General features: G+C 64.9%; 45 protein-coding genes (1 of these 45 running past the window's edge). 30 read left to right on the forward strand and 15 right to left on the reverse strand.

Annotated elements, in window-relative coordinates:
- The first annotated feature begins 321 nt into the window (after positions 1-321).
- The 7 genes from dnaA (at position 322) to AZKH_RS00025 (ending at position 9,542) form a co-directional block, all read left to right on the forward strand.
- Positions 322-1,755, forward strand: coding sequence for a chromosomal replication initiator protein DnaA (gene dnaA / locus AZKH_RS00005; protein ID WP_015433661.1), 1,434 nt, complete (start codon positions 322-324; stop codon positions 1,753-1,755).
- A gap of 115 nt (positions 1,756-1,870) precedes the next feature.
- Positions 1,871-2,974, forward strand: a complete 1,104-nt coding sequence (dnaN, locus tag AZKH_RS00010) for a DNA polymerase III subunit beta (protein ID WP_015433662.1) — start codon at positions 1,871-1,873, stop codon at positions 2,972-2,974.
- An 85-nt stretch (positions 2,975-3,059) separates the two neighbouring features.
- On the forward strand, positions 3,060-5,570 hold the full coding sequence (gene gyrB / locus AZKH_RS00015; protein WP_015433663.1) for a DNA topoisomerase (ATP-hydrolyzing) subunit B: 2,511 nt from the start codon (positions 3,060-3,062) through the stop codon (positions 5,568-5,570).
- Between the two features lie 232 nt (positions 5,571-5,802).
- Positions 5,803-6,981 carry a DUF262 domain-containing protein gene (locus AZKH_RS26605; protein WP_015433664.1) on the forward strand — a complete coding sequence of 393 codons (1,179 nt, stop codon included), beginning with the start codon at positions 5,803-5,805 and terminating at the stop codon, positions 6,979-6,981.
- On the forward strand, positions 6,971-7,633 hold the full coding sequence (locus tag AZKH_RS27140) for a HEPN domain-containing protein (RefSeq protein WP_015433665.1): 663 nt from the start codon (positions 6,971-6,973) through the stop codon (positions 7,631-7,633). The genes AZKH_RS26605 and AZKH_RS27140 overlap by 11 nt, the downstream gene beginning before the upstream one ends.
- A 471-nt stretch (positions 7,634-8,104) precedes the next feature.
- The gene (locus tag AZKH_RS00020) at positions 8,105-8,539 is read left to right on the forward strand and encodes a CBS domain-containing protein (RefSeq protein WP_015433666.1); all 435 of its coding nucleotides are present in this window, start codon (positions 8,105-8,107) and stop codon (positions 8,537-8,539) included.
- A gap of 70 nt (positions 8,540-8,609) precedes the next feature.
- Positions 8,610-9,542, forward strand: coding sequence for a hypothetical protein (locus AZKH_RS00025; RefSeq protein ID WP_015433667.1), 933 nt, complete (start codon positions 8,610-8,612; stop codon positions 9,540-9,542).
- 27 nt (positions 9,543-9,569) lie between these two features.
- Here AZKH_RS00025 and AZKH_RS00030 read toward each other — a convergent pair whose 3' ends face one another.
- Together AZKH_RS00030 and AZKH_RS27830 are read right to left on the reverse strand one after the other, a co-directional pair.
- Positions 9,570-10,850: a Fic family protein gene (locus tag AZKH_RS00030; RefSeq protein WP_015433668.1), complete on the reverse strand. Its 1,281-nt coding sequence runs from the start codon at positions 10,848-10,850 to the stop codon at positions 9,570-9,572.
- Positions 10,851-11,074: 224 nt separating this feature from the next.
- On the reverse strand, positions 11,075-11,200 hold the full coding sequence (locus tag AZKH_RS27830; RefSeq protein ID WP_255345567.1) for a hypothetical protein: 126 nt from the start codon (positions 11,198-11,200) through the stop codon (positions 11,075-11,077).
- Positions 11,201-11,359: 159 nt separating this feature from the next.
- Here AZKH_RS27830 and AZKH_RS00035 point away from each other — a divergent pair, with 159 nt between their 5' ends.
- Genes AZKH_RS00035 through AZKH_RS00045 form a run of 3 tightly spaced genes read left to right on the forward strand, consistent with a single transcriptional unit; the run spans position 11,360 to position 14,559 of the window.
- Positions 11,360-12,229 carry an HDOD domain-containing protein gene (locus tag AZKH_RS00035; protein WP_015433669.1) on the forward strand — a complete coding sequence of 290 codons (870 nt, stop codon included), beginning with the start codon at positions 11,360-11,362 and terminating at the stop codon, positions 12,227-12,229.
- A gap of 48 nt (positions 12,230-12,277) precedes the next feature.
- Complete coding sequence (locus AZKH_RS00040; protein WP_015433670.1) at positions 12,278-12,823, forward strand: heme NO-binding domain-containing protein; 546 nt, start codon at positions 12,278-12,280, stop codon at positions 12,821-12,823.
- Between the two features lie 23 nt (positions 12,824-12,846).
- Positions 12,847-14,559 carry a diguanylate cyclase gene (locus AZKH_RS00045; RefSeq protein ID WP_015433671.1) on the forward strand — a complete coding sequence of 571 codons (1,713 nt, stop codon included), beginning with the start codon at positions 12,847-12,849 and terminating at the stop codon, positions 14,557-14,559.
- 1 nt (position 14,560) lies between these two features.
- Here the strand turns inward: AZKH_RS00045 and AZKH_RS00050 are convergent, their stop codons facing one another.
- Both AZKH_RS00050 and AZKH_RS00055 read right to left on the reverse strand, forming a co-directional pair.
- Entirely contained in the window at positions 14,561-14,935 is a 375-nt protein-coding gene (locus AZKH_RS00050) for a CZB domain-containing protein (RefSeq protein WP_015433672.1), read from the reverse strand.
- A gap of 68 nt (positions 14,936-15,003) precedes the next feature.
- On the reverse strand, positions 15,004-15,606 hold the full coding sequence (locus tag AZKH_RS00055) for a LysE/ArgO family amino acid transporter (protein WP_015433673.1): 603 nt from the start codon (positions 15,604-15,606) through the stop codon (positions 15,004-15,006).
- 95 nt (positions 15,607-15,701) lie between these two features.
- On the opposite strand from AZKH_RS00055, the gene AZKH_RS00060 reads away from it, so the two are divergent.
- Positions 15,702-16,598, forward strand: coding sequence for a LysR family transcriptional regulator ArgP (locus AZKH_RS00060; RefSeq protein ID WP_015433674.1), 897 nt, complete (start codon positions 15,702-15,704; stop codon positions 16,596-16,598).
- Here the strand turns inward: AZKH_RS00060 and AZKH_RS00065 are convergent.
- On the reverse strand, positions 16,595-17,032 hold the full coding sequence (locus tag AZKH_RS00065; RefSeq protein ID WP_015433675.1) for a response regulator: 438 nt from the start codon (positions 17,030-17,032) through the stop codon (positions 16,595-16,597). The genes AZKH_RS00060 and AZKH_RS00065 overlap by 4 nt on opposite strands.
- A 36-nt stretch (positions 17,033-17,068) precedes the next feature.
- A complete protein-coding gene (locus tag AZKH_RS26075; protein WP_015433676.1) occupies positions 17,069-19,159 on the reverse strand; it encodes a sensor histidine kinase in 2,091 nt (696 codons plus the stop codon).
- A 406-nt stretch (positions 19,160-19,565) separates the two neighbouring features.
- Between AZKH_RS26075 and AZKH_RS00075 the strand changes: the two genes are divergently transcribed.
- Both AZKH_RS00075 and AZKH_RS00080 read left to right on the forward strand, forming a co-directional pair.
- Positions 19,566-20,726, forward strand: coding sequence for an HD-GYP domain-containing protein (locus AZKH_RS00075; RefSeq protein ID WP_015433677.1), 1,161 nt, complete (start codon positions 19,566-19,568; stop codon positions 20,724-20,726).
- Between the two features lie 32 nt (positions 20,727-20,758).
- The gene (locus AZKH_RS00080) at positions 20,759-21,172 is read left to right on the forward strand and encodes a bacteriohemerythrin (protein ID WP_156822010.1); all 414 of its coding nucleotides are present in this window, start codon (positions 20,759-20,761) and stop codon (positions 21,170-21,172) included.
- A gap of 6 nt (positions 21,173-21,178) precedes the next feature.
- Here the strand turns inward: AZKH_RS00080 and AZKH_RS00085 are convergent, their stop codons facing one another.
- Positions 21,179-22,666 carry a PLP-dependent aminotransferase family protein gene (locus AZKH_RS00085; protein ID WP_015433679.1) on the reverse strand — a complete coding sequence of 496 codons (1,488 nt, stop codon included), beginning with the start codon at positions 22,664-22,666 and terminating at the stop codon, positions 21,179-21,181.
- 243 nt (positions 22,667-22,909) lie between these two features.
- On the opposite strand from AZKH_RS00085, the gene AZKH_RS00090 reads away from it, so the two are divergent.
- The 6 genes from AZKH_RS00090 to gabT all read left to right on the forward strand — a co-directional run bounded on the left by AZKH_RS00090 (position 22,910) and on the right by gabT (position 30,188).
- Complete coding sequence (locus AZKH_RS00090; protein WP_041655750.1) at positions 22,910-24,007, forward strand: ABC transporter ATP-binding protein; 1,098 nt, start codon at positions 22,910-22,912, stop codon at positions 24,005-24,007.
- A gap of 113 nt (positions 24,008-24,120) precedes the next feature.
- A complete protein-coding gene (locus AZKH_RS00095; RefSeq protein ID WP_015433681.1) occupies positions 24,121-25,158 on the forward strand; it encodes an ABC transporter substrate-binding protein in 1,038 nt (345 codons plus the stop codon).
- Between the two features lie 79 nt (positions 25,159-25,237).
- A complete protein-coding gene (locus AZKH_RS00100) occupies positions 25,238-26,503 on the forward strand; it encodes an ABC transporter permease (protein ID WP_015433682.1) in 1,266 nt (421 codons plus the stop codon).
- Between the two features lie 13 nt (positions 26,504-26,516).
- The gene (locus tag AZKH_RS00105; RefSeq protein ID WP_041656512.1) at positions 26,517-27,344 is read left to right on the forward strand and encodes an ABC transporter permease; all 828 of its coding nucleotides are present in this window, start codon (positions 26,517-26,519) and stop codon (positions 27,342-27,344) included.
- A gap of 25 nt (positions 27,345-27,369) precedes the next feature.
- The gene (gene gabD / locus AZKH_RS00110) at positions 27,370-28,830 is read left to right on the forward strand and encodes an NADP-dependent succinate-semialdehyde dehydrogenase (protein WP_015433684.1); all 1,461 of its coding nucleotides are present in this window, start codon (positions 27,370-27,372) and stop codon (positions 28,828-28,830) included.
- Positions 28,831-28,877: 47 nt separating this feature from the next.
- Positions 28,878-30,188 (forward strand): 4-aminobutyrate--2-oxoglutarate transaminase, encoded by a 1,311-nt coding sequence (gabT, locus tag AZKH_RS00115; RefSeq protein ID WP_015433685.1) that lies wholly within the window; start codon positions 28,878-28,880, stop codon positions 30,186-30,188.
- A 111-nt stretch (positions 30,189-30,299) separates the two neighbouring features.
- Here the strand turns inward: gabT and AZKH_RS00120 are convergent, their stop codons facing one another.
- Positions 30,300-31,172, reverse strand: coding sequence for a hypothetical protein (locus AZKH_RS00120; RefSeq protein ID WP_015433686.1), 873 nt, complete (start codon positions 31,170-31,172; stop codon positions 30,300-30,302).
- 299 nt (positions 31,173-31,471) lie between these two features.
- Here AZKH_RS00120 and AZKH_RS00125 point away from each other — a divergent pair, with 299 nt between their 5' ends.
- A complete protein-coding gene (locus AZKH_RS00125; protein ID WP_015433687.1) occupies positions 31,472-33,559 on the forward strand; it encodes a diguanylate cyclase in 2,088 nt (695 codons plus the stop codon).
- A gap of 13 nt (positions 33,560-33,572) precedes the next feature.
- On the opposite strand, the gene AZKH_RS00130 is transcribed toward AZKH_RS00125, so the two are convergent.
- Complete coding sequence (locus tag AZKH_RS00130; protein WP_015433688.1) at positions 33,573-34,484, reverse strand: LysR family transcriptional regulator; 912 nt, start codon at positions 34,482-34,484, stop codon at positions 33,573-33,575.
- A 313-nt stretch (positions 34,485-34,797) separates the two neighbouring features.
- On the opposite strand from AZKH_RS00130, the gene AZKH_RS00135 reads away from it, so the two are divergent.
- The 4 genes from AZKH_RS00135 (at position 34,798) to AZKH_RS00150 (ending at position 41,128) form a co-directional block, all read left to right on the forward strand.
- Entirely contained in the window at positions 34,798-35,985 is a 1,188-nt protein-coding gene (locus AZKH_RS00135) for an acyl-CoA dehydrogenase (RefSeq protein ID WP_015433689.1), read from the forward strand.
- Between the two features lie 8 nt (positions 35,986-35,993).
- Entirely contained in the window at positions 35,994-37,217 is a 1,224-nt protein-coding gene (locus tag AZKH_RS00140; protein ID WP_015433690.1) for a CaiB/BaiF CoA-transferase family protein, read from the forward strand.
- A gap of 123 nt (positions 37,218-37,340) precedes the next feature.
- The gene (locus tag AZKH_RS00145; RefSeq protein WP_015433691.1) at positions 37,341-37,772 is read left to right on the forward strand and encodes a response regulator; all 432 of its coding nucleotides are present in this window, start codon (positions 37,341-37,343) and stop codon (positions 37,770-37,772) included.
- Positions 37,745-41,128: an EAL domain-containing protein gene (locus AZKH_RS00150; RefSeq protein ID WP_015433692.1), complete on the forward strand. Its 3,384-nt coding sequence runs from the start codon at positions 37,745-37,747 to the stop codon at positions 41,126-41,128. The genes AZKH_RS00145 and AZKH_RS00150 overlap by 28 nt, the downstream gene beginning before the upstream one ends.
- A 15-nt stretch (positions 41,129-41,143) precedes the next feature.
- Here AZKH_RS00150 and AZKH_RS00155 read toward each other — a convergent pair whose 3' ends face one another.
- On the reverse strand, positions 41,144-42,142 hold the full coding sequence (locus AZKH_RS00155) for a recombination-associated protein RdgC (protein ID WP_015433693.1): 999 nt from the start codon (positions 42,140-42,142) through the stop codon (positions 41,144-41,146).
- Positions 42,143-42,219: 77 nt separating this feature from the next.
- On the reverse strand, positions 42,220-42,690 hold the full coding sequence (locus AZKH_RS00160) for an SRPBCC family protein (RefSeq protein WP_015433694.1): 471 nt from the start codon (positions 42,688-42,690) through the stop codon (positions 42,220-42,222).
- A 62-nt stretch (positions 42,691-42,752) separates the two neighbouring features.
- Here AZKH_RS00160 and AZKH_RS00165 point away from each other — a divergent pair, with 62 nt between their 5' ends.
- From AZKH_RS00165 to AZKH_RS00185, 5 genes are all read left to right on the forward strand, one after another.
- Positions 42,753-43,466, forward strand: a complete 714-nt coding sequence (locus AZKH_RS00165; protein WP_015433695.1) for a 16S rRNA pseudouridine(516) synthase — start codon at positions 42,753-42,755, stop codon at positions 43,464-43,466.
- Positions 43,467-44,176: 710 nt separating this feature from the next.
- Positions 44,177-45,340: an elongation factor P maturation arginine rhamnosyltransferase EarP gene (gene earP / locus AZKH_RS00170; RefSeq protein ID WP_015433696.1), complete on the forward strand. Its 1,164-nt coding sequence runs from the start codon at positions 44,177-44,179 to the stop codon at positions 45,338-45,340.
- A 57-nt stretch (positions 45,341-45,397) separates the two neighbouring features.
- A complete protein-coding gene (efp, locus tag AZKH_RS00175; protein ID WP_015433697.1) occupies positions 45,398-45,955 on the forward strand; it encodes an elongation factor P in 558 nt (185 codons plus the stop codon).
- 130 nt (positions 45,956-46,085) lie between these two features.
- The gene (locus AZKH_RS00180) at positions 46,086-46,427 is read left to right on the forward strand and encodes a hypothetical protein (RefSeq protein ID WP_015433698.1); all 342 of its coding nucleotides are present in this window, start codon (positions 46,086-46,088) and stop codon (positions 46,425-46,427) included.
- A 3-nt stretch (positions 46,428-46,430) separates the two neighbouring features.
- Complete coding sequence (locus tag AZKH_RS00185; RefSeq protein ID WP_015433699.1) at positions 46,431-52,133, forward strand: excinuclease ABC subunit UvrA; 5,703 nt, start codon at positions 46,431-46,433, stop codon at positions 52,131-52,133.
- 27 nt (positions 52,134-52,160) lie between these two features.
- On the opposite strand, the gene AZKH_RS00190 is transcribed toward AZKH_RS00185, so the two are convergent.
- Genes AZKH_RS00190 through AZKH_RS00200 form a run of 3 tightly spaced genes read right to left on the reverse strand, consistent with a single transcriptional unit; the run spans position 52,161 to position 56,536 of the window.
- Complete coding sequence (locus AZKH_RS00190; RefSeq protein WP_015433700.1) at positions 52,161-55,124, reverse strand: response regulator; 2,964 nt, start codon at positions 55,122-55,124, stop codon at positions 52,161-52,163.
- A gap of 6 nt (positions 55,125-55,130) precedes the next feature.
- Positions 55,131-56,132, reverse strand: coding sequence for an ABC transporter substrate-binding protein (locus AZKH_RS00195; protein ID WP_015433701.1), 1,002 nt, complete (start codon positions 56,130-56,132; stop codon positions 55,131-55,133).
- 26 nt (positions 56,133-56,158) lie between these two features.
- Positions 56,159-56,536, reverse strand: coding sequence for a response regulator (locus tag AZKH_RS00200; RefSeq protein WP_015433702.1), 378 nt, complete (start codon positions 56,534-56,536; stop codon positions 56,159-56,161).
- 351 nt (positions 56,537-56,887) lie between these two features.
- Here AZKH_RS00200 and AZKH_RS00205 point away from each other — a divergent pair, with 351 nt between their 5' ends.
- Positions 56,888-57,583, forward strand: coding sequence for a cytochrome b/b6 domain-containing protein (locus tag AZKH_RS00205; protein ID WP_015433703.1), 696 nt, complete (start codon positions 56,888-56,890; stop codon positions 57,581-57,583).
- A gap of 58 nt (positions 57,584-57,641) precedes the next feature.
- Here AZKH_RS00205 and AZKH_RS00210 read toward each other — a convergent pair whose 3' ends face one another.
- Positions 57,642-57,671 carry the final stretch of an RluA family pseudouridine synthase gene (locus tag AZKH_RS00210; protein ID WP_015433704.1) on the reverse strand. Its footprint extends 633 nt past the window's final position, so only the last 30 of its 663 coding nucleotides appear in the window; its start codon lies beyond the right edge, outside the window; its stop codon occupies positions 57,642-57,644.

A 57,671-nucleotide genomic window follows, 5' to 3' on the forward strand; every position in this document is an offset into this window, starting at 1 on the left:
TAGGTGCGTTTCATTTCGGTCTGCCAGAGTTTGGGTCAAACCGGAGATTTAATTGGATAATATCCTGTTTGTCAAGCACAATTTTTGAATGAACCTGTGGATAACTTCGCCCCCTGCGAGTAGAATCCACAGGTTCCGCTTTCTGCCGCACCCCAGCCGCAAATCCGCCATGTGCCGCCGTGCACCGGCGTTTGCGCTGTGCGACCGGCCGAAGCATTCCGAACCTTATACCAAGCTGCCGTATCCAGCCCGCCGCCATGGTGTTGCATGGAGCCGGGCGCGTATCGACAAACCGTGCCACAAGCAACGTCCCCTCAGTCCGTGAGCCAAGACTTCTGGTCCTTCTGCCTGTCGCGTCTTGAAACCGAGCTGCCCCAGCAGCAGTTCAATACCTGGATCAAGACCCTGCAGGCAGCAGAGGACACGCCCGCGCCCGAACCGGCGCTGCGCCTGCTCGCGCCCAATCGTTTCGTCATGCAATGGGTGCGCGAGCGTTACATTCGCCGCATCGAGGAACTGGGCGAGGAGTTTCACGGCGAACCGCTGAAGCTCGAACTCACGCTGCCCGCCGGCGGAGCCACGCGCGCCGCGGCGCCCAAGCCCGCGACCGCTGCGACCCCGGCCGCGAATGGCGACGCAGCGCCCGCGAGCGCCGCCCGCCCGGTCGCCGCGCCGGCGATCATCACGCGCAGCGAGCCGGAACCGGCCAATGGCCCGTCTGAACTCGCCTACGAGAAGACACGCCTCAACCCCGACTTCACCTTCGACACGCTGGTCACCGGCCGCGCGAACGACCTCGCCCGCGCCGCCGCGATGCAGGTCGCGCAGAACCCGGGTACGTCCTACAACCCGCTGTTCGTCTACGGCGGCGTCGGCCTCGGCAAGACCCACTTGGTGCACGCGATCGGCAACGCCGTCTACCGCCACAACCCGCGCGCGGTGATCCGCTACGTACACGTCGAGGACTACTACGCCGACGTCGTGCGCGCCTACCAGCAGAAGAGCTTCGACGCCTTCAAGCGCTACTACCGCTCGCTCGACCTCCTGCTGATCGACGACATCCAGTTCTTCAACAACAAGAACCGGACGCAGGAAGAGTTCTTCCACGCCTTCAACGCGCTGACCGAGGCGAGGAAGCAGATCGTCATCACCTGCGACACCTACCCGAAGGACATCCAGGGCCTCGAAGACCGCCTGATCTCGCGCTTCGACTGGGGCCTGACGGTGCAGATCGAACCGCCCGAGCTCGAGATGCGCGTCGCGATCCTGCAGAAGAAGGCCGAGGCGCTGCGCGTCGACCTGCACGACGATGTCGCCTTCCTGATCGCGAAGAACCTGCGCTCGAACGTGCGCGAGCTCGAAGGCGCGCTCAACAAGGTCGTCGCCTTCGCGCGCTTCCACGGCCGCGGCATCTCGCTCGAAGTCGCGAAGGAGGCGCTGAAGGACCTCCTCAACGCGCACAACCGCCAGCTCACGATCGAACACATCCAGAAGACGGTCGCCGACTACTACAAGATCAAGATCGCCGACATGCACTCGAAGAAGCGCACGCGCGTGATCGCCCGTCCGCGCCAGGTCGCGATGTGGCTCGCGAAGGAACTCACGCCGATGTCGCTGCCGGCGATCGGCGAAGCCTTCGGCGGACGCGATCACACGACGGTGCTGCACGCCTGCCGCACGATCACCGAGCTGCGCCTCGGCGATCACCAGCTCAACCACGACGTGCACGTCCTCACGCAGGTCCTGCGCGGATGAGCCTGCGAGCTGCGATGCGCCCTGCCTCTGCCTATCTCTCCCCTATTTGTAGACAGCACCTCCTGCACGCGCCGTCCGCGCAACCCGTATAACCCACTCGGAAGACTCTGACGCCATGCTTCTGCTCAACACCAACCGCGACGCGATCCTTGCACCGCTGCAGTCGGTCGCCGGCATTGTCGAAAAGCGCCACACCCTGCCGATCCTGTCGAACGTGCTGATCGAGAAGCGGGGCGACCAGCTCACGATGCTTGCGACGGATATCGAGATCCAGATCCGCACGACGACGGGCGGGCACATCGGTGGCGAGGATGCTTCGATCACGGTTGCGGCGAAGAAGCTGCAGGACATCCTGCGCGCGCTGCCCGCCGGCGAAGTGACGCTGACGCTCGACGACAAGCGCCTGACGGTCAAGGCCGGCCGCAGCCGCTTCGCGCTGCAGACCCTGCCCGCCGCGGACTACCCGCGCATGAACCTGCCCGAAGCCGAGGCGACGCGCTTCACGGTGAGCCAGAAGCAGTTCAAGCGCCAGCTCGCGCAGGTCGCCTACGCGATGGCCCAGCAGGACATCCGCTACTACCTCAACGGCCTGCTGCTGATCGTCGCCGGCACGGAACTCCGGATGGTCGCGACCGACGGCCACCGCCTCGCCTTCGCTGCGAGCGCCCTGCCCGTCGAACTGGCACGCGCCGAAGCGATCCTGCCGCGCAAGACCGTGATGGAACTCGCGCGCCAGCTCGCCGACACCGAAGACCCGGTCGAAGTGATCCTCGCCGGCAACCAGGTCGTGTTCCGCTTCGGCCCGATCGAGCTGGTGTCGAAACTCATCGACGGCAAGTTCCCCGACTACGAGCGCGTGATCCCGCAGAACCATCCGAAGATGATCACCTTCGAACGCGCGCCGCTCCTCGCGACGCTGTCGCGCGTCGCGATCCTGACCAACGACAAGTTCCGCGGCGTGCGCCTCGTGCTCGGCGACGGCAGCCTGAAGATCGCCAGCACCAACGCCGAACAGGAAGAAGCCCAGGAAGAGCTCGAAGTCGATTACCACGGCGATCCGCTCGACATCGGCTTCAACGTCACCTACCTGCTCGACGTGCTCAACAACACCCATGAAGACCATATCGAATGGCGCTTCAACGACGGCAATTCGAGCGCGCTGGTGACGCTCCCGGGCAACGACCAATTCAAGTACGTGGTCATGCCGATGCGAATCTGACGCCGGCCGGCGCACCGCCGGCTGTGTGCCCTCCGCCCCGGGCCCTCCCGGGGCGTGTTCTTTGATGAATCACCCGAGATAGACGATGTCCGAACCGCAAAACCTGCCTCAGTCCGCCCCTGTCCCCGCCGCCGGCTCCGGCGCCTACGACGAATCGAGCATCCAGCAGCTCGAAGGTCTGGAAGCCGTGCGCAAGCGTCCCGGCATGTACATCGGCGACACCTCCGACGGCACCGGCCTGCACCACATGGTGTTCGAGGTCGTCGACAACTCGATCGACGAGGCGCTGGCCGGCCACTGCGACGACATCGTCATCACCATCCACCCCGACAACTCGATCTCCGTGTCCGACAACGGCCGCGGCATCCCGGTCGGCGTGAAGATGGACGACAAGCACGAGCCCAAGCGCTCGGCCGCTGAAATCGTGATGTGCGTGCTGCACGCCGGCGGCAAGTTCAACCAGAACAGCTACAAGGTGTCCGGCGGCCTGCACGGCGTCGGCGTCTCGTGCGTGAACGCGCTATCGAAGTGGCTGCGCCTGACGGTGCGCCGCGACGGCAAGAAGCACTTCATGGAGTTCCACCGCGGCGTGCCGCAGGATCGCGTGATCGACGTCGTCGACGGCATCGAGGTGAGCCCGCTGAAGGTCCTCGGCGAGACGAGCAAGCGCGGCACCGAGGTGCATTACCTCGCCGACGAGGAAATCTTCGGCACCATCGAATACCACTACGACATCCTCGCAAAGCGCCTGCGCGAGCTTTCGTTCCTCAACAACGGCGTCAAGATCCGCCTCATCGACCAGCGCTTCGGCAAGGAGGAGGACTTCGCCTTCGCCGGCGGCGTGAAGGGCTTCGTCGAATACATCAACCGCACCAAGAGCGTGCTGCATCCGACCGTGTTCTACGCCGAAGGCACCACGCGCATCCCGACCGGCCACGGCCACGACGCCGAGCTGGGCGTCGAGGTCGCGATGCAGTGGAACGACAGCTACGCCGAACAGGTGCTGTGCTACACCAACAACATCCCGCAGGCCGACGGCGGCACCCACCTCACGGGGCTGCGCGCTGCGATGACGCGGGTCATCAACAAGTACATCGAAGAACACGAGATCGCCAAGAAGGCTAAGGTCGACATCACCGGCGACGACATGCGCGAAGGCCTCGCCTGCGTGTTGTCGGTGAAGATGCCTGACCCGAAGTTCGCGAGCCAGACCAAGATGAAGCTGGTCTCCAGCGAAGCGCGCCCCGCCGTCGAGGAAGTCGTCGCCAACAAGCTCACCGACTTCCTGCAGGAAAACCCGATCGACGCGAAGACCATCTGCGCGAAGATCGTCGAAGCCGCCCGCGCCCGCGACGCCGCCCGCAAGGCGCGCGAGATGACGCGCCGCAAGGGCCTGCTCGACGGCGTTGGCCTGCCCGGCAAGCTCGCCGACTGCCAGGAGAAGGATCCCGCGCTGTGCGAAATCTACCTCGTCGAGGGTGACTCCGCAGGCGGCTCCGCCAAGCAGGGCCGCGACCGCAAGTTCCAGGCGATCCTGCCGCTGAAGGGCAAGATCCTCAACGTCGAGAAGGCGCGCTTCGACAAGCTGCTGCAGAGCCAGGAAATCGCGACGATGATCACCGCGCTCGGCACCGGCATCGGCAAGGAAGACTACAAGCCGGAAAAACTGCGCTACCACCGCATCATCATCATGACCGACGCGGACGTCGACGGCGCCCACATCCGCACGCTGCTGCTGACCTTCTTCTACCGTCAGATGCCCGAGCTCGTCGAGCGCGGCCACATCTACATCGCCCAGCCGCCGCTCTACAAGATCAAGCACGGCAAGACCGAGCTCTACATCAAGGACGACAACGAGCTCAACCAGCACATGCTGAAGCTCGCCCTCGACGGCGCGACGCTGATCCCGCGCGAAGGCGCCGCCCCGATCGGCGACGAAACCCTCGGCGGCCTCGCGCGCAGCTACCTGCTCGCCGAAGCCGTCATCAACCGCCTCGCCGGCTACATCGATCCCGCCGTGTTGCACGCAATGCTCGCCCACGACATCGAGGTCAGCCTCGACGACGAAGCCGCCGCCAACGCGAGCATCGAACGCATCCAGCCGCATCTCCCCGACGACGTGCGCCTGCGCGCCGAATACCACGACGAAACGGAAACCTGGCAGCTCGCGATCGAGCGCATGCACCACGGCAACCGCAAGCTCGGCTGGCTCGACGACCCCTTCGTCCGCTCCGGCGATTACCGCAGCATCCGCACCGCGAGTGCCGCCATCGCCGACCTGATGGGCCCCGGCGCCACCATCCGCCGCGGCGAAAAGAGCCAGGCCGTCACCCGCTTCGCCGAAGCCATCCGCTGGCTACTCAACGAAGTCGAACGCGGCCTGACCAAGCAGCGCTATAAGGGTCTCGGCGAGATGAACCCCGAGCAGCTGTGGGAAACCACGATGGACCCCGTTGTGCGTCGGCTACTGAGGGTGCAGATCGATGACGCGATTGCTGCGGATGAGATCTTTACGACGTTGATGGGGGATGACGTCGAGCCACGGCGGGCGTTTATTGAGGGGAATGCGTTGTATGCGAGGAATATTGACGTTTGATTTTTCTTGCATAGGACACGAGACAGGATTCGTGTCGCATTAGGAAAAAGGGCTCCGTTTGGAGCCCTTTTGCATTTCGCGGCTACTCACTGTCTGAAGTTCTTTCTCTACTGCCGACGACTGCCCATAGGGAACGCGAAAACATGCTCAAGTAGTTCGACATCCCCAAAGACGCGTTTTGTCGTTTACCATGCAACTCCAATGCAATGTAATTTCCGCTCGGGGGAAGCTTATGACAAAAGACAAGCATGACGACTTCTCGCAGGAGATCCTGTTCGCTGATGAAGAGGGTAAGTCTGCCGCAGAATGGACTCATCTACCACCAGAGCGAGAGTTCTTCGCAAGTCCATATGATCCTCCTGTCAAGACGCTCGTTGCCGAGATCCGCGAGAAGGAGCTTATGGCGCGCCCCACCTTCCAGCGAAATGCTGTTTGGGATAGACGGCGGAAGAGCAAATTTGTCGAATCAATACTGTTGAACATTCCAATTCCCAATCTCTTCTTTGCCGAAGATGATGATGGGACGAAGGTCGTCGTCGATGGTCAGCAGAGACTTCTAGCCTTGAAGGATTACGTTGAGAATTCCTTTCCGTTGAATGGCTTGGACGTTTTGCATGAGCTTAACGGCAGACGATTCGCCGACCTGACAGAGCGCCAACAGCGAATTATCAACAACCGAACCCTTCGTTGTTTAGTGATATCGGCAAAGAGCGACTCAGAAATCCGATTCGAGGTCTTTGAGCGACTAAATACCGGAGGACTACCTCTCAACGCACAAGAAGTTAGACACTGCGTATTCCGTGGAGCTCTAAATGATTTGCTCCATGAGCTTGCCAAACATCCCTCATGGCTTGCCTTGCTTGGGAAGGAAGAACCTGATAATCGAATGAACGACTGCGAACTGATACTTCGCTTCTTTGCCATCCGGGATGCACTTCCAAATTATTCCCCGCCACTGAAAACACTGCTCAATTCCTATATGAAAGCTCACCGGAACCCGAGCCAACAGGAATTGACCGAGATGTGTAACTCTTTTTTGGCAGCCGTCGATGCGGTATCGCGTGCTTTTCCGGGCCATCCATTCAGGCGCGCGCAACACAACGACAAGGGCGGAACTGAATGGGATAATTCACTAAATCGCGCTGTTTTCGACGTCCAGATGATCGTAATGGAAGGCGCTAATCCGAATTGGATCGAGACTCATTCCACCGAAATTGAGGCTCAGTTCATCGAACTCTGTGTGAACGATCAACGATTTAGTGATTGTGTTAGCAGAGCTACTGCCGACAAGACTCGAATGGAGTACAGGCTTTTTAAGTGGAACGAATCACTTAAGAATCTTGGAGCCCAATTGCCATATTCAGCAAGAATTCCTTTGGCTCCGACAATGGAAATTGGCGATGCCGAGTAATTCCTTGGAGGATTTCCGCTTCCGAATGGAAGAGGTGTCCTCCCTCTTGAATTCCGCCCAAGGATCGCAGGATCCTCGAAATGCCTCAATGTACGCCAAATGCGCGATAGTGCTAGCCTGTGCTGCACTCGAGCGGTATATGAATGATGTTCTTGAGGAATTCTGCAGCAGTTTTAATGAACAATCATGGCAAGAACTTAGCCAAGGGCGGCAGCGTTACCTGCTGCGGCACATCGCACTCAAGATGGAGGAACGGGCAACGGCGTTTACCCGCCGGAACCAAGTTGAGGCGTCCGACTGTGACGCGCTAATCCGATTCGTTCGTTGCTGTGGAAGCGCCGTCGAGAATCCATCAAATTGGTCCTACTTCTCTGATTTTGGGATATTCGGGGAAGGAACGAGCGCACCAGACAGAATCGATGCTGTTGTGCGCGCTTTTGATTCAAACGGGCGCAGCTTGTACGGATTTATGGAAGCGTGTGGGGAGGACCGCCGCCGCGTACTTTCAGGACTGCAACAATTGGTGGAGGCTAGGCACGCAGCCGCCCATGCACTTAAGGGGACGACGCCGCCGGGCCCCGAAGACGGCATTGAGTGGGTTCGATCTGCCGTCGTCGTCGCGGAGTGTGTGGATAGATTCCTCGACCTCTAGGATCTATGAGGAAAAAAAGGGCATCGTCGTCACGTCAGCGAGCACTGTCAGCATCGCCATGCAAATACCCGAAGCCGCTCGTTGCGGCAAGTCGCCCGCGGTTTTGTTGATGCATCAACGTCCACCTCGAAATACCCGACCAAGCGCACTCATTTGGCGCTCAATGCGTCCCGTTATCCCAACGCTGGTGCAAGTAACAGTTCCACGAAAATGCCGAGACAGCACATAGCATTGTTTTAATTTCCTTTTTCGCCCCAGGTAACAAAGGCCCGTAACTTGCGTGACTTCCCCCGAGCGTCGATTGCCGCAATCGTGTAATCCCCAGATGCTCCCGAACCAACACCTTGCGGTCATCGCTCGTTCAGGACGTCTTTCCGCCTGAGCCGACGCCGTGTCTGCTTGGTGTTCGCATTCCAGAACGGCTGGCAGAAAGACTGTCGTCTTCATCCTTCGATAGCGAGGAGACATGCCATGCCATACCGCCCCATTCGCGAAGTCATCGGTCAACGCCCATTCCCTACGGTCTCGCCCGGCAGCACGATCCGGAATTCGTCGATCATCATGCGGGAGATGAGATCCTCGGCCGTGCTGGTCGTGGAGAAGGGAATGTTGCTCGGCATCGTGACGGAACGGGATATTGTGTTCCGGGTCGTTTCTCTGGGTCTCGATCCAGCGGCGACGTCGGTCGAGAGCGTCATGACGACGAGCGTGCAGACGATCCATGAGGACAAGCCTTTCGGTCACGCCTTGCATCTGATGTATGAAGGCGGGTTCCGTCACATGCCGGTGGTGGACGACAACGGGATCCCGGTCGGGTTGCTTGCCGCGCATGATGCGCTCGACATCGATGGTCTGCAGTTGGGGCACGATCTGGTGCGTCGCGAGGAACTCACAGTCATCCTCTGACGCGGGTCGCAGCGCCGCATGAAACACGAGTGGTTTCTTCATGGACAGCAACGGACCAGTTATTCGTTTGATGCAGTCGCCGGGCGAGGATTCGCCGCCGGAGGGTACGCGGCGGATCATCGACCGGCAGGAGCGGGTCTTCTACTGCGGCTACTGGGTCAAGACCTATCCGCTGCCCGCGGACTCCTTGCACGCCAAGAAGAACCTGATCGAGGCGCTGACCCGGCGCCTCTTCAATCACACGGAACACGGCCTGAACGTCCCCGGTGCGCGTCTCGCCGACGCGCGCGCGGCCTACGAGGCCGAGACGGACCCCGCCGCTCGCCGCATCAAGGGCGGCATGTTGGCGGGGGCGCTGTTCAATCGGGCGACGGACATCTTCCGCCACCTGGTGGAACTGCAGGCGGACGGCGTGGAAATCCTGACCGACTACCCGCTGGTGCAGGAATGCGGCAACTGTCTGATGGAGGCGCTGGAACTCGGGCGCCTGGTCCTGCATCGCAGCGGCGAGGAAGGGATCGACGAGCTGTGGGGCGAGCCTTTCCGGGCCTACTCGCTGCCAGTGGAAGAGTTTTACGAGGGCCGCTACATCAAGATCGGCCAATGCATGCGCGACATCGACCGGATCGCGGACAGCATGATCGAGAATTTCGGCTGCATTCCCGTCTTCGAAGGGATTGGGCCGGCAGTGAGGGAATTTGCGGCGGCGGCGCGCCTGAAGTGCGAGACGCTGCGGACCGATCGGGACATTTTCGATGTGTGGACGAAGTTCGTCACCGCGGGCGAGCGGCTCACCGGCTTCGCGCACGGCCACGGAACGGACGGCCGGGGGCGCCCTACCGGACGGCGCCTGCACAGCCACGCCGACGGCCTCCAACTGATCGAGGCCGGACGCTTGCTGATCTTCTATCTCGTGCGCGCCCGCACGCCGATGCCGAAGAGCACGCGGGAGTATATCGAGCGGATCACGTTCTATCGGGAACGGGGGCGGATTCCGCGGTGACTGCCGCGACGATTCGGACTTTGCTCGTTATTTGAGCTTCGTCCTTGGCGCCGGGGGCTTTCTCGCGGCTGTCCTGGCTTTGACGAGTTGTCTCAGCGCCTCGGGATCTACGTCCAGATCGCCTGCCGGATAGAGGTTGGGCAAGAGGGAGCCGAGGGCATGCATGGGGAAGCCGACTCGAACCTTGCCGCGTGGGGTGTCCGAGACGAGAAATCCTTCGAGGACGAGCGCATTGAGCACATCCCTGGCTGTCCTCTCCGGGAGGCCGGTGATGCGGCTTGCCTCCATGCGCTCGAACTCGCCGGTACTGAACGCATGGATGAAGAGGTAGGCAGACTCGGGCTTGAGATCGAAGCGCACCCTCCGGAAAAAATGCTCGGCTCGAAACCTGAAGTTGTCGAGTGCAAACATCCGGGCCATGAACCTGGCCTGATCGACAGCAGTTTGCATCGCGTACTCGCAAAACTCCGCCAAGCGCTTTTCGGACAGATTCCCGCGCCCGTCGAGATCGCCCATTCGAGGCTCGTCGGCCCCGGCCAGTTTGGCCTTGTACTCGTCGGCGGTCTTCGCGAACCCTCGGGACATTGACCAGAGGGACGCGCCATTGACTCCGCATTCGCGGAGCATCGCGTCGATGGCGATCCGCGCGACACGACCGTTTCCGTCGAGGAAGGGGTGAATCCACACGAGGCGATGATGGGCCGCGAACGCCGCAAGAATGCCGTCCAGCTTGCTGATTCCGCCCTTTTTCGACCATTCAAGGCGCTGGCCGTAGATCCTTGCGAAGCGCTCCAGAAAACGATCGAGCGTGTCCGCTCTGGGTGCGAGGTGTATGCCGACGTGGACGTCCCTCTCGCGGAATCTTCCGGGCTCCATGAAGCTGCCGTCCTTCAGCTTGAGCATTTCCTCCGGCAAGTGCTCGCAGAAACGCCGGTGAACCTCAAGGAGGAAGGGCGGCAAGGAATCCTTATCGAGCGACTGGAACTTGGCCCATCGGTCTGCCTCGATGTGAGCAAATGCGAGACTCTGCAAGTCCTTCTGCTCCATCTCCGCCTTCACCTCGAACAGCGCCTTCTCGATATCGATCGGCAGGGTGTGATGGCCCTCGATCAAGTTCGAGTAGTAACAGTTCATCCCGGAGACAAGCTCGGAGAGACTTCTCGCGGTCGCGGGAACCAGTGCGGCATCGAGGCAAGCTGAGGCTTCCGACAACTCGTGAGCGAACCCGACCAGCGAGTTGTAGACAGGCCGGGAGCTATCGATGACCAGCGGTTCCATCTGCGACGGGTCGTCGTATAGCTCGATCATTTTTTGCCTAGTTTATTGCCGATGTTTCATCCGATTATAAACATCTAGTCATCAAGTAGTTAGATTTATAAGAACGCTATATTTCGCCGATGTTTACGCCGATCTCTCTGCCGAAATTTCGGAACATCCCAACCCGCGGTCTGCGTACACCACCGACCGTTTCGTCCCGCGTCGCCATTGAGGACCGTGCGCGCGCCGCCCATCAGCCGGTGGCGGCGATGGAATCACAATTTCGGCCGAGGCCCCGGCTGCGAAATCAGTTCGCCGGCGAGGTCGGCGGCGATGAAGGCCTGCGGATCGGTGCCGGGATTCCAGCCCTCGCCGGCCGCCCAGCAGGGCGGCGAAGTCAATGCCGGGCCATCGGTAAAATTAGAAGAGCTGCACCAGTTACATTATGGAAATTTCATTTGTCGACATCCAACTATTGATATAGTCCACAGTCAGAATGGCGGCACCGGAGTTCGCGCGCCGTCATCCCTCATCGGTCGAACTTCATATTGCGAAGCGCCATGCTCCCGATCAACATCGACAAGATTCCGCCGATCTCGCCGCTTGTGCACGATCTGCTGTCGATGTCGCTCGACGATGCGGATGCCGAACGGCGGTTGCTGAAGATCAGCGCCAGCGAACCGCAGGTGTCGATCCGTCTGGTCGCGATCGCGAATTCGGTGGCCTACCGGCGGAGCGGACCGGAGCTGACCGACACCATGCAGGCGATTCGCCGCATCGGCCTCGCACGTACGCGGCAGCTGGCGATTGGATTGCTGTTCGGCCATCCGCTGAGCCGGCAACTGCCGCCGGGTCTGGCGGAAGACGTCTGGCTGCACAGCCTCGCCATGGCAGCCGCGGCGCAGGAAATCGCGCACGTGAAACGACATCCCGATCCGGCGACGGCCTATCTGGCCGGCCTCGTCCACGATCTGGGCTACCTCGTCGAAGAGATGGCGGCACCCGGCAGCATCGCGCGCACCGTGGCGAGCGCCCTGAACGACGATCTTGCTCCGGAACAGGCCGAGGAGCGGCTGACCGGGACCACTCACGCGCGCCTCGCGGCCGACCTCCTCACGCACTGGCGCGCACCGGCGGCCATCGTCGAGGCCCTTGCCGATCATCACCGCGACGACATCGATCCGGACTCACTCGCTGCGGTGGTGTTCGGCGCGGAAAAGCTCGCACGCTTTGTCGAAGTCACCGACGTGCTCTATGCCGGGCGCGAGCATCCATTCGCGCCCCTGTCGCTCGACCGGCTGGGGCTCGAATTCCTGTTTGAACAACAACTCGACCTGAGTGGCGACGAGGTATCCGGTCTTGCCGGCCGCATCGTCGCGCAGGTCGGGCATTTCCAGTCCGCCGCCCGCGCAATGGGCGGCGCACATTGACGACGTTTCGCCTTCCCGGCGAACATTTCTGAGCACGGAGGAGTTGCTATGTACGGTTTGGTGAATCAGGCGGTCCGCGAAATGGTGCTAACCCACTACGGCGAGGAAAAGTGGGAAGCGATCCGCGAACATGCGGGGACCGACGATGTGTTCATCGCGATGGACCAGTACCCCGACGACGTGACCGTGGGCCTGGTCGGCGGCGCCTGTGCCGTGCTCGGCGCCCAGCCCGCACAGGTGCTGGAAGCCTTCGGCGAATTCTGGGTCGACTTCACCGTTCGCACCTACGGCGAACTGTTCGAGATGTCGGGCGACTCCTTCGTCGGCTTCGTCAAGAACCTCAACGACCTGCACACCCGAGTCGAGCAGATGATGCCGGACCTCGCGCCGCCGTCGTTCATCGTCACCGACGAAACGCCGGGCGAGTTCAAGCTGCAATACCATTCGAAGCGCGACGGCCTGCACCCGATGATCCTGGGTCTCGTGCGCGGCCTCGGCAAGCACTTCAACACCAAGGTCGACATCACGCGTCTGCGCGGCAAGGAAGATGGCCTTGCGTATGACGAATTCCTGGTCAGGCACCAACCCGCCTGAGCCTGTCCGCCTAGACCGCCGCGATGGATTCGAGGACCCAGCCGCCGACCGGGCACGGCCTGAATGCCGACGCATTGCGCGCGGTCTTTCCCTTCCACTTCTCGTTCGCGCCCGATCTGACGATCCAGCAGATCGGGCCGACGCTACAGAAACTGCTGCCCGACGTCGAGATCGGCCATCCGGTCGCGAGCTATCTGCGAATCGTCACGCCGAACATTCCATTCGAGTACGCGGCGATCGACCAGCAGTCGTTCACGGTGTTCTTTCTCGAAGCGCTCGACAAGCGCTTCAAGCTGAAGGGCCAGATGTTGCGGACGCAGGAGGACGGCATCGAGCGGATGCTGTTCCTCGGCTCGCCGGTCGTGCGCGAGATGAGTTCGGTGTCCGGCATCGGGCTCACGCTGAAGGATTTCGCCATTCACGATTCGGCGGTCGACTTCCTGATCCTGCTGCAAACCAAGACCAACACGATCAACGACGTGAAGGGCATGGCGGACCGCCTGAAGAAGGAGGTCGCCGAGCGGCGCGAGGCGCAGAAGGAGCTGCAACGCGCCAACGAGGAACTCGAAGATCGGGTACGCCAGCGCACGCTTGAGCTGGAAATTGCCAACAGCGACCTGCAGAAGGAAATCGGCGAGCGCCGCAAGGCCGAGGAACAGGTGCGCGACACCAACGGCCAGCTCAAGGCCATGGTCCGCCGGCTCGAAGCGCACAACCGCCAGATGCATCTGCTGAACACGATGGGCGACATGCTTCAGGCATGTCATTCGGTCGATGAGACGCACCACGTGATCGCGGATTCGCTATCCAAGCTCTTCCCGGGCGAAAGCGGCTCGCTCGCGCTGCTCGATGACGATTCGGGCAACTTCCGGGTGGTCGCGGCCTGGGGCGAAAACGCCGACGTGCCGGGCCACGAGTTCACCCGCACGGATTGCTGGGGCCTGCGCCGCGCGCGCGTGCACGAGCATGACTGCACCGCGCTCGACACGGCCTGTGCTCATGTCCGCGACAACCCCCACCCGCCAGGTTGCCAGTACGTCTGCATCCCGCTCGGAACGCAAGGAGAGCTGCACGGCCTGCTGCATCTGCACGGCGTACCGACGGACGACCGCGAGGACCCGGATTTCGCGAACGTGCGGCGCCAGCTGATCCATTCGGCGAGCGAGCCGATCAGCCTGTCGATCGCCAACCTCAAGCTGCAGGAGAACCTGCGCCAGCAGTCGATCCGCGACGCATTGACGGGCCTGTACAACCGGCGCCACATGGAAGAGTCGCTGGCCCGCGAAATCGCGCGCACGAACCGCACCCAGCGCCCATGCAGCGTGATCATGCTCGACGTCGACCACTTCAAGAAATTCAACGACGCGTACGGGCATCAGGCCGGGGACGCCTTGCTCAGGGGGCTCGGCGAATTCCTGCGCACCCACGTGCGCAGCGAGGACATTCCATGCCGTTACGGCGGCGAGGAGTTCATCCTCATCCTCACGGGGGCCAATTTCGACGGTGCAGCCAAGCGTGCCGAGGAAATCCGCCGCGGGGTGGAGCAGGACTTCAAGGTCCCGCACGAAGGCGGCTTCCTGCCGCAAGTGACGATTTCATTGGGGGTCGCGACTTATCCCCTTCATGCGGCCGGCGCGGCCGACACGGTCAAGGCGGCCGATGTGGCGCTCTACCAGTCGAAGCAGGATGGACGCAACCGGGTGACCATCAGCAGCGGCAGCCTCGTGAAGGAGTGAGTCAGGCGGCGGACTTGCCGTCGCCACCCGGCGCGGCTTGCGCCTTCAGCGCCTTGATTGCGGCAATCGTGCTCTCGGACGTGCGCATGAAGGCGCTGTCCGCTGCGAGCAGCCGCCCTGCCTCCTCGAGCGCCCCTTCGGAAGCGAGCCGCGCGATCTCTGCGGCGTGGCGATGGAATTCGGCGTGCTCGCGCACCAGCTCGGCGAATGCCGGATATGCCGCCAGCGCGTCAGCCTCGCTGACCAGCCAGCGCCCCAGTTCGCAAGCACGGTGATCGCCCAGCATCGCCACGTCGAGCCCCTTGCGGCCGTTGACGAGCCAGCGCAACGTGATCTTCCAGAAGGTGTGGGAACGGATCGCCTCATCGAAGTTCATTACGGAGTTCCCGTATGGAATGGCTGCCATGATAAACGAGCGGCATCGGACCGATGCGATCCGAATGCCTAGTCATTCATCAGACTGAACGCCAGCGCCGCCATGACCAGGGCGACAAGCGCATCCAGCACCCGCCACGCCGCCGGCCGGGTGAAGAGCGGGGCGAGCAGCCGCGCACCGTAGGCGAGCCCGACGAACCACAGTAGGCTCGCGGCCGCAGAGCCCACCCCGAAAAGCCACCGCCCACCCTCGCCGTGCTGATTCGCCAACCCGCCGAGCAGGATCACGGTGTCGAGATAAACATGCGGGTTCAGGAAGGTGAAGCCGAGGCAGGTGGCGATGGCGCCGGCGAGCGACATCGGTGCGGCGGTTTCGAGCTGGAGTCGCTCGCCGTGCCAGGCACGGCGGGCGGCGAGACAGGCATAGGCGAGGAGGAAGGCTGCGCCGCCGTAGCGGGCGGCGGTGAGGAGAAGGGGGTTGGACTGGATCAGGGCGCCGAGGCCGGCGATGCCGGCGGCGATCAGCAGGGCGTCGGAGGCGGCGCAGATCAGCGTGACCGGGAGCAGGTGTTCGCGGCGGATGCCTTGCTGCAGTACGAAGGAGTTCTGGGCGCCGATGGCGACGATGAGGGCAAGGCAGGCGAGGAAGCCGGCGAGAAAGGGGGTGTGCATGAAGGCGCCCGGGCAAGGTTGATGACCCGAGCCTAGCGAGCGACAATCGGCAAGGAAAACTAAACGTTTTAACCAACCGTTAATTTCTCTAATCCATGAAGATCGACAACGCGCAGTTGGCCGCTTTCGCGATGGTGATCCGCGAAGGGTCCTTCGAGGCGGCAGCGCGGAAGCTCCATGTGACGCCTTCGGCGATCAGCCAGCGCATCAAGCAGCTCGAGGAGCGGCTCGGCCAGGTGCTGGTCCAGCGCGCGAGCCCTTGTGTGCCGACGGGCGCCGGAAAGCTGCTGCTGCGCTACACGGAAGAACTGGCCATGCTCGAAGCGGAGATGCTGGACGCGCTGGGCAGCGCGGAGGAGGGCGGCGGCGCGGCGCTGCGGATGCCGATCGCGGTGAATGCGGACTCGCTCGACAGCTGGTTCCTGCCGGTGTTCGACGCGATGCCGGACGAGGCGGCGGTCGTGTTCGATGTCCGCGTCGAGGATCAAGATTATTCGGCAACGCTGCTGCGCGAGGGCACGGTGATGGCGGCGGTGAGCGCGAGCGCGACGGCGATCCAGGGATGCAGTGTCGAGCCGCTCGGGACGATGCGCTATCTCGCGGTGAGCTCACCGGCCTATGTGGCGCGCCGCTTTGCCGGCGGCGTCGATGGCGCGAGCCTCGCCCGCGCGCCGATGCTGCGCTTCAACCTGAAGGACGGGCTGCAGGACCAGTTCATCGCGCTGTTCGCCAGCGACGCGCTGCAGCCGCCGACGCATTTCCTGCCCTCCGTCCATGGCTTTGTCGGCGTCGCGAAACAGGGGCTGGGCTGGGGCATGGTGCCCGAGCACTTCGCGCGGCCGGCGATCGCCGCCGGCGAGCTCGTCGAAATCGCGCCCGGCCGGCATCTCGACGTGCCGCTCTATTGGCACCGCTGGCGGCTGGGCTCGCAGGCGTTGAATGCGTTGAGCTCGGCATTGCGCACCGTCGCCCGAGAGGCGCTGCGGCGCTAGCTCTGCGGCTGCTCGTTGGTCGCGAGCCAATAGACGCCCAGCCGCGCGACCTTTTCCGCGAATTCGGTGAAGTCGAGCGGTTTGCGCACGAAGCTATTGCAGCCGACCTCGTAACTCCTGAGCCGGTCTCGTTCCTCGTCGGACGAGGTCAGGATCACCACCGGAAGCAGCTTCGTGCGCGGGTCCGCGCGCAGCCGCGCGAGCACTTCGAGGCCTGACAGGCGCGGCAAGCCGATGTCGAGCAGCACGACGGTGGGCAGTTCGGCGCCGGCGCGGGAGACAAACTCGCCTTCGCCGAACAGATAGTCGACCGCCTGTTGCCCGTCGCGTGCGACGGCGACCTCGTTCGCGAGATTGACCTTCTTCAGCACCCGCAGGATCAGCATTTCGTCCTGCGGGTTGTCTTCGACCAGCAGAATCGTTTTTCTACGCATGTTGAAGCTCCTGGAATGAAGCGGTGGCGGTGGCGCTCATGCGGCCTCGCCCTCGTCGGCGAGCCTGAAGCAGAAGGTTGCCCCTTCGCCCGGCGCCGAGTGCGCGCGGATCGCGCCGCCGTATCGCTGGACGATGCGCTGCACGGTCGCAAGCCCGACGCCGATGCCGGGGAATTCATCGTGGCGATGCAGCCGCCGGAAAGGCTGGAAGAGTTGGTCGGCGTGGGCCATGTCGAAGCCCGCACCGTTGTCACTGATGCAGATGCAGGGCTTGCCGTCGAGCTCACCGCGGTAGACGCGGATCTTCGCTGCCGGCGACTTCGCCGTGTACTTCCACGCGTTGCCGAGCAGGTTGTCGAGCACCGCCTCGGCCATCCGTGCACCGGCGCACAGCGTCAGACCAGGCTCGACCGTCGCCTCGACGGCGCGCTCCGGTTCCGACCGCGCAAGCACCGCCAGCGTCGACTCGGCCATCGCCGTGACGTCGATCCGCTCGCGTTTGAGTTCCCCGCGCGTGCTGCGCGAGAGTGCGAGAATGCCGTCGATCAATTCGGCCATGTTGCGGCTCGCGATGTCGATCTGGTTGAGGTACTTCTTTCCCTCGCCTTCGAGGCGGTCGCCGTAATCCTCCGCGAGCGCATGGGAGAAGCCACTCATCGCACGCAGCGGCGCCCGCAGGTCATGCGACACCGCGTAGGCAAAGCTGTCCAGCTCCCGGTTGGCCGCCGTCAGCTCCGCAGTGCGCAGCGCGACACGCTGTTCGAGGCTCGCATTGAGATCTTGCAGCGCAATCTCGGCCTCCTTGCGGCGCTCGATGTCCTCGACCACGGAGATGAAATAGTCCGGACTGCCGTCCGCCTGCCGCACCAAGGCGGCGGTGAGGTTGATCCAGACGATGGCTCCGCCCTTGCGCAGATAGCGCTTTTCCAGCGAATAGGTTTCGATCTCGCCCGCCAGCATGCGCTGCACCTGATCGAGATCCGCCTCGAGGTCGTCCGGATGCGTGATGTCCTGGAAGGTCAGCGCGGCCAGTTCGTCCTGCGTGTAGCCGACGATGTCGCACAGCTTCTGGTTCGTCCGCAGCCACCGTCCGTCGGGTGTCACCAGCGCGATACCGACCGCGGCCTGTTCGAAGGTCGCCCGGAAGCGCCGTTCGCTGTCGCGCAGGGCCGCTTCGGCCGCCTCGCGTTGGTCGCGGGCCTCGCCAAGCATCGCGCGCACCGCGGTGATCTCGTGGATTTCGGGGACGTCGGGAGCGGCCGCGGAAGGCTCTGCCAGCGTCGCGACGGCCCTGCCCAGCCGGCCTGCAGCCAGCCGGCCGCCTAGCACTCCCACGAGCGTCGCCCCGAGAACCGCCAGCGCGAGCAGTAGGGCAGCCCTGACGACATGTGCATTGCGGACGTCCCGCCGGATCTCCAGCACGATCGACCACGGCGCCACCGTCGAGGACACGACGAAGCGGCCGGCGGGATCGACATCCGCCTCCGGATCGAAGGCCGGCGGTGCGTGCCGCGCGATCGGGATGCTGGCGCCGTCGAGCAGCGTCAACACCCAGCCCTCCGGCAAGGAGACGCGATCGATGCGGTCCTGGAAGAGCCTGGCCTCGAACACCGACAACACCAGCGCGACAGGCTTGCCGTCGCGCATGACGGGGGTCGCCATCGCCACCATCGGCAGGTGCGAGACCGGCCCGATGAAACTGTCGCCCACGGCCGGAGCGCCCGTCTCCAGTGCCGTGCGCGCGGCGCTCCGCCCCTTCGGCGTCGGCAGCGCGGGCAGTTGCGCCCCGAAGGGCATCCGCGTGTTGAACAGCATCCGCAGCTGCGCGTCCGCGAGGATCACGTGACTGCCGAAACTCTGCTGAAAGCCTTGCGCCTCGCGGTACAGATCCTGCCAGCGCGATGGGTCATCGACGAGCGGCGACATGGCGAGCATACGCAGCGCACCGAGCCGCGCACGCAAATACTCGTCGATCGCGACGGCGGCGTTGCGCACCCTGTGGGCGGCCTCGGAATCGCTCTGGGCAAGCGTCGCCTGGATGTTGTAAATCGCCAGGTAAGCGGCGAGCACAACCAGCGGGAGCACGCACAGCCAGATCAGCCGGGCCAGGAAACGATGCAGCGACATACCGGTATCCGAACATATCCCGAAAGCGCACACGCATGAATTATGACCCCTCGATTTGGCCTGCGATACAACTAATATTTCATGTCGCGTCCCGCGAAATGGTTCATCATGTAGCCGCAGCGGCACTGGCGATCCGGCTCCAGGCAATACCTTCGGAATAGATCTCGAATACCCCGATGGCGTTTCATGAAGGGCCGAGCGACAGTCTTTCGGGATTGCAGCGAGCCGGCAAAAAACGCGACCGGTCCCGCGATAGCTGTGGCACTATAACGAACGTATTAGGCGATCGCGGGCGACAATCGAGTAGCTTTGCCCGCAATCCGGGATCGAGCTGCAGAACGCCGCAAATCTGCCGTTAACCCTTGTACACGTTTCGAATTCGTTGTCCGCGCCCCGGCCCGACACCATGACACCTCAGCTTTCAGGCAACTATCGCCGCGTCTCCCCGAGCGACATCCGCCTGGGGGAGCCGCTGCCCTACGCCGTCTATGACGCGAGCGGCATGCTGCTGCTCAAGGCCGGTTTCGTCATCAACACCGAGCGGCAGCGCGACGTCCTGGTCGAAAACGGCAGTTACGTCAGTATCGATTCCGCCCAGCCCAAGCCCGCCCGCCCCAATCTGCCGACGGCGACCGTCACCGAGGAACACAACTCCTTCGAGATGTTCGACCTGCTGAAGGTCCGGCTGAAGCGGACCTTCGACCTGTACAAGTCGGGCGGGTTGACCGACGATTTCGTGCCGCGCATCGAAGGCATTGCGCTGACGATCCAGGAAGCCTGCACCCACGACACCGACTCCGCGCTCGCCAACCTGCACCTCGACTACGACTCGTCCTACGCGGTCATCCATCATCTGCAAGCAGCGATGCTGTGCGAGCTGATCGGCAAAAAGCTCGGCGTGCCGGACGACTCGCGCCTGCCGCTGATCAAGGCGGGCCTGACGCACGACATCGCGCTGCTCGACATCCAGGACATCCTCGACCGGCAGACCACGCCGCTGATGCCCTTGCAGCGCGAACGCATCAATGCCCATCCGGGCGACAGCGAGGCGATCCTCGCCAAACTCGGCGTGCACGAAAAGACCTGGCTCGACGCCGTGCGTCACCACCATGAGCGCCTCGACGGCAGCGGCTATCCGGATCATTCGCTCGGTCCGGCAATCAGCCTGCCGACGCGCGTGCTGGCGATCGCCGACATCTACAGCGCGATGGTCCGCGACCGCCCCTACCGCAAGGCCATGGTATCGACCGAGGCGATGCGCAAGCTGATGCACGAGCAGGGCGAACAGACCGACAGCCGGCTGATCGGCATGATGATCAAGGAGATCGGCGTGTTCCCGCCCGGAGCCATCGTGCGGCTCGCCAACGGCGAAGTCGCGGTCGTCAAAAAGCGCACGACGAACACCGCATGCCCTCAGGTATATTCCTTCGTCAAACCCAACGGCATGCCGATGCTGACCCCTCAGTCGCGCGACACGACTCAGGAGTCCTGCCGCATTGAAGGCATGGTGCCGTTTTCGAATCACCGGGCTTCGGTGGTCGTCCTGCGCGGCCTCTGGAACCACTAAGAGCTCCTCCAGGAGCTCTAAGGATGCAGGACATGACCCGTTTCGAATGGAAGCCCGAATACTCCGTCAATGACGACAAGATCGACGCCCAGCACCAGGAACTGATCGCGATCATCAACGGACTGGCCGAGCAGCTGCGCGCGCCGGACGCCTCCACCGACGACGCACGGACCGTGTTCGACCACCTCGCTGCCTACGTCACCGCGCACTTCGCCTACGAGGAAGGCCGCATCGCCGAAGCGGGCTATCCGGCCGAGCTCATCGCCGCGCACCAGGCCGAGCACAACAAGATCCTGCGCCAAGTGCAGGAATTCGAGCAGGTCTTCGAAGGCGGCGACGCCTCCGTGCTCGAACAGCTGATGCCCTTCCTCTATGGTGACTGGCTGATCCACCACATCTGCGGCACCGATAAGGACTACGTCCCCTACATCACCGGCAAGCGCTGAACACGCTCAACGCGACGTGCCGCCCATGCTCTCCTCGATCACCCGCGCGAGCACGTCGACCGCCGGCAGGATGCGCTCGACCGGCACACTCGCATAACCCAGGTTGAGCCCGGGCCGGGCCTGCTCGGGGCGGATGTAATACACGGACAGCGGCCGCACGACGACGCCGCGCGACAGCGTCTTCTCGGCGACGCGTGCGTCGTCCACGGCACCGTTGAAGTGGTACAGCAGGTGGATGCCGGCGTGTCCCCCGGAGCGCGCGATCGCCCCGCCCAACCGGCCCTCCAGCGACTCCTGCAGCGTGTCGCGACGCTCGCGGTAGATGCTGCGCATGCGCTTGATATGCGCCGAGAAATGCCCTTCGGCGATGAATTCCGCAAGCGCCGCCTGGTCCGTGAGCCTTCCCTCGCGGTACATCTCGCAGTTGCCGGCGATGAAGCTGTCGACGAGCTCGGGCGGCACCACCAGATAGGCGAAACGCAGCCCCGGATACATCACCTTGCTGAAAGTGCCGAGGTAGATCACGCGCCGCGAGGTATCCAGCCCGAACATCGACGCGACCGGATTGCTGTGATAGCGCAGCTCGTTGTCGTAGTCGTCCTCGATGATCCACGCCTTGTGGCGGCGCGCCTGTTCGATGAGCTCCAGGCGACGCTCGACGGCAAGCACGGTTCCCGTCGGATACTGGCTCGATGGCGACACGAAAATGATTTTTGGCGGATTTTCCCAATCCTGCGCGGTCGGCGCGATCCCTTTCTCGTCGAGCGCGATCGGCACCGTCTGCACGCCCGCCGCGGTCAGCACGTTGCGCGCCCCCCAATAGCCGGGCTCCTCCATCCACACCCGGTCGCCGGCGTCGCACAACAGTCGCGCGCACAGGTCGAGCGCCTGGTGGGTGCCATTGAAGATCATGATCTGGCGTGGATCGCAGGACACCAACCGGCTCGAACCGAGGTATTCGGCAAGCGCCACCCGCAAGGGCGCAAACCCCCCCACCGCGTACTGCAAGAGGTGCGACTGGCGCGGGTGGACGTACTTCGACAACAGCCGCCGCCACACCGCGAACGGAAAGTGCTCGACGTCGGGAATCCCGGGCATGAAGGCACCGTGCTGCACGCGGCTGCTGCTCGTCATGCGCGCGATCTCGGCGCCGCGCTTCGACAGCAGGTCGGCGCCGCGCTGCATCGCCGCGGGTTGCGGCTCGGTGCGCGTACCGACCGTCGGCAGCGACTCGCTGACGTAGGTGCCCGAGCCCACGCGCGCCTCCAGGTAGCCCTCGATCATCAACTGGTCGTAGGCCTTCATCACCGTGTTGCGCCCGAGATCCAACTCGGCCGCGAGCACGCGCGACGGCGGCAGGCGCGTGCCCGGCCGGATCAGGCGCGCGAGGATCGCCTGGCGCAATGCGAGATACAGGCGCACGCGCAACGCCAGTTCCTGCGGCTGCACGCGCAGGTTCTGCAGGATCACATCCCCGATCAGACCGACATCCATCGCCACTCCCGAATTGTGTCGTGCAAAATTGGCTCCTGCAAATCCGCTAAAATTGGTTCCCTACAGGGCGCCATTTTGCGCCTAAACTCCTTTCAACGACGAGGATATTCGTAATCCCCGCGAACCGGATCCGTCCAAAAGAGACAGACCGTTCGCCTGAGAAACACACTGGAGGAGAACCACTTGATGTGGAGAGAACCTTTTGCGACCATGGAAAGCGCAGGTGCCAACTCGGGTACTGATATGCGCGATGACGTCTTGGTCTCGTTCAGCCACGTGCAGAAAACTTACGACGGCGAAACGCTGATCGTAAAGGATCTCGACCTCGACATCCGCCGTGGCGAATTCCTCACGCTCCTCGGCCCCTCGGGTTCTGGCAAGACGACCTGCCTGATGATGCTCGCCGGCTTCGAAACGCCGACCTCGGGCGAGATCCGCCTCGGCGGCCGCATCATCAACCGCCAGCCACCGCACAAGCGCAACATCGGCATGGTGTTCCAGAACTACGCGCTGTTCCCGCACATGACGGTGCTGGAGAATCTGCGCTTCCCGCTGTCGGTGCGCAAGATGCCCGCCGCCGAAATCGACGCGAAGGTCAAACGCGCGCTCGACATGGTGCAGCTCGGCAGCTTCGCGAACCGCTATCCGCAGCAGCTCTCCGGCGGCCAGCAGCAGCGCATCGCGCTTGCCCGCGCGCTGGTGTTCGAGCCCCAGTTGGTGCTGATGGACGAGCCGCTTGGCGCGCTCGACAAGCAGTTGCGCGAGCACATGCAGCTCGAAATCAAGCACATCCACGAATCCCTCGGCGTCACCTTCGTCTTCGTCACCCATGATCAGGGCGAAGCGCTGACGATGTCCGACCGCATCGCGGTCTTCAACCACGGCGTGATCCAGCAGATCGACACGCCCAGCGCCCTCTACGAAAACCCGACCAACGCCTTCGTCGCGAACTTCATCGGCGAAAACAACGCGCTGGACGGCAAAGTCGTTTCCTCCAGGGACGGCGTCACCCACGTCGCACTGCCCGACGGTACCCAACTGCGCGCCCGCACGGGCGACGCGGGCGGCGCCGGCAGCACGGCGCTGGTGTCGATCCGGCCCGAACGCGTGAGCCTCGCGCGCCCCGACAGCACGGCAGAAAACCGTCTGCGCGCGACCGTACTCGAGCAGATCTATCTCGGCGACCACATCCGCCTGCGCATGCAAGTGGCAGGCTGCAACAACTTCACGATGAAGACGCCGATTTCCCGGATCAGCCGCTGCCCGAATGCCGGCGAAAGTGTCGATATCGACCTCTCGCCCGACCATCTGCTCGCCCTCGCTCCGCCGCAAGGCGCCTGAGCGGGCAACAGCGGAAACGGACGACGCCGCGCGTCCGCCGTGCATTCGCGGCACATCCAAAACTCGAATCGATCGCTCACGCAACGCCACCCGTCCATGGAGGTTGTAGCAACATGAAGACCAGACTGCTCGCCAGCATCATCGCCGGTTTCGCCGGCATCGCCACTGTCGGAATCGCTTACGCCGACGTCACCGTGATCTCCTTCGGCGGCGCATCGCAGAAGGCGCAGGACAAGGCCTACTACCAGCCCTTCGCCACCGCGAGCGGCACGAAGGTCGTCGCCGGCGAATACAACGGCGAACAGGCCAAGATCAAGGCCATGGTCGAAGCCAAGAACGTCAACTGGGACGTCGTCGAAGTCGAATCGCCCGAACTCGTCCGCGGCTGCGAGGAAGGCCTGTACGAGAAGCTCGACTACGCGAAGATCGGCAACAAGGCCGACTTCGTGCCCGAAGCCGTGACCGAATGCGGCATCGGCACCTTCGTGTGGTCGACGGTGCTCGCCTACAACGCCGACAAGGTCAAGACCGCACCGACGTCGTGGGCCGATTTCTGGGACGTCAAGAAATTCCCCGGCAAGCGCAGCCTGCGCAAGGGCGCGAAGTACACGCTCGAATTCGCGCTGCTCGCCGACGGCGTCAAGCCCGCCGATGTCTACAAGGTGCTGGCGACCAAGGAAGGCGTGAACCGCGCCTTCGCCAAGCTCGACCAGCTGAAGCCGAATATCCAGTGGTGGGAAGCGGGCGCGCAGCCGCCGCAACTGCTCGCCGCCGGCGACGTCGTGATGAGCTCGGCCTACAACGGCCGCATCGCCGCCGCGCAGAAGGAAGGCAAGAACCTGAAGGTCGTCTGGAACGGCAGCATCTACGACTTCGACTTCTGGGCGATCCCGAAGGGCACGCCGCAGAAGGAAGCCGCGTACAAGTTCATCCAGTTCGCGTCGAAGCCGGAAAACCAGCGCATCTACTCGGGTGAGATCCCCTACGGCCCGACCAACAAGGCCGCCGTCGGCGGTATGGATGCGAAGGTCGCGGCCGGCCTGCCGACCGCCCCGGCGAACCTGAACGGCGCCTTCGCGACGAGCACCCAGTTCTGGGTCGAGTACGGCGAAGACCTCGAACAGCGCTTCAACGCCTGGGCGGCTCGCTAAGCCCTTCCTGCAAGACCATTGCTGTCAATGACGCGCGGCGCCTGCGGGCGCCCGCGTCGACCCACGCACGGAAATTTCCATGACGACCGCCAGCGAAACCCTCGATGCCTTTTCCGGTGGCACCGTGCCACTGAAGAAGCGACTGCGGCAGGCCGAGCGCCGCAAGAAACTCCTGTTCGGCGCCCTGATCCTGCCCCTGGCGGTCTTCGTGCTGCTGACCTTCGTCGTGCCGATCGTGTCGCTGCTCAAGCACAGCGTCGCGAACCCCGAGGTGCACGACAACCTGCCCGACACCGTCGCCCTGCTGAAAGGCTGGAAGGCCGCGAACGGCGCGCCGGATGAAGCGACTTTCGCCGCCCTGGCGCGCGAACTCGACGCCGCGAAAGGCGGCCCGGGAATCGCTGCCGTCGCCCGCCGCCTGAACCGCGAGCAGGCCGGCTACCGCTCGCTGATCATGAAGACCGCGCGCGCCGTGCCGCTCGAAGCCGGCGCCGCCGCCCGCGACACGCTGATCGGCGTCGACGAGCGCTGGGGCCAGACCGAGATCTGGCAGGCGCTGCAGCGCGCCGGCGATCCGGTCACGCCCTTCTATCTCCTCGCCGCGGTCGATCTGACGACCGACGAGCACGGCGACATCGCGAAGGCGCCCGCCGAGGAAGCGGTGTACATGGACGTGCTGCTCCGCACCTTCCGCATGGCGCTGATCGTCACTGCGCTGTGCCTCGCGCTCGGTTTCCCGCTCGCCTACCTGATGGTGAGCCTGCCGACGCGCCACGCCAACCTCGTGATGATCTGCGTGCTGCTGCCCTTCTGGACCTCGGTGCTGGTGCGCGTCGCCGCGTGGATCGTGCTGCTGCAGAACGAGGGCCTCGTCAATCAGCTGCTGATGGCGCTGGGCATCACGGACGGTCCGATCCAGCTGCTCTTCAACAACATCGGCGTGTATATCGCGATGACCCACATCCTGCTGCCCTTCATGGTGCTGCCGCTCTTCTCGGTGATGAAAGGAATCTCGCCGGTCTATCTACGCGCCGCCGTGTCGCTCGGCTGCCCGCCCTTCAAGAGCTTCTGGAAGGTGTATTTCCCGCAGACGCTGCCGGGCATCGGCGCCGGCGCGCTGCTCGTGTTCATCATGAGCATGGGCTACTACATCACCCCCGCGCTCTTGGGCGGACCGAAGGAGCAGATGATCAGCTACTTCATCGCCTTCTACACCAACCAGACCATCAACTGGGGCATGGCCGCGGCGCTCTCGGCGGTGCTGCTCGCCGCGACGATGGTGCTGTACGTCTTCTACGCCCGCTACCTCGGCCCGACCCGCGGTAACAAGGCCAAGTCGCGCTAAAGGAGCTATGACGATGCTGCAACCCTACGCCTCGCCCCTCGAACGCGCCTGGTACTACGGCCTGCGCGGACTCGTCGGCCTGATCCTGCTGTACCTGATGCTGCCGATCCTCGCGATCGTGCCGCTCTCGTTCAACGCCGACAGCTTCCTGCTCTACCCGATGTCGGGCTTCTCGCTGCGCTGGTACGAGGAAATCCTGACCTCCGCGGCGTGGCGCCAGTCGATGGGCAACAGCCTGATCGTGTCGCCCTTCGCGACGCTGCTCGCCACCGTGATCGGCACCGTCGCGTCGATCGGGCTCGTGCGCGCCGACTTCCCCGGCAAGGCGCTGCTGACCGCGGTGCTGATCTCGCCGATGGTCGTGCCGGTCGTGATCGTCGGTGTCGCGATGTACATCTTCTTCGCGCCGCTCGGCCTGACCGGCAGCTACACCGGCCTCGTCATCGCCCACGCGGTGCTCGGCGTGCCCTTCGTCGTCACGACCGTCACGGCGACGCTGCAGGGCTTCGACTTCAACCTCGTGCGCGCCGCGAGCAGCCTCGGCGCCAACCCGGTGACGACCTTCTTCCGCGTGACGCTGCCGCAGGTCGCCCCGGGCGTGATATCGGGCGCGTTGTTTGCCTTCGCGACCTCGTTCGACGAAGTCGTCGTCACGCTGTTCCTGGCGAGCCCCGAACAGGCGACGCTGCCGCGCCAGATGTTCTCCGGCATCCGCGAGAACATCAGCCCGGCGATCGCCGCGGTCGCGACGATCCTGATCCTGTTGTCGACGCTGATGCTGCTCACCCTCGAAGGCCTGCGCCGGCGCAACGAACGCATGCGCGGCGCACGCCCCGCCTGATCCGACCCCCAAGGAGACACCCGACATGAGTCTGCAACTGAAAGACGCGAACCTCTTCCGCACCCAGTGCTTTGTGGCCGGCGAATGGTCCGGCGCCGACAGCGGCGCGGCGATCGAAGTCCACAACCCCGCCACCGGCGAACTGCTCGGCACCGTACCGAAGATGGGTCGCGCCGAGACGCGCCGCGCGATCGATGCCGCGAACGCCGCCTGGCCCGCCTGGCGTGCGCTGACCGCCGGCTCCCGCGCCAAGGTCCTGCGCAAGTGGTTCGACCTGATCGTCGAGAACCAGGAAGACCTCGCCCGCCTGATGACCTCCGAGCAGGGCAAGCCGCTCACCGAAGCGCGCGGCGAAGTGCTGTACGCCGCCTCCTTCATCGAATGGTTCGCCGAGGAAGGCAAGCGCATCTACGGCGACGTGATCCCCGGCCACCAGCCCGACAAGCGCATCGTCGTCACGAAGGAGCCGATCGGCGTGTGCGCCGCGATCACGCCGTGGAACTTCCCGCTCGCGATGATCACCCGCAAGGCCGGCCCGGCGCTCGCCGCCGGCTGCACGATGGTGCTCAAGCCCGCGAGCCAGACCCCGCACTCGGCGCTCGCACTCGCGGCGTTGGCCGAACGCGCCGGCGTGCCGAAGGGCGTGTTCAGCGTCGTCACGGGCTCCGCGACCGAGATCGGCGGTGAGCTGACCGAGAACCCGATCGTCCGCAAGCTGACCTTCACCGGCTCGACCGAGATCGGCATCAAGCTTGCCGCCCAGTGCGCGCCGACGATCAAGAAGTTGTCGCTGGAACTCGGCGGCAACGCGCCCTTCATCGTCTTCGACGATGCCGACCTCGACGCCGCGGTCGAAGGCGCGCTCGCGTCGAAGTACCGCAACACCGGCCAGACCTGCGTCTGCGCGAACCGCCTGCTGGTGCAGGACAGCGTCTATGACGCCTTCGCCGACAAGCTCGCCGCGGCGGTCGCCAAGCTCAAGGTCGGCAACGGCCTCGCCGAAGGCACGACCCAGGGCCCGCTGATCGACATGAACGCGGTCGAGAAAGTCGAGGAGCACATCGAGGACGCCGTCTCCAAGGGCGCCCGCGTGATCGCCGGCGGCCGCCGCCACGAGCTCGGCCGCACCTTCTTCCAGCCGACGATCCTCGCCGACGTGACCCCGGCGATGAAGGTCGCCCGCGAAGAGACTTTCGGCCCGGTCGCGCCGCTCTTCCGCTTCAAGGACGAGGCCGAGGCGATCCGCATGGCGAACGACACCGAGTTCGGGCTCGCCGCCTACTTCTACGCCGCCAACATGAACCGCGTGTGGCGTGTTTCTGGCGCGCTCGAGTACGGCATCGTCGGCATCAACACCGGGATCATCTCGACCGAAGTCGCGCCTTTCGGCGGTATGAAGTCGTCCGGCCTCGGCCGCGAAGGCTCGAAGTACGGCATCGAGGACTACCTGGAAATCAAGTACCTGTGCATGGGCGGCGTGCAATAAGCGCCGCCGCCAAAAACCGGATCCCATAAGGACATCAAGGAGAACGCATGAACGCCAATACCCTGCCCCCCGGCCTGACGAACGCCGACCAGATGGCCCGCCGCGCCGCCGCCCTGCCCCGCGGCGTCGGCCAGGCCCACGGACTCTTCGCGACGAAGGCGAAGAACGCCGAGATCTGGGACGTCGAAGGCCGCCGCTTCATCGACTTCGTCGCCGGCATCGCCGTCGTCAACACCGGCCACTGCCACCCGAAGGTCATCGCTGCGGCACAGGCGCAGATTCCGCAGTTCAGCCACACCTGCTTCCAGGTCGTCGCCTATGACGGCTACGTGACGCTCGCCGAGCGCCTCAACAAGCTCGCCCCGGGCAGCTCGCCGAAGAAAACCTTCTTCGTCAGCACCGGCGCCGAAGCGGTCGAGAACTCGATCAAGATCGCGCGCGGTTTCACCGGCCGTCCCGGCGTGATCGCCTTCAACGGCGGCTTCCACGGCCGCACGCTGCTGGCCCTCGGCCTGACCGGCAAGGTCGATCCGTACAAGCTCGGCGTCGGCCCCTTCCCGGCCGAGATCTTCCACGCGCCCTATCCCGATGAGGCGCACGGCGTCAGCGTCGACGACGCGATCGCCGGCATCGAGATGCTGTTCAAGACCGACATCGAAGCCAAGCGCGTCGCGGCCTTCATCGTCGAGCCGGTGCAGGGCGAGGGCGGCTACATTCCCGCGCCGAAGGAATTCTTCCAGCGCCTGCGCGCGCTCGCCGACCAGCACGGCATCCTGATCATCGCCGACGAGATCCAGACCGGTGCCGGCCGTACCGGCAAGATGTTCGCGATCGAGCATAGCGGCGTCGCCCCCGACCTGATCACGATGGCCAAGGGCCTCGGCGGCGGCTTCCCGATCGCCGCGGTGATCGGCCGTGCCGACGTGATGGACGCGCTGCCCCCGGGCGGCCTCGGCAGCACCTACGCGGGCGCCCCGATGGCCTGCGCCGCCGCGCTCGCCGTGCTCGACGTGATCGAAGAGGAAGGCCTGTGCCGGCGCGCGACCGAACTCGGCGAACACATGAAGGGGCGGCTGCGCGAACTCGCGGCCAAGCAGCCGGCGATCGGCGACGTGCGCGGCATCGGCGCGATGGTGGCGGTGGAGTTCTTCCACAGTGGGGACAAGAAGCGCCCCGCGGCGGACATCACCAAGGCGGTGATCGCCGAAGCGCAAAAGCGCGGCCTGCTGCTGCTGTCCTGCGGTTCCTACGGCAACGTGCTGCGCCTGATGGTGCCGCTGACGATCGAACAAAGCATCCTCGACGAAGGCCTCGATATCCTCGCGGCCTCCGTCACGGCAGTCACGGCGCAGTCGTAAGCCGACCGCGCCTTTCTCCTCCCTCCCTGCTCCCGCCGCCACGAGCGGCGAGCTCCCGAGCAGCTTGCCGGCACCCACAGGTGCCGGCTTTTTTTCGCCTCCAGCGTCGCTTCAGTCGTGATGCTCGTAGCGGTGGTCGCAGCTCGGGCAGCGTGCCGCCGCTTCGATCGTCCAGTAGACGTGGGTGACCGTCATCGATCCGTCGCGGTTGTTGCGTTCGTATTCCGAACTGCGGCCGTTCGCGGACTGGCGCACGAGTTGCCCCCAGCTCTGCGGGTCGTCAGTGATGTCGACTTCCGAGGGATTCGCCGCGGCGGCCGCAGTCGCGGCGGTCGCGACCGTCGTGGTGCTGTCGACGTGGCTGTAGATCAGGTTCAGTTCCTCGAAGTCGTGATAGTTCGGGCGCGTGCTCAGGGTGCTCGTCGCGTTCGCGCCGGTGTTGGAGAAGTAATCCATGCAGGTGTTCAGCGACGCACCGGTTTCGGACTGGTGGCCCAGGCCGTAGGTATGGGCGACTTCCTGGCACATCACGTGGCGCTTCTCGTTCAGGTTGTTGTAGGTCGCCGTGCCGAAATAGGTGTCGTTCATCTTCGCCGAGCCGCGCGTGATGTGCACGCCGTCGACGATGTTGATCGACGCGAGCCCGAGCCATCCGTTGGCGCCGTAGCGTCCGTTGCACACCTGTGTCGTGCCGGTCACCATCGAGCAGTTTTTGTTCGACTTGCCGGTGACGATCGCCGTCAGCACCGGCGTGAAGCTCGCGCCGAAGTCGCCGGGGCTGTTCCAGTCGGTCGAGGCGAGCGTCAGCATGTTGCGCCAGTCCACGGTCGTCAGGTTGTTGCCCAGCTGCAGCGTGAATTGTTGCGTCGTGCGCGCCCAGTGGTATCCGCCCCACGAGTGGGTCGCCGACGCGAGCCCCGGCACGGCAAGGGCGGCTGCCGCGGCGGCAAGGGCAAGGCAACGGCTGAAAACGGGTCTGCGCATGGAGAGAACTCCTCGATGATGGCAATGGCGGGATGGGCCGATGTTCCGGCAGTGCGGATCGGCACATGCAAAGAATAGTAGTGATCGGAAACGGCGTATACAGCGCCGTGAAGCCGACGTTCGCGACCTCTTCACGGCCGTCGGCGCCCGGATCGGGCGGCCGCCGCGAGGGCCCGGAAGACATCTCGATCGCTCCGTGCCGGATGCCCGCAGCAGATGCCCAAAGTGGCCATCGCAACAATGACGCCCCCATGGTTCGGGCATAGAATGAGTTCATACTCCCTGCGCGAGCGTTCGCGATGCTCCGCCTCGCCGACCGAAGCTACTGGCTGCTGCCCCTCGGTGCCTGGACCGCACTGGTCGCGCTGTCGCTGGTCTTTACCCTGCAGCACACGGATCAGGTGGCCTACGACACGGCACGCCAGCAGGGGCGCGACGTCTTCAACATGGTGCGCGCGACGTGGCTGTGGAATTCCCGTGTGGGCGGCGTGCTGGTCCCGCAAAGTGAGACGAGCCCGCCCAATCCTTACCTCGAATTACCGGAACGCGATCCGGTCACCACTTCCGGCACTCATCTGACCACGGTCAATCCGGCCTACATGACGCGCCAAATGGCCGGCGTGATCGCGGAACAGAGCGGTATCCGCATCCACCTGACAAGCCTGCGGCCGATCAATCCCACAAACGCCGCAGACCCGTGGGAGACCGCCGCACTGAAGGCCTTTGAAGCGCGTGTCGACCGCGAGCGCTGCGAAATCCTCAACGGCAGCGGACCGACGATCCGCTACATGGCGCCGCTGCTGGTCCGCCAGGAATGTCTGAACTGCCATGAAAAATATGGCTACAAGATCGGAGACGTCCGCGGCGGCATCAGCGTTTCGCTCCCGGCCGACGAATTCGTCGAACGCCTTGCCGCCACCAAGCGCAATCACATCGTCACGCACGGGGTCGTCTGGACCATCGTCAGCATCATGCTGATGTTCTACCTCGCGCGGTATCGCGAGCAGTGGAACAACCTGAAATCGCTCACCGCGACGCTGGAAGACCGCGTCGCGGAACGCACGGCCGCGCTGGAGGAGGAAACCGCGGCACACCGCACGAGCGAGGAAGAAGCGTTGCACAACCACCAGCGCTTCCTCGACCTCGTGAATACGACCGACGGCATCGTCTGGGAGGCCGACGCGCAGACCTTCGTCTTCACCTTCGTCAGCCGCAAGGCCGAGTCGCTGCTGGGCTATCCGGTCGAGGCGTGGCACGCACCCGGGTTCTGGGTGGATCATCTGCATCCGGAAGACCGTACCTGGGCGCCGGAGTATTGCGCCGCCTGCACCGGCCGACTCGAACCTCACCGTTTCGAGTACCGCATGATCGCCGCCGACGGGCGCGTCGTGTGGGTCGACGACATCATCACGGTGGTCTCGGAAGGCGGTAAGCCGATACTGCTGCGCGGCCTGATGATCGACATCACGGCGCGCAAGGAAGCCGAAATTGAGGTACGCCACCTGACGCAACGTCTGACGCTCGCGACGCGGGCCGCGCACATCGGCATCTGGGAATACGAACCGGAAACCGGGCGCGTGCTGTGGGACGGCACGATGTTCGACGTCTTCGGCGTCGATCGCGAGGACTTCCACGAGACGATCGACGAGGTCATGAAGCTGATCCACCCGGACGACCTGCAGCATGTGCAGATGCTGGTCGACGAGAGCCTCAAGACCGGCTGCGAATTCCAGACCAGCTTTCGCATCGTGCGTCACGACCGCGAGATCCGCCACATCGACGCGCACGCCGTGCTGGTGCCGGGCAACGACCACCGTCCGACGCGGATGATCGGCGTCAACCGCGACATCACCGAGCGCAAGCGCAACGAGCAGGAGCTTGTGCGGCTCGCGACGACCGACCTGCTGACCGGCTGCTACAACCGCGGCTACCTGTACCGGGTGCTTGAAGGCGAGGTCGACCGCACCCGGCGCTATGGCGATCCGCTGTCGCTGATCATGTACGACCTCGACCGCTTCAAGCGCATCAACGACACCTGGGGCCACGATGTCGGCGACCAGGTGCTGATCCACACGACGCGCGTCGTGCGCGAGGCGATCCGCCGCATCGACGTGCTTGCGCGCTGGGGCGGGGAAGAATTCATGGTGCTGTGCCCGCGCACGACGGCCGAAGAGGCGGCGGTGCTCGCCGAGCGTCTGCTGCAGGCGCTGCGCGACAATCCGACGCCCGTCGCCGGCACCGTCACGGCGAGCGTCGGCGTCGTGACGCTGCGCGCGGAGGAGGGCATCGACGAACTCCTCAAGCGCGTCGACGACCTGATGTATCGCGCGAAGCAGGCCGGCCGCGACCACGCCTGCTGCGACGGCCCCGACCGGCCGCAGCAGTAGAGTTCGTCATGAACTAGGCGAGCCCGGCTCCGACCCGGTATTCCGCCGCAACCGCGACGAGCCAGTCGCGAAACCCGCGCAGCGCCGCCGTTTCGGCCTTGCGCTCGGGAATGATCAGATAGTAGGCCTTGTCGCTCAGGTAGGCGTGATGGAAGGGCATCACCAGCCGGCCGCTGTCGAGTTCTTCCTGGATCAGGAAGGGCGGAATCAGCGCGATGCCCATGTCCTGCATCGCGGCCTGCGCGAGCATCGAGAAGAGTTCGTAGCGCGTGCCGGTCATGTCGTGCGCGACCTGCATTCCGAGCGAACCGAACCACTGCCGCCACGCATACGGGCGGGTGCTCTGCTGCAGCAGCGGCAGCGCGGCGATCTCCTCGGGGGCGAGCTCGGCACGTCCGCCCAGGCGACGCGGGCTGCACACCGGCACCGGGTTCTCGCGCATCAGGAAATGCGCCTCTGTGCCCGGCCAGCCAGCGTCGCCGAAATACAGCGAGGCGTCGAACTCGGTGTCCGCGAAGAGGAAGGGGCGCGTCCGGTTCGTCATATTGACGGTGACGTCCGGATGTCCGGCCAGGAAGTCGCCGAGCCGCGGCAGCAGCCAGCGCGTCGCGAAGGTCGGCATCACCGCGAGCTCGATCGTCGCCCCGCGCCCGTGGTGCGCCATCACCGACAGCGTATCGCGCTCGACCGCGTCGAGCCGCGCACTGATCTGGCGGCTGTAGCTGAGCCCGGCCTCGGTCAGGGTGACGCCGCGCTTCGTCCGACGGAAAAGACGCAGCCCGAGGAAGTCCTCGAGCGCCGCGATCTGGCGGCACACCGCGCTCTGCGTCAGCGCCAGCTCGTCGGCCGCACGCGTGAAGCTCTCGTGTCTGGCCGCGAGCTCGAAGGCGAGGAGGGCGGCGGTGCTGGGAATCTTGCGTCGCATGGCTGTCTCTAAAAAGTGCGCAATGCGCATGACGTGGCAAAACCTGGGGTGGAAAAGCGCAGCGCCTTGCGCCACGCGGCGCGCGATCCGGTGCGTTGTGCCATTCGGCAGATAAGGCCTCCGGCGCGGGAGACCTGCGCGCCCCGCTCCCAAGCTAGTGTCTCTCGAAGTGCGTTTTCCGCACAAGGTCCCGCGAATTTATCGTTTGTCCCGAGCCCCCGCGCTTGGCTAGAGTGCAAACACGTCAGAGCCGGACCGCCTCCCGCGGCCACCGGCCGCCGAACATCCACATCCGTCTTCGAGGAGATCCGACATGGCATCGAACCGCATCAGCTTCGACTGGGCCGACCCCCTGTACCTGGACAGCCAACTCACCGACACCGAGCGCATGGTGCGCGACACCGCGCGCTCCTACTGCCAGGAGCGCCTGCTGCCGCGCGTGCAGGAAGCCTTCCGCCACGAGAAGACGGATCCGGCGATCTTCCGCGAGATGGGCGAGCTGGGCCTGCTCGGGCCGACGATCCCCGAGGAATACGGCGGCGCCGGCATGAACTACGTCAGCTACGGCCTGATCGCGCGGGAAGTCGAGCGCGTCGATTCCGGCTACCGCTCGATGATGAGCGTGCAGAGCTCGCTCGTGATGGTGCCGATCTTCGAATTCGGCAATGAAGCCACCAAGCGCAAGTACCTGCCCAAGCTCGCGACCGGCGAGTGGATCGGCTGCTTCGGCCTGACCGAACCGAACCACGGCTCCGACCCGGCGAGCATGGTGACCCGCGCGAAGAAGGTCGACGGCGGCTACAGCCTCTCCGGCAGCAAGATGTGGATCACCAACAGCCCGATCGCCGACGTCTTCGTCGTGTGGGCGAAGGACGACGCCGGCGACATCCGCGGCTTCGTACTCGAGAAGGGCTGGAAGGGCCTGTCGGCGCCGGCGATCCACGGCAAGGTCGGCCTGCGTGCGTCGATCACCGGCGAAATCGTCATGGACGAAGTCTTCGTGCCGGAAGAAAACGCCTTCCCGACCGTGCGCGGCCTGAAAGGACCCTTCACCTGCCTGAACTCGGCGCGCTTCGGCATCGCCTGGGGTGCGCTCGGCGCCGCGGAAGCCTGCTACGAGACCGCGCGCCAATACACGCTCGACCGCCAGCAGTTCGGCCGTCCGCTCGCCGCCAACCAGCTGATCCAGAAGAAGCTCGCCGACATGCTGACCGAGATCACGCTGGGCCTGCAGGGCTGCCTGCGTCTGGGCCGCCTGAAGGACGAAGGCAACGCGCCGGTCGAGCTCACGTCGATCATGAAGCGCAACTCCTGCGGCAAGTCGCTCGACATCGCCCGCGTCGCGCGCGACATGCTCGGCGGCAACGGCATCTCGGACGAGTTCTGCATCGCGCGCCACCTCGTGAACCTCGAAGTGGTGAACACCTACGAGGGCACGCACGACATCCACGCGCTGATCCTCGGCCGCGCGATCACCGGCATCGCCGCCTTCTCGAACTGAGGTCTGTGATGCCCGGCGCTCTCTCCCACATTCGCGTCCTCGATCTTTCGCGCATCCTCGCCGGACCCTGGTCGACGCAGATCCTCGCCGACCTCGGGGCCGACGTGATCAAGGTCGAGCGGCCGGGGGAGGGCGACGACACCCGCCACTGGGGCCCTCCCTTCCTGAAGGACGAGGCCGGCGAGGACACTTCGGTCGCGGCCTACTACCTGTGCGCGAACCGCAACAAGCGCTCGATCACCGTCGACATGACGCAGCCCGAGGGCCAGCGCATCCTGCGCGCGCTCGCCGCCGAATGCGACGTCGTGGTCGAGAACTTCAAGGTCGGCGGGCTGAAGAAGTACGGCCTCGACTACGCCTCGCTGAAGGAGATCAACCCGCGCCTCGTGTATTGCTCGATCACCGGCTTCGGCCAGGACGGGCCCTACGCGCCGCGCGCCGGCTACGACTTCCTGATCCAGGGCCTGGGCGGCCTGATGAGCCTCACCGGCCGCCCGGACGGCGAAGCGGGCGCGGGTCCGATCAAGGTCGGCGTCGCGCTGACCGACATCCTGACCGGCCTCTATGCGGCCAACGCGATCCAGGCCGCACTCGCTTGGCGTGAGCGGAGCGGCTACGGCCAGCACATCGACCTGGCACTCCTCGACGTGCAGGTCGCCTGCCTCGCCAACCAGGCGATGAACTACCTGACGACCGGCAAATCGCCCGGGCGGCTGGGCAACGCGCACCCGAACATCGTGCCTTACCAGGACTTCCCGACCGACGACGGCTACATGATCCTCGCGATCGGCAACGACGGGCAGTTCGCGCGCTTCTGCGAAGTGGCCGGCGACCCCGCGCTCGCGACCGACCCGCGCTTCTCGACCAACCGCGCCCGCGTCGAGAACCGCGCGACGCTGATCCCGCTGCTCAACAAGCTGACGATCCGCCGGCCGACCGCCGAATGGATCCGCGCACTCGAATCGGTCGCCGTACCCTGCGGCCCGATCAACACGCTCGCCGACGTCTTCGCCGACCCGCAGGTCGAGGCGCGCGGGCTGCGCGTCGAGATGCCGCACCCGCTGGCCGGCCGGGTGCCGCAGGTTGCGAACCCGATGCGCTTCTCGTCGACGCCGGTCCAGTACCGCAATCCGCCGCCGCTGCTGGGCGAACACACCGACGACGTGCTCGCGTCGCTGCTCGGCCTGGCGCCCGGGGAAATCACCCGCCTGAGGGACGATAACGTAATCTGAGCGCGGGCGCCGGGAGTTCCGGCGATGGCGGCCGAGAGAACATGAAGTATCATGTTCGCATCCGCCAACCGTCCGCCCCGGCATTTTCTGCATCCGGCGGGCGGGTCGACATGGGGCCCGCCAATGACAAGCGATCCACCCGGCTACCATATCCTGCTGGTCGAGGATAATCCCGTCGACCTGGACCTCGCCTTGCGCGCATTCTCGCGCAACGATCCCGGCAGCATCATCGAAATCGCCCGCGACGGCGAGGAAGCGCTCGCCTACTTTTCGCGCTGGAACGAAGGCCACCCGGTTCCGGCGATGATCCTGCTCGACATCAAGCTGCCGCGCATCAACGGGCTGGAAGTGCTGCGCCAGTTGAAGGCCCACCCGCGCTTCGCCTACATCCCGGTCGTCATGATGACGACCTCGCGCGAAGACGGCGACATCGAGCATGCCTACGAGCTGGGCGCCAACTCCTACATCATCAAACCGGTGAACTTCGAGCGCTTCATCGAAGTCGCCAAGACCGTCGAGCAGTACTGGTGTTTGCTGAACGAACGTCCGAACTGAGCAGCCTGCGGGTCCTCTACGTCGAGGACTCCGAAACCGACGCCGACCTCACGCGCCGCATGCTGTCGCGCCTCGCGCCCGACATCGCGCTCGAGATCGCACACAGCCTGATGGAGGCCCGCGAGCGCCTGGCGCCGGGGCAGGGCCTCGACGTCGTCCTCACCGACCTGAAGTTGCCTGACGGCTCGGGGCTCGAACTCCTCGCCGAAATCCGCCAGCGGCAACTGCCCTGCGCGGTCGTGCTGCTCACCGGCTCCGGCGACCGCAACACGGCGATCGCGGCGCTGAAGGCCGGCGCCGACGCCTACCTCGTCAAGCAGGGCAACTACCTCGCGGAGCTGCCCGAAACCCTGCGCGCCGCGCTCGCCCGCTTCCACCACGCGCCGCCGCGGCCGCTGCGCCCCCTCAATGTGCTGTATGCCGAGCGCAACGAACGCGATGCCGACCTGACGCGGCGCCATCTCGCGCAGCACCATCCGCACTTGCGGCTCACCGTCGTGCGCGACGCCGCGGACGTCCTCGCCCACCTGCCGGCCGACGCGGGCGAGCCCTCGCCCTTCGACGTGCTTCTGCTCGACTACCGCGCCGATGGCACCGACAGCCTCGAACTTGCCCGCACGCTGCGCGAAGAGCGCGGGCTGACGTTGCCGATCGTGCTCGTCACCGCCCAGGGCAGCGAATCGGTGATCGCGCGCGCGCTGGATGCGGGCATCACCGACTACATCGCGAAGGAGGAAGGCTACCTGCAGGCGCTGCCGGCGACCCTCGAAAAGGTCCGCGAACAGGCCGAACTGCAGCACGAGCGCGCGCTGCTGCGCGACACCAGCGCCCATCTCTCGCATCTGCTCGCCGCGAGCCCGGTGATCCTCTACACGCTGCGCATGTGCGACGGCAGCTTCATCCCGACCTGGGTCAGCGACAACATCGAACGCATCTTCGGCACGACGCCGGCCGAGGCGATGATTCCCGGATGGTGGCTGGACCACCTCCACCCCGACGACCGCGCGGCCGCGCTCGCGGTCCAACCGCGTCTGCTGCGCGATGGCCGTCTCGACCACGAATACCGCTTCGTCGCCGACAACGGCCGCAGCTTCTGGATCCGCGACCAGGTCCGTCTGGTGCGCAAGGGCGCGGGCGAGGTACCGGAAGTCATCGGCATCTGGACCGACATCACACGCGACAAGCGCCAGGAACTCCTGCAGAGCGCACGCAGCGCCGTGCTCAACCGGCTCGTCGCCGGCGATCCGCTGCCCGACATCCTCGACGACGTCGTCCAGCGCCTCGAACGCCTCGAACCGTCGATGCGCGCCTCGATCCTGCTGCTCGATCCACAAACTGGGCGGCTGGTCCACGGCGCCGCGCCCCACCTGCCAGCCGAATATTGCGCCGCCGTCGAAGGACTCGAGCCGGGCGAAGGGCAAGGCTCCTGCGGGACCTCCGTGTACCGTCGGCAAGCGGTCTTCGTCGCCGACGTCGCAAGCGATCCCTTGTGGGCCCGATACCGCGACGTCGCCGCCCGCACCGGTTTCCGGGCCTGCTGGTCCTTTCCGTTTTCGGATCCCGACGGCAGGGTGCTGGGCACTTTCGCCGCCTACTTCGACGCCCCGCGCGAACCCGATCCGGCGCTGGTCGCCCTGATCGAGGAATTCTGCGCGCTGACCGCGCTCGCGGTGCAGAAGGTCCGTGCGACTGACGCGCTGCGCCAGGCCGCGGCAGTGTTCGAAACGACGCGCGACGGCGTGATGATCACCGACCTCGAGCGCCGCATCGTCAGCGTCAATCGCGCGTGGTGCGAGATGACCGGCTACTCGGCCGACGACGCGCTCGGCAAGGTGCCGCAGCTTTTCAAGGCCGGCCTGCAGAACGCCGCCTTCTACCGCCGCATGTGGGCACAGATCGCCCGCAGCGGCTACTGGCAGGGCGAAATCTGGAACCGCCGCCGCAACGGCGAACAGTATCCGCAATGGCTCAGCGTCAGCACCGTGCATGACGCCGAAGGCACCCCGACGCATTACGTCGGCGTGATGACCGACGTCAGCAAGCTCAGGCGGTCGGAGGCCGAACTCGAACGCCTCGCGCACTTCGACCCGCTCACCGATCTGCCGAACCGGCTGCTCGTCGAGTCGCGCCTCGAGCATGCGATCGAGCAGGCCGCGCGCCTCGGCAGCGGCATCGGCGTGCTCTTCGTCGACCTCGACCGCTTCAAGACCGTCAACGACAGTCTCGGCCACACGATCGGCGACGAGGTCATCAAGTCGATCGCGCACCGCCTGCGCGAAGGCCTGCGCGGCGACGACACCCTGGCGCGCTGGGGCGGCGACGAGTTCCTCGTGATCATCGAAAACACGGCCAAGCCCGACGAAGCGGCGAGCCTCGCGCAAGGCCTCATCGACCGGATGCAGCAACCCTTCCAGCTCTCCGACGGGCAGCTGATCTACGTCGGCGCAAGCATCGGCGTCAGCCTCTACCCGCAGGACGCCCGCACCGCCGCGGCGCTGATCCAGCACGCCGACACCGCGTTGAACCAGGCCAAGGCGCAGGGGCGCAACACCTACCGCTTCTTCACCGATGCGATGACGCTCGAGGCGCAACACCATCTCGACCTCGAACGCCGCCTGCGCCGCGCCCTCGAGCAGCAGGCCTTCGTCGTGCACTACCAGCCGCAGATCGACCTCGCGAGCGGCCGCCTGACCGGCTGCGAAGCCCTGCTGCGCTGGCACGACCCGCAGGAAGGCCTGATTCCGCCCGGCAACTTCATCCCCTTCGCCGAGGAAACCGGCCTGATCGTGCCGATCGGCGAATGGGCATTGGAGACCGCCTGCGCCCAGGCCCGCCGCTGGCTGGATGCCGGCCTGCCGGCGCTGAATCTCGCGGTGAATCTCTCGGCGCGCCAGCTATGGCAGACCAACCTGCCCGAACGCATCGCCGAGATCCTCGCCCGCACCGGCCTGCCGCCCGGTTCGCTCGAACTCGAACTGACCGAGAGCATGATCATGGGCCACGAGCCCGAGGCCGTCGAACGTCTCGGCCAGTTGCGCCGCCTCGGCCTGAAGCTCGCGATCGACGACTTCGGTACCGGGTATTCGTCGCTGTCCTACCTGAAGAACCTGCCGATCGAAGTGCTGAAGATCGACCAGAGCTTCGTCCGCGGCATCCCGCAGGACCGCAAGGACATGGAAATCGCCGCCGGCATCATCGCGCTCGCGCGCAAGCTGAACCTGCGGGTGCTCGCCGAAGGCGTCGAGACCGCCGAACAACTCGCCTTCCTGCGCGAGCAGGGCTGCGACAGCTACCAGGGCTACCTCTTCAGCCGGCCCTTGCCAGCCGAGGAGTTCGAGAAGCTGCTCGCGCGCTAGGCATCAGGCCCGGACTTACCAGGGCGGATCGCCCGCCTCTGCCGCCGCGACCGGCGCTTCCTTGATCGCTGCCGCCGGCGCGGCAACCGGTGCCGCCGCAGCCGCCGCATCGCCCCCCTTCAGCTCGCCGCCCAAGGCTTCGACCACCGCCGGCAGCAGGCGCTGCAGCTCGCCGGTCATCAGCGCGAAACCCGCGTCGAACAGCGCACGCGCGTCGTCGGTACCTTGCTGATCGAGGTTCTCCTTGACCACGTCGAGGAAGTCGAGACGCTTGATCTCGAGCTTCTCGGTCAGCACGAAACTCACGCGGTCGTCGAAGGTCAGCGCGAGCCGCGTCGGCAGCTTGCCCGCGGTGAGGTGGCCGCGGACTTCGTCGCCTTCGAGCGAGTGGCGCACGTAGCGCACCGCCGCCTTGTCTTCGGTCACCGAGCGCAGCTCGCAATCCTGGTCGATCGTGAAGCCCGCAGGGGCTTCGCCGCCGGCGAGCCAGTCGGCCATCGCGCTGGTCGGCGAGAGCTCGGTGCGCACCAGCGCGAGCGGAAGGGTGTCCAGGGTCTGGCGCAATACCTCCAGGACGTCTTCTGCACGGGCCTGGCTGGGCGCATCGATACCGAGCCACCCCCCGACCAGGTCGATCCACGCAAAGGCCTTTCTGCGCCTTGTAAACGCGCGCGGCAGCAATTCCTGCATGACCTGTTCGCGCAGCTCCTTCATCTGCTTGCGCCCGGGCTTGTAGCCCTGCTGCAGCGACAGCGCCTCGGCGCGCTCCTCGGCTTCCTGCTTGACCACCGACGAGGGCAGCAGGCGCTGCTCGATACCGAGTGCGATCAGCCACTGCCCGCCGACGCGGTGCACGAGGAACTCGTCATTGGTCGGCGACAGCCAGCCGCGGGTTTCCTGGTCCTGGCTGCCGCAGGGCTGGAAGCGCTTCTTCGCGAGCTGGTCCTCGAGCGCCTCGGCGCTGAGATCCCAGCCGACGGGAACACGATAGATCTGCAGATTCTTGAACCACATGGGGAATTCTTCCGGAATTTCAGTCAAAAACGCACCCGCCCGAGGGCTAGTCCCCGGCCGGCGGATGATGAAGGAATTTAATGCAATCGGCTCGACTCGGCGATCATGCGGATCACGCGCAGCGTGTCGAGGTCGGACGCATGATAGGCGGACTTCACAAATTCGGCGTACGCGACGTCGTCTCCGGATGTGTGTTCGCTGAGCGTCGTGCGGTACTCGAAGCGCAGCACCATGGTCTCCGGCGCCGGCTCCTCGATGGCGATCGTCAGCGTACCGCCGGCGTGCGTCTCGGTGCGCTCGGACTCGAAACGCACCCAGTCCATCGGCTGCACGGTCACCTGGTCGCGGATCACGACGCTACCGAAATCGAGTTCGCGCCGGAATTCGGTCTCGGTCCGCTCGAGGATCCGGCAGGCTTCGAGCCCGGGCAGAAAGGGGCGCGAATCGAGCACGCGGCACAACAAGCCGAACCACACCTCTTCGCGCGTCAGCGGACTGGCGAGCGGATTGGCCGGGTCATTGACCACGACCAGATGTTCAAAATTCACGACCAGGCTCCATCACCGGCATGTCTTTAGTGTAGCGCGCATCCGCCTGCTAGGATCCGCTCATGCAGATCGAACGAATCCTCCAATCCCAGGGCTTCGGCAGCCGCAAGCAATGCCGCGCCCTGATCCGCGCCGGCCTCGTCAGCATCGAGGGCCGGATCATCGACAACCCTTTCGAAGATGTCGCGCCTGCCGGACTGCAGTTCACGGTCGACGGCGAAGCCTGGACCTACCGCGAAAAAGCCTACCTGATGCTGCACAAACCTGCCGGCTACGAATGCTCGCGCCAGCCGCAGGTCCACCGTCCGGTCTTCGCGCTGCTGCCCCGACAGCTCGCCGATCGGGACGTGCAATGCGTCGGGCGTCTCGACCAGGACACCACCGGCCTGCTGCTGCTGTCCGACGACGGCCAGTTCATCCACGTCTGGAGTTCCGGCAAGAAGCGCATCCCGAAGGTGTACGAAGTTACGATCAAGCACCCCGTCGACGACGCGCTCGTTGCGCAACTGCTCGCGGGCGTCGAGCTCCACGACGAACCGGCGCCGATCGCCGCCGCGGCCTGCGTGCAAACGGGGGAGCGGAGTCTAAGGCTCACGGTGACCGAAGGCAAGTACCACCAGGTGAAGCGGATGGTCGCCGCTGCCGGTAATCGCGTCGAAGGCCTGCACCGTAGCCGCATCGGCGGACTTTCGCTGCCGGACGACCTGGCGCCAGGCGAGTGGCGTTGGCTCAATGAGACCGAGCTCGCCCTTCTGGCCGAACTCGAAGCGCGCTGAGCGCCTCGCCTCCCTTTCTTCCCCGCTTCTTCCCTTCCTGCCCGCAGCCCTGCAACGGGGCTGCCCCTTCCGCCGCCTTGCCTTGTTTTTCTGTTTGCCCGGCCTGGGGATCGTTCAGGGTTTGGTTTCTATAGTTTCTTTTAAATTTAAAAGATAAAGATATATATAGGGCGTCGTTTTCTGTGGAAAAGCCGGTCATTCCCTTGGACGACAAGCCTTCCAGCGCGGGAAAAGCCGGTACACAAGTAACTGGTTCACCTGTGTGGAAATTGTGCAGCGTTCTTCGGTCGCTCCGGTTTTCAGGTCTTTCCCACAATTGCTGCCCCCGGTTGTCCCGGACTTGTCCACGTTCACGGCCCTTGTTTCGCTTCCTGAACAACTGGGATCGGTCGATAAGGAGGCTTCCGTTTTTCCCCTTACCCGAGGGTCCTACTGGAATCCTGTGCTCGGGTTCGGCAACTGCTTCGGCAGCCAGAGTTTGTTCTTTGGTTTATTTAGTTAACTTTAAAGATAAAGATATATATAGTCGCCCGCTTTCTGTGGATAACTCGAAAATCTCCAGTCTCGGCAAAGAGTTTCCGCTCAGGGAAAACCGGTAGATAAATGCCGGATTCACTTGTGCATGATTTGTGTCCCTTTTTCTTCGTCCTCTTCGCGGAAGCCTTTTCCCACAAAGGATTCAGCCCCTTGTACAGGAATTCTCCACGGCTATGACAGGCACTCCGGATGCATTCGACCCCGATTGGGACCTGTTTTGCAGGGTTGTGGATAATTTCGGGGATATCGGCGTCAGCTGGCGTCTCGCCAAGGGTTTGGCGCAGGATCATGACTGTGCAGTACGGCTCTGGGTGGATGACTGGGCGAGCTTTTCGCGCCTGTGTCCCGCCGCTCGTTCGGGCGCGGAACGGCTCATCGCCGACGGCGTCGAGGTGCGGCGCTGGACGGAGCCGTTTCCCGACGTGAAGCCGGCGGCCCACGTTGTCGAGGCCTTCGCGTGCGAACTGCCGGAGGGCTATCTCGCGGCGATGAGCGTGCGGAATCCGCAGCCGGTGTGGATCAACCTGGAGTACCTGTCGGCCGAGGACTGGGTCGAGGGCTGCCACGGCCTCGCATCGCCGCATCCGCGCCTGCCGCTGCGCAAGCACTTTTTCTTTCCCGGCTTCACGCCGGGGACCGGCGGCCTGCTGCGCGAGGCGGGCTTGCTCGCAGTGCGGGACGCGTTTCGCGCGGATCCACGGGGGCGCGCCGATTTCCTGCGCCGCCTCGGCATCCCGCAGCCCGTCGAAGGGGCGCGTTGCGTGTCGCTCTTCGCCTACGAACAGCCGCGGATCGCGGATCTGTTGCGGCTGTGGGCCGCGGACGCGCAGCCGACTGTCGTGCTGCTGCCCGAAGGGCGGGTCGTCGGCGACGTGCTGAGGCATTTCGGACGACCGGACGTGCAGGTCGGCGATGTCCTCGTCGATCGCGCGCTCAGCGTCGTGCTGCTGCCCTTCCTCGATCCGGCCGATTACGACCGCCTGTTGTGGGCCTGCGATCTCAACTTTGTGCGCGGGGAGGATTCCTTCGTGCGCGCGCAGTGGGCAGCCAGCCCTTTCGTGTGGCACATCTACGAGCAGGACGACGCGATCCATCACGACAAGCTCGAAGCCTTTCTCGCACGTTTCCTCGTCGGCCTCGACGAGGCGGCGGCCACCGCTGCGCGTGCGTTCTGGCAGGCATGGAACGGCGAAGGCGATCTTGCCGCCTCATGGCCCGCTTTTGCCGATGCCTTGCCGCAGTTGGCGCTCCACACGCGGCGCTGGTCGGACGCGCTCGCGGCTCGGCCCGACCTCGCCTCGGCACTGGTGCAATTTTCAGAACTGACGGTAAAATAACCGGTTTTTAATATTGTGCGGCCCCATTGCCGCGCCCGATCTACGTCAGGAAACAGCATGAAAACCGCACAGGAACTCCGCTCCGGCAACGTCATCATGGTCGGCAACGACCCGCTGGTCGTGCAGAAGGCCGAATACAACAAGTCCGGCCGTAACGCCGCCGTCGTCAAGATGAAGCTCAAGAACCTGCTCACCGGCGCGCCGTCGGAGTCGGTGTACAAGGCCGACGACAAGTTCGAAGTCGTCCAGCTCGACAAGAAGGAAGTGACTTACTCCTACTTCGCCGACCCGATGTACGTGTTCATGGACGCCGACTACGAGCAGTACGAAGTCGAAGCCGAGAACATGACCGATGCGCTGAAGTACCTCGAAGACGGCCTCGCCTGCGAAGTCGTGTTCTACAACGGCAAGGCGATCTCGGTCGACCTGCCGAACTCCGTCGTCCGTGAAGTGGTCTACACCGAACCCGCCGTGAAGGGCGATACCTCGGGCAAGGTCATGAAGCCCGCCAAGCTCGCGACCGGCTTCGAACTGCCGGTGCCGGCCTTCGTCGAAATCGGTGACAAGATCGAAATCGACACCCGCACCGACGAGTACAAGGCCCGCGTGAAGTAATCCGCGCGTTCCGCGTCGCGAACGAAAGGGCCCGCCAAGTGCGGGCCCTTGTCATTTCGGGGATCGCGCGCCTTGAACTTTCGGCCGCCGGGCATATCTTGAGAGCACCCTGTCAGCAAGGAGCACAAGAATGAAGAAGAGCCTGTTTGTTGTGTTGATCGCGAGTCTGTCCGTCGGACTGGCCGCCTGCGGAAAGAAACCGGACGACAAGGCCAGCACCGCCGGCAGCCAGGCGATGGAGGCTGCGAAGGAGTCCGCACAAAAGGCCGGCGAGGCCGCTCAGAAAGCGGGCGAAGCCATGAAGGAGTCGGCCAAGGAAGGTATGGAAAAGGGCAAGGAAGTCGCTGCCGAAGCGAAGGAAGCGACCGAGATGGCCGCGCAGAAGGCGCTCGATGCCGCGCGCGCGACCGGAGAAAAACTCAAGGAAGGCGCGGAGAAGGGTAAAGAGGCGATCGAAAAGGAAACCAAGTAAACGATGTCCGACCGTATCCGCATCTTCGGCGCGCGCCAGAACAACCTCAAGAACCTCTCGCTCGACATCGCGCTGAACGAGCTGACGGTCGTTACCGGAGTCTCGGGCTCCGGCAAATCCTCGCTGGTCTTCGACACGCTCTACGCCGAAGGCCAGCGCCGCTACGTCGAGACCTTCTCGCCGTACGCGCGGCAATTCCTCGACCGCATGGACAAGCCCCAGGTCGACCGCATCGAAGGCGTGCCGCCGGCGATCGCGATCGACCAGACCAACCCGGTCCGCACCTCGCGCTCGACGGTCGGCACGATGACCGAGCTGACCGACCACTTCAAGCTGCTCTACGCCCGCGCGTCGAAGCTGTACTGCCGCGGCTGCGGCAAGGAAGTGCGGCGCGACGATCCGGACAGCGTGCACGCGGCGCTCGCCGAACGCTGCGGGACCGACGATCCGCGCCTCGTGCTGACCTTCGCCGTACCGGTCCCGGCGAATTTCAGCGAAGACGAAGTCACGCAACTGCTGAACCAGCAGGGCTATATGCGCATCCATGCGCGCGAGAGCGGCAATGGCGCGAACGGCGGCGACGTGCTGCACGTCGTGCAGGACCGCTTCCGCTTCTCCAACGCCGAACGTAGCCGCGTCATCGAAGCCGTCGAAACCGCGATGACCCACGGCCACGGCCGGCTTGCGGTGCGCGCACAAGCGGAGGGCGGTGAAACCGTATGGCGCTTCTCGCGCGACCTGCTCTGCGCCGACTGCGACATCCACTACTCCGACCCGACGCCGGGCCTCTTCTCCTTCAACTCCCCGATCGGCGCCTGCGACACCTGCCGCGGCTTCGGCCGCGTGATCGGCGTCGACTTCTCGCTCGTTGTCCCCGACGAATCGAAGACGCTCGCCGAAGGCGCGGTGAAACCCTGGCAGACTGCGAGTTATCGCGAATGCCAGGAAGACCTCGCGAAGATGGCGAAGAAGTACGGCGTCGCGATGGACATCCCCTTCCGCGACCTGCCGCCCGAGCACCGGCAATGGCTGCTCGAAGGCGATCCCGAGTGGAAGAGCTGGGAGTCGTCCTGGCCGCGCAAATGGTACGGCGTCCGCCACTTCTTCGACTGGCTGGAAACCAAAGCCTACAAGATGCACATCCGCGTGCTGCTGTCGCGCTACCGCAGCTACACGGAATGCCCCGCGTGCAAAGGCGCCAGACTGAAGCCCGAAGCCCTGCTCTGGCGCCTCGGCGAGAAAGCAACGAACGAGACGGCGCCAACCAGCGAGAATGCCGAGAACCGAGCCGCTGACGTGGGGGCTTCCGGGGCGAGGCGTCCGCCACGCGTTCAACGAGCACCGGAAGCCCCCGCGGCGGCGGCGAATCAACGCCCCGAACAAAACGCACACAAACCCGGCCTCGCGATCCACGAGCTGATGGCCCAACCCGTCAGCCGAGTCCGCGACTTCATCGCCCGCGTCGATCTCCCCGCCGGCCTCGACGAAGCCACCGACCTCCTGCTCGGCGAAATCCGAAGCCGCCTCGACTACCTCGCCAACGTCGGCCTCGCCTACCTTACGCTCGACCGCCAGTCCCGCACCCTGTCCGGCGGCGAAGTCCAGCGCATCAACCTCACGACCGCCCTCGGCACCTCGCTCGTCAACACCCTGTTCGTTCTCGACGAACCCTCGATCGGCCTGCACCCGCGCGACATCGACCGCATCCTCGCCGTGATGACGCGGCTGCGCGATGCCGGCAACACGCTGGTCGTCGTCGAACACGATCCGCAGCTGATGTCCGCCGCCGACCGCCTGCTCGACATCGGCCCCGGCCCCGGCGAACGCGGCGGCGAGATCGTCGCCTATGCGACGCCGGCCGAGCTCGCCGCCGACCCGGCGTCGCTGACCGGGGCCTACCTCGCCGGCAAGAAACGCGTCGACGCCGGCCGCCGCCTGCGCCCGGTGGCGGCGGAGGATCCCGTGCTGCGCCTCGTCGGTGCGCGCGAGCACAATCTGCGCGACGTCGATATCGCGATTCCGCTCGGCAAGCTCGTCTGCGTCTCCGGCGTGTCGGGTTCCGGCAAGTCCAGCCTGATCCAGGATGTCCTCTATCCCGCGCTCGCCAAGCACTTCGGCCAGGCGACCGAAGCCCCCGGCGCCTTTGCGCGCCTCGAAGGCACTGAGCACATCGCCGGCGTCGTGATGGTCGACCAGTCCGCGATTGGCAAGAGCGCGCGCTCCAACCCCGTCAGCTACGTCGGCGCCTGGGACGCGATCCGCACCCTGTTCGCCAACCTGCCCGAAGCAAAGAGTCGCGGCTACACCCCCGGCACCTTCAGCTTCAACTCCGGCACCGGCCGCTGCCCGACCTGCACCGGCTCGGGTTTTGAGCACGTCGAGATGCAGTTCCTGTCCGACGTCTATCTGCGCTGCCCGGACTGTGACGGCAAGCGCTACCGCCCCGAAGTGCTGGAACTCGCGTGGCGCGACAAATCGGTATCGGACGTGCTCGAGATGACGGTCTCGGAAGCGCTCGCCTTCTTCGCCGACCAGCCCGCCGTGCAGGCCGCGCTCGCGCCGCTCGCCGACGTCGGCCTCGAATATCTGAAGCTCGGCCAGCCGGTGCCGACCTTGTCCGGCGGCGAGGCGCAGCGCCTGAAGCTCGCCGGCCACCTGGCGGAAGCCGCGAAACTCAGCGGCAAGAAATCCAAGGCGAAATCGCAAGCTGGCCGCCTACTCTTCCTCTTCGACGAACCGACGACCGGCCTGCACTTCGAGGACGTCGCGACCCTGCTGCGCGCCTTCGAGAAACTGCTCGACGCCGGCCACGCGCTGGTCGTCATCGAACACAACCTCGACGTGCTGCTCGCCGCCGACTGGATCCTCGACCTCGGTCCCGAAGGCGGCGAAGCGGGCGGCGAACTGGTCGTCGCCGGCACGCCGCAGACGGTGATGGCCTGCGCCGAATCGCACACTGGTGTCGCGATGCGCGCGTACACGGAATCGCTCGGCAAGCCGACCGCGGCGGTCGCCGAACCCGTCGCCCGCTACCGCCCGGTCGCCGCGCCCGCGATCGAGATCCGCCACGCTCGCGAACACAACCTGAAGAACGTCAGCCTGACGATCCCGCGCGACCGTTTTACCGTCATCACCGGCCTGTCGGGATCGGGCAAGTCCACGCTTGCCTTCGACATCGTCTTCGGCGAAGGCCAGCGCCGTTACCTCGAATCGCTGAACGCCTACGCGCGCCAGTTCGTGCAGCCGGCCGCGCGCCCCGATGTCGATGCGCTGTTCGGCATCCCGCCGACAGTCGCGATCGAGCAGCGCGTCAGTCGTGGCGGCAGGAAGAGCACGGTCGGCACGCTGACGGAGATCCAGCCCTTCCTGCGCCTGCTGTATGTGAAACTCGGCACGCAGTACTGCCCGAACTGCGACGTCCCGGTGTCGCCGCAGAGCTTCGATGCGATCGCGGCGCAGATCCTGCGCGATTTCCGGGGCGCGTCGGTCGAACTGCTCGCGCCGCTCGTGACGAACCGCAAGGGTCTGTACACGGCGCTCGCGAAATGGGCGAAAGGCAAAGGTTTCGAGCAGCTGCGCGTCGATGGCGGCTACTTGCCGACCGCGAAATGGCCGCGGCTCGACCGCTACGTCGAGCACACGATCGAGTTGCCGGTCGGCATGGTCGTCGTCGGGCCCGAGCATGAGGCGGCGCTGCGCACGCAGCTCGCCGAAGCGCTCGAGCACGGCAAGGGCGTCGTCAAGGTGCTGCAGCTCGGCAAGGTTGGTGCCCAGCCGCACACCTTCTCGACGCTGCGCGCCTGCCCGTCCTGCGGCGACAGCTTCCCGGAACCCGATCCGCGCCTCTTCTCGTACAACGCCAAGCACGGCTGGTGCCCGAGTTGCTACGGGACGGGCCAGCGCACGATCGGCCGCGTCGAGGATGCGAACGAGCTGGACCTCGCCGAGACGGAACAGGTGACCGAAGAGGTCTGCCCGACCTGCGAGGGCGCGCGACTGAATCCGATCGCGCGCGCCGTGCGCTTCCGTGACCTCGGTATCCACGAGCTCTCTTCGCAGCCGGTCGAAAAGGTCGCCGGCTTCTTCGATACCTTGAAGCTCGAAGGCCGCGAGACCGATATCGCGCGCGATCTCGTCGCCGAGATCCGCGGCCGGCTCGACTTCCTGCAGCAGGTCGGCCTCGCCTACCTCGCGCTCGACCGCGGCGCGCCGACGCTGTCCGGCGGCGAAGCGCAGCGCATCCGCCTCGCCGCCCAGCTCGGCTCGAACCTGCGCGGCGTGTGCTACATCCTCGACGAACCGACGATCGGCCTGCACCCGCGCGACAACCGCATGCTGCTCGACACGCTCGAAGCGCTGCGCGACCGGGGCAACACGCTGCTCGTCGTCGAGCACGACGAGGACACGATCCGCCGCGCCGACCACGTCATCGACCTCGGCCCCGGCGCCGGCGTGCGCGGCGGCGAAGTCGTCGCCGAAGGCCGGCTCGCGGACCTGATGGCGGCCCCCGCTTCCGCGACCGGCGCCTGCTTCCGCGCGCCGCTGCAGCACCCGATGCGCCCGCCGCTGGCGATCGCCGACGACCATCCCTTCCTCGTCGTGCGCGATGCGACGCTGCACAACCTGCAGGCCGTCGACGCGCGTGTGCCGCTCGGCCGCCTGACGGTCGTCACCGGCGTGTCCGGCTCCGGCAAATCGACGCTCGCGCGCGACGTGATCCACGCGAGCCTGCACGCGCTGCTCGGCGACCCCGACGCCCAGCGCGCCCGCCGCCGCGGCGAGGCACAGTCGAGCGCCGCCGAGCCCGTCGGCTGTGAGCGCATCGAGGGCTGGCAAGCGGTCGGCCGCGTGCTCGAAGTCGACCAGACCCCGATCGGCAAGACCCCGCGCTCCTGTCCCGCGACCTACGTCGGCTTCTGGGACGCGATCCGCAAGCTCTTCGCCGAGACGTTCGAAGCCAAGACGCGTGGCTGGAACGCATCGCGCTTCTCCTTCAACACCGGCGCCGGCCGCTGCCCGGTATGCGAAGGCCAGGGCCAGACCACCGTCGAGATGAGTTTCTTGCCCGACGTGAAGCTGCCCTGCGACGCCTGCGGCGGCGCGCGCTTCAATCCCGAGACGCTCTCCGTGCGCTGGCGCGACAAGACGGTCGCCCAGGTGCTCGCGATGCCGGTCGACGAGGCCGTCGACTTCTTCGCCGCGCACCCGTCGATCGCGCATCCGCTGGCGTTGCTGCAGGACGTCGGCCTCGGCTACCTGACGCTCGGCCAGCCCAGTCCGACGCTGTCCGGCGGCGAAGCCCAGCGGATCAAGCTCGTCACCGAGCTCGCGAAGGTGCGCGGGCGCGCCGGCGAGAGCGCGAAGACCGGCGGCCGGCCGCTGCCGCCCGAGAAACACACGCTGTACGTGCTCGACGAGCCCACCGTGGGGCTGCACATGGCCGACGTCGACAAGCTGATCCGCGTGCTGCATCGCCTCGCGGACGCCGGCCACACCGTGCTCGCGATCGAGCACGACCTCGACGTGATGGCCGAGGCCGACTGGCTGATCGACCTCGGCCCCGAAGGCGGCGACGGTGGCGGGCGTATCGTCGCGCAGGGGCCGGTCGTCGAGGTGTGCAAACGCGAAAATTCGCACACCGCACGCATCCTGCGGGAATTTCTCGCCGCGCGGGCGGCTGAACCGATGGGAGCCGCGAATCGGTGAACGTCTGCAGCAGTCTGGTAACCCCTGTCACCGACTCGCGAGCACTCCGCCCGCACTAATCCTTCTGCGCATCGCGCGCCTGACTTCTCCGATGAAGCGCCCGTGGTTGAAGTCGGATTTCTCGATGATCTTCATGACGTGGCTGTTGAGTCGGTCGCGATCTTCCGTCGTGATCTGCTTGGCCGTTACGACGATCACCGGAATCGTTGCAGTTTCCGCGTGGCCCTTTAAGGCTTCGACGACGTCGAAGCCGCTGACCTCCGGCATCATCAGGTCGAGCACGATCAGGTCCGGATGCCGGGTGATCGCGAGATCGATGCCTTCCTGACCGCCGAAAGCGGACAGCACGCGGCATCCCAGGCTGTCGAGCTGGGCGCCGATCAACTGTACCGCCTTGGGATCGTCGTCTACCACCAGCACGGTGCCAGGGACTTGCTCCGCCGTGTGAAAGCCGATGGCGTCGAGGGCATGCGTCAAGTCCCGCGGACTGACCGGTTTCTGCAGAACTCGGGCAGCGCCGAGCGACATGCCGCGATTGCTGTCCGCAACGATGGATACGATCACCACGGGCACTCCATCGAAACGGTGTTCGCCCCTGATGCGCTCGAGGAACTCCCAGCCGTTCATGCCGGGCAGGAGGATGTCGAGGATGATGACATCTGGCATGTCCGCCGCAGGCCGTTCGAGCGCCGCTTCGGCATTCGCCACCCGCACCACGCCGATCCCGGCGGCCTCCAGTTGAAGACGAAGCAATTCGGCAGCCTTGTCGTCGTCCTCGATCACGAGCGCCAGGGCGGGCTCCTCGGCCGCGGGGGACGCGGCGCTTGCCGTCGACCGTGGGGACGACGAGGCGGGCTCGGCCGACTCGATCGAGGCTTCTCCCCCGGTGCGCCAAGGCAGCCGGACGGTGAAGGTCGAACCTTTTCCCGGCTCGCTCACTAGCGCCACGGAACCACCGTGCAATTCGGCAAGGCGCCGCACCATCACCAGACCCAGCCCCGTGCCCTCGTAGCGGCGTGACAGCGCGCTATCGATCTGGGTGAATGGCTGAAACAGCCGCGCCTGATTCTCGGCACTGATGCCGATGCCGGTATCGCGCACGGTGATTTCGAGATATTCGTCAAAGCGCCCATCCTTCGCCGCGTCGCGCCGGACCTTGCGTGCCGCCACATATACTTCGCCGCTCTCGGGGGTGAACTTCACCGCATTGGATATCAGGTTGTAGAGGATCTGCTTGGCCTTGCGTACGTCGAGCCACACTTCGCCGACATCGTCCGGCACTTCGGCGGTCAGACGGATCCGATTGGAAAGCGCCCTTTCCCTGACCACCTGCAGCGCGTCCTGTACGAGCGCGGAAACGGATTGCGCTTCCAGGCTCAGCGTCATCTTCCCCGCTTCGACCTTGGAGAGGTCGAGAATGTCGTTGATCAATGACAGCAGGTGACTGCCGCTGGTGAAAATGTCCGCGGCACATTTCTCCTGCCTTGGCGTGAGTTCTCCCATCAGCCCATCTTTGAGTATCTCCGAGAAACCGATGATGGCGTTGAGCGGCGTCCTCAACTCATGCGACATGTTGGCCAGGAATTCCGACTTGGTCCGGCTTGCCTCTTCAAGTTGAAGATTCTTACTCGCGATTTCCTCACTACTCGCTCGCAGTTGCTCGGCCAGCAGTTTGAGGTCGCCGTACTGCTTGAGGTTGTGCAGGGCCACGCCAATTTGCCCCGCAAGGTGTTGCAAGAAGTTGCGATCCTGGTCGTCGACGGCCTCGCTGGCGGCGAGCACCAGTACCGCGAGGCGCTTGTCCTGATAGCCGATGGGAAGCAACAGCACCTCGGCCGGCGGGAAATCGCCCAGTCCCGTTTGCAGCGTCCAGCCCGTGCTTTCGAGCACGATCGGCTTTCCCGCCCGGCCGGCCTCGCCGAGCAGCCCTTCTCCGAGCGCGAACTCGCGGGCGGCGTCGGCGGCAAGACCGTGCGCCGCTTCGCGCCCGTAGTGACCATTCCACTCGTCGAAGGTGTAGAACGCCGAGGCTGGAAAGGGATGGTTGTCGGCGAGCAAGCCCAATAGACCGTCGAGAATTCTGCGTCGGTCGAAGCTGCTGCTGAACAGCGCCAGCGCCATGGCCTGTGTCTCGTTGTACCGGGCCGCTGTGCGCAATTCCTGTTCCGTGCGCAACAGGACGGCATTGGCGTCTGCGAGCTGCCGCGTCCGTTCGATCACACGTTGCTCGAGGGTCGCATTGGCCTCTTCGATCTGCGCATTGGCCTGGGCCAACTCCTCCAGGCGATGTTTCAGCGACCGTCTCATCGCATCGAAACTGGCCGCGAGGGCTGCGACCTCGTCGCTGCCACCGATCGATACCGGCTGATCGAGATTGCCTGCGCCGAGTTTGGCCGAGGCCTGCTCCAGCTGCATGATGGGGGAGACGACCCGACGACGCAGCACCTGCAACAGCATCAGGATGATGCCCGCGAGCACGGCGACCGATGCCGCGACCACGGCCGTCACCCACTGCTTCTGCTCACGCGTGTGCTGCACGGTCCGGTCATGGATGCCCAGCAGGTCGGTGAGGATCGCAGTCGAGCGCACGCTGAGCTCACCGCGGATCATTTCATCGAATTCAGTCCGGACTCGCTCCTCATCCGGTACGGACAGGCGGTCGAAGAGGATGCGGAGTGACTCGTTCTCGCGCGCGATTCGGGTTTTCAGCGCCTGCGCCGGACCATCGACGGCATCCACGTCGGCCAGCACTTGAGCGAACTCGGCCTGCTCTGCTTTCCATTGCAGTGCCGCCCGAGGATTCTGCGTCTGCTGGAATTCGAACATGAAACCGCGCATCGTCATCGCCTTTCGCACCGCAGAATCCAGCCGCCCGGTAATGGATGCATATTGCGCGTCCAGGACGAGCAGGGCCGCGATCGTGGCGCTCACGATCACCAGGCTGGCGATGCTGGCAACCGTGGAGAGTTGGAGGGTTCGGTGGATCCGCACGGTGGTTCATTTCACGATGCTGACACCGGACGGCTTCAGCGCCCGGAGCGGTTCGATCTCGAACGCATTCAAGACATCGGGCACCGATCCGGCCGGTACGAAACCGCGCCGCAGGATCCAGCGCGCCTCGCTTTCGGTGGCCAGCAACAAGGACTGATTGAGTGTCACCTCATAGGCGAGCGGGTTCCAGTTCGCCCGCAGCGCTGCAATGTCGGTACCGGATGCCGACGCGATGATGGTCATCGCCTCGTCCGGGTGCTTTGCGGCGAACGCTTCCGCCTTCAGCAACGCGCGCAATAGACGATCAATGGCCTCGCGGTGAAGCTGCGCGTAATCGGAACGAACCACGAGGTTGAAGTTGAACGAATAGATGCCGCTGGTCGAGAAGTACTCGGCCCGTTCACCGAGTTGCTGCTGCACCTGATACAGGAAGGGGTGCCAGACCGCTTCGGCGTCGACCTCGCCCGAGACCAGAGCGGACACCAGTTGGTCCGGCTTGATCTGCACGAGGGTGACGTCCTCCAGCGGAATGCGGTGATAGGCGAGGAAGGTTTCAAGCAGGTAATGCGACGCGGTTCCGGCGACGATACCGATCCGCTTGCCTTTCAGGTCCTTGGGCTGGATGACGCCGCGATCGCGGCGGCCGACGATCCCAGGGTCCTCGACGGAGTTGAAGATGCTCCCGACGATCTTCAGCTGTCTGCCTTCCAGCAGGACCTTGGCAATGGGCGTCTCGGCGGTAGTTCCGACGTCGGCATTGCCCTGCAACACCGCCTGGATCGCGTCGTAACCGAGTGCCGGGCTCTGGATCGTCGCGCTCAACCCCTCTGCGGCGAAGTAATCCTTTGCGATGGCGATGTCCACGAGGCCAGAGATCGGTGCGCGCAGCCGCGCGATTACGATCGGAATGGGCGCGGGTAGGGGGCGACTCGAGGAAGACTCCAAAGCTGCGACGATGCCGATTACGACCAGTACCGCTGCAAGAACCCAGGCTTGTTTCTTGTTCATTGTGCGTCTCCTGGAGGACAGTGCGGTCAGGCACTGGGTCGGTCGCCCAAGTGGCGTTCCAATGTGGCCAGAAAATCCTTATATCGGAAAGGCTTGGAAATGTAGCCGTCGCAACCGGCGGCGAGTATTCGTTCTTCATCACCCTTCATCGCCAGGGCCGTGAGGGCGACGACCGGAATGGCACGCGTGGCCGGATCCCTCTTGAGCAAGCCGGTGGCTTCCATCCCGTCCATCCCTGGAAGATGCATATCCATCAGGATCAGGTCCGGCTTTTCGGTGCGTGCGAGCGTCAAGCCGATTTCGGCGTCGATGGCCTGTAGTGCACGATGTCCATTCGATTCCACAAGGAAGACGGCCAGTTCCATGTTGGTTTGGCTGTCCTCGACGATGAGTATGGTTGCCATCGTGAGCCACCTCCGCGGGAATGGGATTCAATGCAAGACCCGAATTCACGTCTGAGCACTTGTATTGATTGCTGGTTTCGCGATGTCGTCAGTGGCAGCATCTGCTCACAACGCCAAGATAGATCTCCGCGTGCGTCAATGCCAGAAGTCCCTCACACGACTGCTGAGGGGCGTCGGGACGTCCGCCGGACGAACGAAGCTTCGCCGCCGGATGAAGTCGGGAACCAACACTACGCGGCTTAGCGGCCGGCATGATCGTCGTGGCGAAGCCGCAGTGACGGGAAGCCGGTGCGGTGAGGCACAATGTTGTGAAGGGGCAGCGCACGCCTGACCGAAGAGAGGAATGTAGACATGACCCGTCGCCCGATCCTGCTGTGGGATCTGCCCACCCGCCTCGCCCACTGGCTCCTCGTCGCGCTCGTCGCCGTTGCGATCGTCAGCGTGAAGATCGGCGGCAACGCGATGGAATGGCACGGGCGCGTCGGCCTCACGATCCTCGGCGTCGTCGTATTCCGCATCGTCTGGGGCCTCGTCGGTTCGACCTATGCGCGCTTCGCGCACTTCCTGCCGACGCCGGCGAAACTCCGTGCCTATCTGCAGGGCGACTGGCGCGGCGTCGGCCACAACCCGCTCGGCGCGTTGTCGGTACTTGCGCTGCTGTCGCTGATGGCCGGCCAGGCGCTCGCCGGCGCCTTCGCAAACGACGACATCGCGTTCTACGGTCCGCTCTACCACGCGGTGTCGGCCGAGCTCTCGGTCGCGCTGACGGGCCTGCATCGCAAGGCCGAGTGGATCGTCTACGCGCTCGTCGCGCTGCACGTCGGCGCCGTCATGTTTCACACCCACGTGAAGAAGGACAACCTCATCGCGCCGATGATCACCGGCCGCAAGACGGTCGCCGACCCGGCAATCGCTTCGGCGCAAGGCGGCGGCTTCGTCGCGCTGATCCTCGCGCTGGTCCTGGCCGCGCTCGTCGTGTGGCTCGTGTCCGGCGGCCTGCTTCCCACTGCGCCGGAAGCGGTTCCGGCGTCCGCCCCAGCCTGGTGATTGATTCCCTGGCCGATCACCTCGTGAATCTACAACGCCGTGTAAATTGGACCGCCGCTCAGAACGGCACGCTGCTCTCGAAGCTCAC

Origin of the sequence: Azoarcus sp. KH32C (genome assembly GCF_000349945.1) — a bacterium.
In the GTDB taxonomy this organism is placed as follows: Bacteria; Pseudomonadota; Gammaproteobacteria; order Burkholderiales; family Rhodocyclaceae; genus Aromatoleum.

Excerpts from the sequence above, each read along its gene's own strand:
- AZKH_RS27140 (WP_015433665.1), top strand. The coding sequence starts at position 6,971 with ATGCCGAGTAATTCCTTGGAGGATTTCCGCTTCCGAATGGAAGAGGTG.
- AZKH_RS00200 (WP_015433702.1), bottom strand. The coding sequence starts at position 56,536 with ATGGCAACCATACTCATCGTCGAGGACAGCCAAACCAACATGGAACTG.
- AZKH_RS26075 (WP_015433676.1), bottom strand. The coding sequence starts at position 19,159 with ATGTCGCTGCATCGTTTCCTGGCCCGGCTGATCTGGCTGTGCGTGCTC.
- AZKH_RS00145 (WP_015433691.1), top strand. The coding sequence starts at position 37,341 with ATGACAAGCGATCCACCCGGCTACCATATCCTGCTGGTCGAGGATAAT.
- AZKH_RS00075 (WP_015433677.1), top strand. The coding sequence starts at position 19,566 with ATGACACCTCAGCTTTCAGGCAACTATCGCCGCGTCTCCCCGAGCGAC.
- gyrB (WP_015433663.1), top strand. The coding sequence starts at position 3,060 with ATGTCCGAACCGCAAAACCTGCCTCAGTCCGCCCCTGTCCCCGCCGCC.
- AZKH_RS00125 (WP_015433687.1), top strand. The coding sequence starts at position 31,472 with ATGCTCCGCCTCGCCGACCGAAGCTACTGGCTGCTGCCCCTCGGTGCC.
- efp (WP_015433697.1), top strand. The coding sequence starts at position 45,398 with ATGAAAACCGCACAGGAACTCCGCTCCGGCAACGTCATCATGGTCGGC.
- AZKH_RS00140 (WP_015433690.1), top strand. The coding sequence starts at position 35,994 with ATGCCCGGCGCTCTCTCCCACATTCGCGTCCTCGATCTTTCGCGCATC.
- AZKH_RS00020 (WP_015433666.1), top strand. The coding sequence starts at position 8,105 with ATGCCATACCGCCCCATTCGCGAAGTCATCGGTCAACGCCCATTCCCT.
- AZKH_RS00090 (WP_041655750.1), top strand. The coding sequence starts at position 22,910 with ATGCGCGATGACGTCTTGGTCTCGTTCAGCCACGTGCAGAAAACTTAC.
- AZKH_RS26605 (WP_015433664.1), top strand. The coding sequence starts at position 5,803 with ATGACAAAAGACAAGCATGACGACTTCTCGCAGGAGATCCTGTTCGCT.
- earP (WP_015433696.1), top strand. The coding sequence starts at position 44,177 with ATGACAGGCACTCCGGATGCATTCGACCCCGATTGGGACCTGTTTTGC.
- AZKH_RS00085 (WP_015433679.1), bottom strand. The coding sequence starts at position 22,666 with ATGGATGTCGGTCTGATCGGGGATGTGATCCTGCAGAACCTGCGCGTG.
- AZKH_RS00100 (WP_015433682.1), top strand. The coding sequence starts at position 25,238 with ATGACGACCGCCAGCGAAACCCTCGATGCCTTTTCCGGTGGCACCGTG.
- AZKH_RS00130 (WP_015433688.1), bottom strand. The coding sequence starts at position 34,484 with ATGCGACGCAAGATTCCCAGCACCGCCGCCCTCCTCGCCTTCGAGCTC.
- AZKH_RS00045 (WP_015433671.1), top strand. The coding sequence starts at position 12,847 with ATGGATTCGAGGACCCAGCCGCCGACCGGGCACGGCCTGAATGCCGAC.
- AZKH_RS00095 (WP_015433681.1), top strand. The coding sequence starts at position 24,121 with ATGAAGACCAGACTGCTCGCCAGCATCATCGCCGGTTTCGCCGGCATC.
- AZKH_RS00185 (WP_015433699.1), top strand. The coding sequence starts at position 46,431 with ATGTCCGACCGTATCCGCATCTTCGGCGCGCGCCAGAACAACCTCAAG.
- AZKH_RS00180 (WP_015433698.1), top strand. The coding sequence starts at position 46,086 with ATGAAGAAGAGCCTGTTTGTTGTGTTGATCGCGAGTCTGTCCGTCGGA.
- gabT (WP_015433685.1), top strand. The coding sequence starts at position 28,878 with ATGAACGCCAATACCCTGCCCCCCGGCCTGACGAACGCCGACCAGATG.
- AZKH_RS00055 (WP_015433673.1), bottom strand. The coding sequence starts at position 15,606 with ATGCACACCCCCTTTCTCGCCGGCTTCCTCGCCTGCCTTGCCCTCATC.
- AZKH_RS00205 (WP_015433703.1), top strand. The coding sequence starts at position 56,888 with ATGACCCGTCGCCCGATCCTGCTGTGGGATCTGCCCACCCGCCTCGCC.
- AZKH_RS00135 (WP_015433689.1), top strand. The coding sequence starts at position 34,798 with ATGGCATCGAACCGCATCAGCTTCGACTGGGCCGACCCCCTGTACCTG.
- AZKH_RS00080 (WP_156822010.1), top strand. The coding sequence starts at position 20,759 with ATGACCCGTTTCGAATGGAAGCCCGAATACTCCGTCAATGACGACAAG.
- AZKH_RS00035 (WP_015433669.1), top strand. The coding sequence starts at position 11,360 with ATGCTCCCGATCAACATCGACAAGATTCCGCCGATCTCGCCGCTTGTG.
- AZKH_RS00105 (WP_041656512.1), top strand. The coding sequence starts at position 26,517 with ATGCTGCAACCCTACGCCTCGCCCCTCGAACGCGCCTGGTACTACGGC.
- AZKH_RS00195 (WP_015433701.1), bottom strand. The coding sequence starts at position 56,132 with ATGAACAAGAAACAAGCCTGGGTTCTTGCAGCGGTACTGGTCGTAATC.
- AZKH_RS00050 (WP_015433672.1), bottom strand. The coding sequence starts at position 14,935 with ATGAACTTCGATGAGGCGATCCGTTCCCACACCTTCTGGAAGATCACG.
- AZKH_RS00060 (WP_015433674.1), top strand. The coding sequence starts at position 15,702 with ATGAAGATCGACAACGCGCAGTTGGCCGCTTTCGCGATGGTGATCCGC.
- AZKH_RS00030 (WP_015433668.1), bottom strand. The coding sequence starts at position 10,850 with ATGATCGAGCTATACGACGACCCGTCGCAGATGGAACCGCTGGTCATC.
- AZKH_RS00040 (WP_015433670.1), top strand. The coding sequence starts at position 12,278 with ATGTACGGTTTGGTGAATCAGGCGGTCCGCGAAATGGTGCTAACCCAC.
- AZKH_RS00065 (WP_015433675.1), bottom strand. The coding sequence starts at position 17,032 with ATGCGTAGAAAAACGATTCTGCTGGTCGAAGACAACCCGCAGGACGAA.
- AZKH_RS00025 (WP_015433667.1), top strand. The coding sequence starts at position 8,610 with ATGCAGTCGCCGGGCGAGGATTCGCCGCCGGAGGGTACGCGGCGGATC.
- AZKH_RS00120 (WP_015433686.1), bottom strand. The coding sequence starts at position 31,172 with ATGCGCAGACCCGTTTTCAGCCGTTGCCTTGCCCTTGCCGCCGCGGCA.
- gabD (WP_015433684.1), top strand. The coding sequence starts at position 27,370 with ATGAGTCTGCAACTGAAAGACGCGAACCTCTTCCGCACCCAGTGCTTT.
- AZKH_RS00155 (WP_015433693.1), bottom strand. The coding sequence starts at position 42,142 with ATGTGGTTCAAGAATCTGCAGATCTATCGTGTTCCCGTCGGCTGGGAT.
- AZKH_RS00165 (WP_015433695.1), top strand. The coding sequence starts at position 42,753 with ATGCAGATCGAACGAATCCTCCAATCCCAGGGCTTCGGCAGCCGCAAG.
- dnaN (WP_015433662.1), top strand. The coding sequence starts at position 1,871 with ATGCTTCTGCTCAACACCAACCGCGACGCGATCCTTGCACCGCTGCAG.